Below are 57,671 nucleotides of genomic sequence, written 5' to 3'. Positions count from 1 at the left end.
AAATGATCCAGCTGTAAGTCAGGTTATAGAAAGTGACTTCTATTTTAATGCTGACTTTGGTATGGCATATCATAAAAATGGATTATCATCTTATTTTACAGTAAAAAACCTTTTTTTATCAGCAAAAAACAACTTAAATCCAGATTTTGAATCGTATAATCTTAGAAATTATATTCTAGGAGGAGGTTATTTCTTTGGAGATAAAGAAAAGCTACAATTTGAACCATCATTAATGTTTCAATATAAAGAACAAACTGAAGAAAAAATAGCTGATATAAACTTCAAAGTATATAAGACCTTAAATGAAACTCAGTTATGGGCTGCTTTATCTTACAGAAGAAGTTTTGATGGAAATGTTTTTGGAGACTCTCAATATATAACACCTATAGTAGGAGTTAATTACAAGAAATGGATGTTTGCGTACACTTATACACAACAAACAGGTGATGTGGTATTTTCAAATGGAGGCTTTCATCAATTATCTTTAGGAGTAAATTTATTCTGCATAAAGAGAAGAGCAGCAGCGTGCCCTAATATTAATGGAAGTTTTACGTATTAAAAATCAAGGAAGCTGATTTCACTGTTTTGATATTCTTTGAGCATAACTTCCAGAACAGCTTTGTCTTTATTAATATAAAAAGTGTTTTTCGGAAGTTTGTTACTCAGGTTAAGCAAGTCATTTTGTGATAAAATATTTTTTACTTGTTTAGCAACAGCTTCACCAGAATCTATAATTTTAACTTTATTTCCAGTAATTTTTTGTATTTGAGGGAGTAGATATGGGTAATGGGTACAGCCCAAAACAATATAGTCACACTTTTTTTCTAACATGGGAAGTATGTACTTTTTTAATAAATAAGTCATCTCGTCAGAATGAATCTTACCATTTTCTATTAGTTCAACCAAACCTTCTCCAACTTGTTCTATAACGTTAATTTCATCATTTAAACTAGAGGTGGTTTTTTCAAATAAAGTACTATTTAAAGTACCTTTTGTTGCTAGTATACCGATTGTACCTGTTTTAGTATTTAATGAAGCAGGTTTAATTGCAGGCTCTATACCAATAAAAGGAATTTCGTAATTGTTTCTTAAATATTGAATAGCATTAGTAGTAGCTGTATTACAAGCAACAACAATAATTTTAGCTCCATTATTAATTAAAAACTCTGTGTTTTTAATCGATAAATCAACTATTTCTTGTGTTGATTTTTGCCCGTAAGGAGCATTTTTACTATCTGATAGGTAAATAGTGTTTTCTTGAGGTAAAAGTTGATGAATTTCCTTCCATATGGATGTACCACCAATACCAGAATCAAAAATACCAATAGGTTGTTGTGCAATAGTTTTCATACTTATAACAAAAATAAAAATCCTGCTGTTTAAACAGCAGGATTTTTATATAAAATATATGTATTCTTTTTAGAATCCTAATTTAGCTTTTACAGCATCGTAGATATCTTCTCCTTTGTCGTAAACGATTAAACCTTTACCTGGAGCAGCATCAAAAACATAGATAATTCCTCTTTCAGAAGCAACAGCTTTAATTGCGTCCTCAGCTTTCTTTAAAATAGGAATAGTTTTCTCTTGGTATTTCTTTTGCATTTCTTTACCAGCAGCTTGCTCAGCTTGACTAATTCTTAATCTATCTTGTTGAACTTCTTGAGCTCTTTTTTGGTTTACTTCTTGTGTTTGACTCTTACCTTCAGCTTCATATTTTTTCATTTTAGCTTCTAGTTTCTTGTACATTGTTTCAATGTCGTCACGGTATGTTTTGTTTAGCTTTTCTAACTCTGCTTTCATAGCTTTTGTAGCAGGCATCTCAGCTAATAATTTATCAGTGTTAATATGTGCAGTTTTTTGTGCATTCGCCACACCACCTAATCCAATCGTAAAAATTGCAACTAATAATAACGTTTTTAAATGTTTCATCTTTGTTTAATTTAATTAAAGTTATTTTATTCTTGATTTATTTGTTCTCTTTTGTTTCTTCCTCTTTTTTCTTTCTAGCTTCTTCTTGAGCTTTTAATAAGGCTTTTCTTTTTTCTTGTAAAAGCTTTCTTTTATCAGCACGTTCTTTTAAACGTTGTTTTCTTTTTTCTTCAATTTGTTTAATTTTAGCAAGTCTATCAGCTTCTTTTTTCTTTCTTAGTTCAGCTTTTTTTGCTATTTTTTCTTTTTGCTCATCACTTAAGTTATCATTTTTAAGTAATGATTTTTTAGCTTCTATTTTATCCTTTTTAGCTTGTTTTCTTTGATCTATATTAATCATTTGTACAACAAGGTCGCTAATATCGTGTTTTTTGTTGGAATACAGCATAACTAAATCGCTGGATTTGTCAAAAACAAAATCATACTTTTTCCTAGAAGCAATTGTTTGTACAGCGTTGTATACTTGGTCTTGTACAGGTTTTACTAATTGCTTTCTTAAATTATACATATCACCATTTGGACCAAAATATAAAGACTCTAATCTTCTTAAAGATTCTTGCTTAATAGAAATATCTTCTTCTCTCTCTTCAATTAAATCTTTAGTTAAAATGGCTTTTTCGTTTGTTAAATCAGTTTTTAAAACTTCAATAGCACGAGCCTCTTTGTCTAATCGAGCTTTCCATTTTTCAACTTTAGCGTCTAAGGAGTTTTGAGCTTCTAAATATGCAGGGATACTTTGAAGAATATACTCCATATCAATATAAGCGATACGTTGATTTTTTTGGGCAACGGTTATACCTGTTACAAGTAAAAGAACGATTGATAAAATATTTTTTTTCATCTTGTATAATGTGTTTAGAAAAAACCGTGCCAAAACCTAGACGCATTATAAATGCATGATTTTAGAACTGTCTTCCAATTATAAAATGCGTTTGCCAACCTGACTTTTCAGTTAAACCAGGTAACGGATCGAAACCATGTGCGAAATCGATACCTAATAATCCAAATGCAGGCATAAATATACGAACACCTACTCCAGCTGAACGTTTTAGTTTAAACGGATTAAACTCGCTAAAATTGTCATAAGAATTACCTGCCTCTAAAAATCCTACTGTATAAATAGATGCAGAAGGTTTATCAGTAATAGAATAACGTAATTCCAATTGAAATTTGTTGTAAATAGCGCCACCATCAAGAGAAGAAATACGATTGTTTTCGTAACCTCTTAAACCTATTGTTTCACGTCCATCTAATTGTCCTTGAGCAATACCATCACCTCCTACAAAATATCTTTCTACTGGGGTTAATCCTAATTTGTCATTATAAGAGCCTAAATACCCCATTTCAAAATTAGACATTAATACTAATTTATTAGCTAAGGATGTATACCATTTCCCTTTTGCAGAAATCTTGTAATACTCTAACCACTTATATTTATCAGCTAAATAAGCTTGACGCTCATCAGGTGTTGGGTTTGTTGGTTCAGTATAGTCTTTTCCGTTTACTAAAGAGTAAGGGAAAGTAGCTTTAGCTTTTATTGTAAATTCAGAACCGTAAGTAGGGAAAATTAAACTAGGTCCAGCTGAATTACGACTCAATGCAAATGTATATGCTAAGTTATTTAAATCTCCTTGACTTAGTATATTGTTTGAAGAACCTACTCTATATCCGTAATCTTGAAGTTCAATTCTTTGGTAACTTATGTTTTGAGAAAGTGTAAAATAATCATCAGGCCATTTTAAACGTTTTCCTAAACCTATAGAGGCACCAATAATACTTAAACTTTCATCTTTGTTTACATCATAAGTTGTGTAATCAAAACGATATTGGTTTGATAAATATACAGAAAAAGATAATGATTGCGGTGTTTTACCTCCTAACCATGGTTCTGTAAAAGAGAAACTATAGGTATTATATGTTCTACTAGCTTGTAAACGTAAAGATAGTTTTTGTCCGTCTCCCATAGGAAGAGGTTTGTAAGCTTCTTTGTTAAAAATGTTTCTAACTGAGAAATTGTTAAAAGATAGTCCCAAAGTACCAATGAAGGAACCACCACCATAACCACCTTGTAGTTCAATTTGACTACCACCTTTTTCAACTACAGAAAAATCTATATCTGCTGTTTTATTTTGATAGTTTGGCTTAACATCTGGAGTTACATTTGTGTCGAAGAAACCTAATTGTCCTATTTCACGGATAGATCTAATAATGTTTTGACGACTAAATAAATCTCCTGGCTTAACACGTAATTCTCTATAGATTACATGATCGTTTGTCTTGTCATTTCCTGTTACTGTAACTTTCTTTATAGTTGCAGGCTCATCTTCTCTAATACGAACTTCAACAGTAATAGAGTCATTTTCTACTTTAGTTTCTACTGCATTTACCTGAGAAAATAAGAAACCGTTATTGTGATATAATGTTTGAATATCTTGAGAGGTAGGCGTACCGTCTCCAGAAATACGTTCTTTTAAAACTTTTCCGTTATAAATATCTCCTTTGTCAATTCGTAAGATGTTATTTAATTGTTCATCAGTGTACTCTTTGTTTCCAATGAAAATTATTTCGTCAAAACGGTATTGACGACCTTCTTCAACCTCAATTTCGAGGTTTATGGTGTTGTCGTCATTCCAAACTACCTTATCAGACAAAATTCTAGCATCACGATATCCATTTTCGCTGTACTTTTCAAGAATGCTTTTTAAATCTTCTTTATAATCATCTAAAATATATTTAGAAGCTTTCCAAAAACGACCAAAAACTTTACGTTTAGTGTTTTTCATAGCACCTCTTAAAGAAGCGTCAGACATAGCTTCATTACCTGTAAAGTTGATTTCTTTAATTTTTATACGGTTACCTCTGTCAATAAAAATAGCCATGCTAACAGTATTAACATCAGAGGTGTCTCTTTTTGTGTCTAGTGAAACCTTTGTTTTTAAGAAACCTTTATCAGTATATTTCTTTTTAATAAAGTTACGTGTGGTTACAATAAGGTTATCTGTAACCATTGCTCCCTTTTTTAATTCAGTTTCTTTTTTAATCTCTTTAATCTGTGATTTTTTTACTCCTGAAATAGTAACAGTAGTTAATTGAGGTAATTCAGTTACGTCAAATTGAAGGTATACAGTTTCACCATCACGTTTAGATAAGTATACATCTACTTCACTAAACTGCTTGCTTTCGTATAACTTTTTAATAGCACTTGTAAGTTTATCACCAGGTAATTTAACTGGTTGACCTTCTACTAAGCCAGTATATATTCTTACTGTTTGTTCACTAAATTTTTGTAAGCCAGTTACAGTTATTCCACCTAAAATATACTCTTTCCCTTTTTCATAGGAAATAACATTTGAAGTAATGCTGTCTTTAGGAGTTGTGTTTTGTGCTTGAGTACTCACCGCAAAAAGGGTGATAAAAAATACTAGTAAATACGAATATTTATTCATTGGTTTCAATCTGTTCGCTGGTTTTTCCAAATCTTCTTTCTCTGTTTTGATAATCAATTATTGCATCATAAAGATGTTCTTTTCTGTAGTCAGGCCATAATACATCTGTAAAATACAGCTCAGCATAAGCCATTTGCCAAAGTAAATAATTGCTTATTCTTTGTTCCCCACTTGTACGTATCATTAAATCAACGTCGGGCAAATTAAACGTATATAAATGATTATTTATAATTTTCTCGTTAATTTTTTCAATTTCTATCTCGTTATTAACAACTTTTTTTGAAATGTTTTTGATTGCATTAACAATTTCTTCTCTTGAACCATAGCTTAAAGCAAAGGTTAAAGTAATTTTAGTATTGTTTTTAGTTGCATCAATAACTTTGTTTAATACTTTTTGAGCATTGCTAGGTAAATTAGCTAAGTTACCAATAGCATTAACTCTTACATTTTTACGTTGAAATTCGGGGAGTTCTTTTTTTAGGGTAGTTACCAGTAAGCTCATTAAAGCATCTACTTCTAACTTTGGACGGTTCCAGTTTTCGGTAGAAAAAGCATATAGAGTTAAAAATTTAATACCTAGCTCAGAAGCTGTGTCTGCTGTTTCTCTAATGGCTGTTAAAGCATTTCTATGTCCAAAAACACGTTGCATCCCTTTACCTTTCGCCCATCTACCATTACCATCCATAATTATAGCAATGTGGTTTGGTACTTTTTGTAAGTTAATGCGCTGTAGTTTTTCTTCCATAATTATTCTGCTATTCCACCAAAACAAGGCGGTCTTCCAAAGGTATATACAATAGAAACTCCTGAGAACACATACCAGTCGTTTCCATTACCTCCAAAGTCTAATGAGTTTATTCTATCTGTTGTAAAATCTATATCGTCTACAAATGTAAATCGTACACCTGTTTCAAATGCGATAGCAAAATTATCTGCTAACCTTCCTTTAAGTCCTATACCTACAGGTACAGTGTAAGAGAATTTATTTTTTAAAAGAATTGTATTACTAGAAGAAGTTGGTTCTGGGCTTTTATAATTAAAAGCAGCAACTTCTGCTAAGATGTATGGAGTGAATGTAGTTCTGTAATCGTTGATATTGTAATCAAAGAAATTAAATTCTACTCCAGCAGCAAACTCATGAATAGTATTTGAGAAGCTAATACCTCTATTTTGACGAAAAGCATTATCGGCATCATTATCATTACCAGAAACAGGTATGTATGTATATGTTCCTCTTAAGGCAATTCTTGGGTTTAAATTGTATTTGTATACAAGTCCGCCTGCAAACTCATTAGGGTATATGTAGTTTGTACTACCAATGTCACCAACATAGTTAGAACCACCGGCAAAAAAACCAATTTCGTGTGTTTGTGATTGTAATGGTGTTACTACACAAGCCAATAATATTAATAAAATAAGTCCTCTCATTGTAAAATAGCGTGCAAATATAGGGAATTGAATTTGCTTTAAAAAGTTAATAATCCGTCTTTTTGATTAACTTTTTTTTTACGTTTTTATTGTAATTAACATCGTTATAACGATTCATTTCGTATATCTTCTCCCCATAATAGTTTTCCACGCAAGGTATTCAAATAAGATTGATTTTTTGGTAAAACACTTTTTATGGTAAATGGAGCTTTTCGTATTTTTATTTTAGTATCTATAGGAACTGTAGTAATTCGAGAATCTAAAGAAATTAAAAAATCTTTTTCTCTTGCGCTAACTTCCAGAAGAATATCTGTATCATCTGGAATAACCATTGGACGCGCATTTAAATTATGCGGTGCTATAGGAGTAATAACAAAACTTTTTGAATTTGGTAAAATAACAGGTCCATCACAGCTAAGAGAATAACCTGTAGAGCCCGTTGGAGTTGCTATAATTAACCCGTCAGCCCAGTAATTCGTTAAATACTCTGTGTTTAATGAGGTTTTAATACCAATCATAGAAGTTGTATTTCTTCTAGCAATAGTAACTTCATTAAGAGCAAAGTTAAGTTCGGTAAAATCTTCTGTAGCAGGAGATGTTTCTATTTGTAATAAAGAACGCTCTTGAAGCGTGTATTCTTTTTTAAGCATCAAGTTAATAGCTTCTTCAATTTGATCTTTTTGAATCGTAGCCAAAAAACCTAAACGCCCAGTGTTAATACCCATAATAGGAATATCTAAATCTCTAATATAGGTAACGGCTCTCAAAATAGTACCATCTCCACCTATGGTAAACATCACATCAAAAGTATTTGATAAGTCATTAAAGTGTGCGTAAGTGGGGTACTTTTTACTTAGCGAATTATTTTCAACAAATAAATTATAGAACTGTTGTTCAAAAAAAACAACAATGTTATGTTTTTCTAAAATGGTTAAAAGAATTTTAACTTCTTTTTCTGCAAGTGTGGTATAAGCTTGTCCGTAAATAGCGACTTTTTTCACTTTTGGAGTTTTGTTTGGTTATTGAAAAAATTACATATCTAAGTACTTCCTTAAATAGGCAGCTCTATCTTTTAGTTCTTCTAAATAAAAATCATCTTTGTGTTGAGTAATAACATTGTAGCCGTATCTACGAAATGTTTGAATGATTTCATTTATTTCTTCAGAAACAATTTTAAGAGTAACTTCAATACTATTTATATTTTCAGAAGAAATATATGCGCCCAATAATTTACCGTTACTAGCTTCAACTATTTGTGCTACCTGACTCATAGAATAATCTGTTTTATTCTTGTCAATAATCAAAGTATCACTCTCGTTGTGTAAAAAAGGGCTGTTTGCAAAAGCATCTAAAATATCACTCAATTCATAGTAACCTACATAATGCAGGTTTTTATCAAGAACTGGAATTAAATTCGAGTCATTATCAGCAAATAAAGCAATTAAATCGAGTAAAGTTGCATTTTCATTTGTGTAAAAATGATCTAATAAGTAGGAGTACTCTCTAAGTGTACGATTTTTATTTTCTATTGTCTGAATATCACTTTCAGGCAAACAACCTACTAATCTGTTGTTTTCAACAACAGGAATATGGGTTATAGGCAAATCATTACACAGCTTTTGAGCACTTTTTACAGTGCTGTTTAGTGAGAGTGCTTTAATTTCTTTTAATATAAAATCGTTGATTTTCATTACTACGAATATAGTTTAAAATGTTGGAATGCGTTACCTTTGTAGTCTAATTTTATAGCATGACAAAGTTAAGTGTTAATATTAATAAAATAGCTACACTTCGTAATTCTAGAGGTGGGAACGTACCTAATTTACTAAAAGTAGCAGCCGATATACAAGATTTTGGGGCAGAAGGAATCACAATTCACCCAAGACCAGATGAACGTCATATTCGTTATCAAGATGCCTATGATTTAAAATCAATTGTAACAACTGAATATAATATTGAGGGAAATCCAATTGATAAGTTTAAGCAAATGGTGTTAGAAATTAAGCCAACACAAGTAACATTGGTTCCTGATAGTGTAGACCAACTTACGTCTAATGCTGGTTGGGATACTATAACGCATCAATCGTATTTAAAAGATGTGATTGCTGAATTTAAAAGTGCAGGAATTAGAACATCAATTTTTATTGATACAGATTTAAAACTAATTGAAGCTGCTGCAAAAACAGGAGCAGATAGAGTTGAGTTGTATACTGAAGAATTTGCAACGCAGTACGAAAAAGGAAATAAAGAAGCTGTAAAAGTGTACGCAGAAGCAGCTATATTGGCAAATGAAGTAGGGCTAGGTGTTAACGCAGGTCATGATTTAAGTTTAGATAATATTCAATTTTTTAAACAAAACATTCCTCATTTGGCTGAAGTGTCAATAGGACATGCGTTGATATCAGAAAGTTTGTATTTAGGTTTAGAGAATGTTGTGAATATGTATTTACATCGTTTGCAATAACTATGGAAGTATTACACTCAAAAATAATTGGAGAAGGACAGCCGTTGCTTATTTTGCATGGATATTTTGGTATGGGTGATAATTGGAAATCACATGCCAATAAATTTGCAGAAGACGGTTTTGAGGTACATTTGATAGATCAACGAAATCATGGACGAAGCTTTCATACAGACGCTTTTGACTACGAATTATTGGTTGGTGATTTGTACAATTATACTCAACATTATAACCTGGAAAAAGTAGATTTGTTAGGGCATTCCATGGGTGGGAAAACAGTAATGCTGTTCGCAACAGAATATCCTGAGTTAGTAAATAAACTAATTGTTGCAGATATTTCACCAAGAATGTATCCGCCACATCATCACGAGATTTTAGCAGCTTTAAACTCTGTAGATTTTTCAGTACAAACTTCGCGTAAGTTAGTAGATGAAAAGCTAGCAGAGTTAATTCCAGAAAAAGGAATTCGTCAATTTTTAGCCAAAAACGTTTATAGAAAAACAAAAGATGAATTAGCATTTCGTTTTAATTTAAAATCGTTAACAGAAAATAACAGTGAGGTAGGGGTAGCGTTGCCTTCTTTTACAGTTTTTGAAGGAGATACGTTGTTTTTACGCGGAGCAAATTCTGGATATATTTCAAAAGAAGATGAGCCGCTAATTCAAGCACACTTTCCAAAGGCGGTAGTAAAAACTGTAGCCAATGCTGGGCACTGGCTACATGCTGAAAACCCAAAGGATTTTTATAAAGAAGCTATAACTTTTCTAAAGTAAAAAGCGAGGAGGAATTTATTAATCCCTAGTCCCTCGCTTAAAATACTCGCCCCCCGGCGAAAAACAAAAAATGTATTAAGGGAAATCACTGTTTATTTCATTAATCAAGCTATTTATATTACTGTCAATAGCTTGTTGATCTTTCATATAGTTATGGAAAACAACCACAATAGCTTTTTCAATAGTTAAATTTTTTCTTTTACCAGAATATACTTTTTGTATGGTTTCTAAAGAAAAATCATGACCATTCTTGCTTAAGTAGTTTTTTACCTTTTCACGGTATTTAGGTGGTTTAATTTTTTCTAATTCTTTTCGTTGTATAGCAGTTATCATAAAAACTCAAATTGTTTTTTAGAAGTTGATAGCACTTTTTAATTTATATTTGTACGTATCCTGTACTTATTACGAAGTAAAAATACAAACAAAAATCTAAACACGAAAACAAAATTAAATAAAATTTAGAAAAAAGTTATTTTTCAATGAGCGATTTTGTAGATGAAACATATAAGAGAGTAGAAGAAATAATTAACTATAAAAGGTTAAATATTAGGTCTTTTGAGGAGATTATTGATGTGTCTAATAATTCTATTGGAACAGCAATAAGAAGAAAATCGTCATTTAAAAGTAATGTGTTAAACAAAATTCTACATTCTTTTCCAGAGATAAACCCAACTTGGTTGCTTACAGGAAAAGGAGAAATGTTTTTAAATGGTGTAGCTAAAGCAAGTGAACCAGCATCTAAATATAACTTGCTAGATATAAAAAGCAAGGTAAAAGATAATCTAATACACTTGTTGTTAGAAGATAAAGAAGTAAAAGAAGCTATAGCAACTCAAGTTTCAGAAGTCTTAAAGAAATAATAACTTAACGGTTGCTTTAAAAACTAACCTTCATTTTCAGTTAAACTCTCCAAAGCATAATACAATCTATTTTGCGCGTTGTCTTGCGAACCAAAGATAGAGCGATATACTTCACCATCAGGAGTTAGTAATATCCATTGTGGTGTTCCTTCAGAGTTAAAAAAATCATACATTTTATGATTGTTGTCTATATAGATAGGGAAAGGGAGCTCGTTTATAGTAAAAATACTTAGAATATCATCTTTGGTAACATTGTTGCTGCTAAAATTACTATGGATACCAATAACTTCAATATCCTTGTAGGTTTGTTTAAATTTATAAGCTAATGGAATAGCTCTTCCTGTACAACCTAAACAAGCATTGTTGTAAAACAACAATAATAGAATTTTGTTAGCATACTTTTCAAGTAAATTAACTTCATTTTGATTAAAGTCGGTAACTTTTATTGAGGTTACAATTTTGCTAGTATCCATTTTAGGTTTTTAATTGAAGTTTTTAGCAAAGTTATTTAAAAAGAAGAAGCTTTTAAATCTCTACAAGCTAAAAACATTCTTTAGCTTGTAGAGTAGAGTTTGTTACTGTAGGTTTTTACCTAATGTGTATACTTTATTTAACCACAAATTTCTTTGTTCTGTGGTTGAATCTTTTATTACTGAAAGGAAAGTGGTTTTAACAGGTTTAATACCACAAAACTCCAATGTTCCTTTTTTAAACTGCCTAATAGCAGGTCTTTTCATAAAAAGATAATCATACCAACTAGGGGTGTCAGAAGTTATAATAAGTCGAGAAGTTTTATCTTTTAAAAGCTTTTCAGGAAAAGGTTTTCCTTCAACAGGCTGAAAAGTAATTCCAGGTAAAAAAGCTCTGTCAATAAAACCTTTCATCATTGCAGGGTAGCCTGCCCACCAAATAGGAAAAACCCAAACTAAATGATTTGCTGCTTTAATTTTGTCTAAAGCCTCAATTAAATCAGGTTCTAAATCAGTTCTTTTTCTATAACCAAATTTAAGAATAGGGTTAAAGTTTAAATCGGCAATATTAATTTGTTCTATTTGTGCGTTGGTTTCTTCTGCACCTTTTTTATAGGCAGCAGCAAGTGCGTGATTAAAACTTTCTTTATCAGGATGTCCGTTTATTAATAAAATGTTCTTCATAATATAGTTAAGATTATGAAGCAAATTACGGGTGGTTTTACAAGCCTAAAAAGGACAATTGTCTAATAAAAAACTGATTTTCTAATTCGGCTCAAATGTCGTTGCGTAATACCTAAATAAGAAGCAAGATATTGTAATGGTATGGTTTGTAAATAGCTAGGGTGTGTTTCTAATAATTTCTTGTAGCGGTTTTCAGCGCTTTCATTTTGTAAAACAAAAATTCTGTTCTCAAGATTTATATATTCTTGCTCAGCAAATATTTTAAAAAGACGTAACCAATTGGTGCTTGAATTTTCTAGTGCTACAAATTGCTCTTTGGAGATGCTGTATAGTTCTGCATCGGTTAATGCTTGAATATTCTCGTTAGTTATTGTTTGAGAAATAAAAGACGAGTAAGCGGTAACAAAAGAGTTTTCTGATAACAAACAATAGGTAGCTTCTTTTTCGTCAGACGAATGATAAAACGACCTGAAAATACCTGAAGCTATAAAAGCAACTTCTTTACAAGTGTTTCCTTCTTGTATAAAAAAATCACCTTTGTTAAGTTTTTTATACCTAACTAAATTTACAAAGTTGTCTATTTCTTCTTCGGAAAGAATGTTGTAGGAGGCTAAGTGTTTTTTGAGCATTTAAAAGTTTTTATTATCTGTTATTTAGGTTGGGGTGTTGTGTTCTTAATCTTGTGTTTGTGCAATAGAAAAAAAACTATTCCAAAAATTCCAGTTAAAAATGTGATTAAAAAACCAATTCTTGAGCGACTTTTTGCTTGGTGAAAACTGAATAAAATTTTACCCTTATCGTTAGATATACCAAAGACTTCTGGTTTGTATTTGTTTTGATCTGTCTTTTTTATCCAGATTTTAACTTCCTTAGATGTTGTTAATTGTCTTTTTATATCTTCAAAAATTTTATTATTTCTCTCTTGACCTATGTTTTCCATTATGTAGTAGGTTTTAAGATTATTTTTGAGAGTTATTTTTAATTCAGATTTTGTGCTTTTGGAGCCCCTAGAAGAGACTCTATGATAAAAGGTATTAATATCTTTAATTTTACCGCTTTCAATAATTAGAGAACTTTTTAAAATAAATAAGGAAGGAGCAAAGAAATAGATACCACAAATTAAATTCATTATTCCAAAAACTAAGAACTTTCCAGCAGTGTCTTTTTTATTCATTTACATAACTTGTGTATTAAGTCTAGCGAAATTAAAATAAATCCTCAAATAACTAAAACAAAGTTTTTAAACCTGCCAAAACAGCAGTTTTCTACTTTTGGTATGGTTGTGGTAAAGTATATGAAGTGTTATGAATTAATAGTTTCAGTTAAAAAGAGTAAATTTATAATTCATAACCAATTAAATAAAAAAGAAAAATGAAAACATTTTTAAAAGTATTATTAACTGCATTGGCAGTAATTGTTTTGGCAAATATTTTACCAGGGGTAACCGTAGCAAGTTATACAACCGCAGTAATTGTAGCGTTAGTAATTGCTTTGTTAAACCTATTTGTACGTCCGTTACTAGTGTTTTTTACATTGCCAGCAACCATCGTTACACTAGGATTATTCTTATTTGTAATTAATGCAGTAATTATATTATTGGCAGATAAACTAGTGTCAGGATTTGCAGTTAGTGGATTTTTTACAGCGCTCTTGTTCAGTGTATTGCTGTCAATTTTCAGATCATTAATGTTTTCGCTATTAAAAGAAGGAGACGAATAAGTAACCTAAAACATTAAAAACTAGAAAATAAGGGAGGTAAAAAAGATAATATTCTTATAGCTAAAAGTCTTGGTTATCAATAAATAAAGTAGTAATTTTGCACCCGATTTTTTAAGAAACAGATTTTTAAGATGAATATAACAAAAGAAAACGTAGATGCATTAAATGCAGTTGTAAAAGTTGATATTGTTGCAGAAGATTATCAAGATAAAGTAACAAAAGTATTAAACGATTACCGTAAAACAGCTAACATTCCTGGGTTTAGAAAAGGTCATGTACCAATGGGAATGGTAAAGAAGCAATACGGAAAATCAGTAATGATTGATGAGGTAAACAAGCTTTTACAAGAGTCGTTAAACAAATTCTTAGTTGAAGAGAAGTTAGATATCTTAGGTAACCCATTACCAAGAGTTCAAGAAGATTTCAATTGGGATGCTGATAAATTCTCTTTTGAGTTCGAATTAGGATTAGCTCCTGAGTTCGATGTAAACTTAAAGCCAAAAAACAAAGTAACTCAATATAACATTGTTGCTACTGACGAGTTAATCGAAAAAGAAGTTGAAAACATTCAATCTCGTTACGGTAAAATGTCAGCTAAAGACGAAGCTACAGAAGAAACTAATGTTACTGGTACTTTCGTAAACGAAGAGAAAGAAATCAACAAAAAATCTACAATTTCTGTAAAAGATATTAAAGGAAAAACAAACTTAAAAAAGTTTGTAGGTGCTAAAGTTGGAGACGTTTTAGAATTAAAAACTAAAAACTTATTTGAAGACGAGCACAAGTTACAAGGAGCTTTAGGAGTATCTCACGATGAGGTTCATGATTTAGACATTCCTGTAACATTTACTATTGAAGAAATTACTGAAATAGAACCAGCAGAATTAGACCAAGAGTTATTTGATAAGTTATTTGCTGACGGAAGTGTAAAAACTGTAACTGAATTAAAAGACAAAATTAAAGAAGACGCAGAAAAGCAATTCCAACAACAAGCAGATCAACAATTGTTAAATGCAATTACTGAGAACTTAGTTGATAATACTAAGTTTGATTTACCAGTTGAGTTCTTACAAAAGTGGTTACAAACTGCTGGAGAAAAAGAGTTAACTGCTGAACAAGCTGTTGAAGAATACAACAAGTCTGAAAAAGGATTACGTTACCAATTAATCGAAGGAAAGATTATGAAGGATAACGATATTAAATTAGACTATGCAGAGTTAGTAGACTATGCAAAAGGATTTATTAGAGCTCAAATGGCTCAGTTTGGAAACATGAATCCAGAAGAAAAAGAATTAGATGATATCGCAGGAAGAATCTTACAAAACCAAGATGAAGCACGTCGTTTACAAGAGCAATTAATTTCTCAAAAATTATTAGCTTTTTATAAAGAAAACATGAGTTTTGACACAAAAGAAGTTTCTTACGAAGATTTCATTAAAGAAGTATACAAATAACAGTTAATTACTGATGTTATAAATAAAAACCTGAATGTACATTCAGGTTTTTTTAGCCATTAACTGTAACAAAATACTAACGAAATAGTTCTTATATTTACATCTTTATAACCCAAAAACATTTTAAAAATGGATTACGGAAAAGAGTTCGAAAAATACGCAACAAAGCACCACGGAATAAATAGTACCTATTTAGGAAAAATTACTAGTAGCTTAACTCCATACATTATGGAAGAACGTCAAATGAATATTACTCAAATGGATGTTTTTTCTCGTTTAATGATGGATAGAATTATCTTCTTAGGTACAGGAATTAACGATCAAGTAGCTAATGTAATTCAAGCACAATTATTATTCTTAGAAAGTGTAGATGCTAATAAAGATATATCAATTTACATCAACTCACCAGGAGGTGGAGTATACGCTGGTTTAGGTATTTACGATACCATGCAGTTTATTAAACCAGACGTAGCTACAATTTGTACAGGTATGGCTGCTTCTATGGGAGCTGTATTAATGTGTGCAGGAGAAAAAGGAAAACGTTCAGCGTTACCACACTCTCGTATTATGATTCACCAACCATTAGGTGGAGCACAAGGACAAGCTTCTGATATTGAAATTACAGCTCGTGAAATTTTAAAATTAAAAGATGAGTTGTACCAAATAATATCAAAGCACTCAGGTCAAACAGTAGAAAAAGTAAACCAAGATTCTGATAGAGATTATTGGATGAAAGCCGAAGAAGCAAAAGCTTACGGAATGGTAGACGAAATTTTAACTAGAAAATAATAAACAGCTAATAGCAGTGAGCTGTTGGCAATAAGCTGATAAGATGTCGAAAGAAGAAAATTTACAATGTTCCTTTTGTGGGCGTAAAAAACCAGAAACCGATTTATTAATCGCAGGTTTAGATGCACATATATGTGATAAGTGTATAGAGCAAGCTCATGGAATAGTAGAAGAGGAAATAGCTGAAGCTAAAACAAGTGATTTGTCAAAAGATCTTACCTTAAAAAAGCCAAGAGAAATTAAAGCTTTTTTAGATGAATATATCATAGGGCAAGATCAAACTAAAAGAGCCATGTCTGTAGCAGTATACAATCATTATAAAAGATTGTTACAAACCAGAGATGATGAAGATGAGGTAGAGATTGAAAAATCAAACATCGTTTTAGTAGGAGAAACAGGAACAGGGAAAACATTAGTAGCTCGTACAATTGCAAGAATGCTAAACGTACCATTTTCTATTGTAGATGCTACCGTGTTAACACAAGCAGGTTATGTAGGGGAAGATGTTGAAAGTATTTTAAGCCGTTTGTTACAAGCTGCTGATTACGATGTTGAAAAAGCTGAAAGAGGTATTGTATTTATTGATGAAATAGATAAGATAGCTCGTAAAGGAGACAACCCATCAATTACACGTGATGTTTCTGGTGAGGGAGTGCAACAAGCTTTACTGAAACTATTAGAAGGTGCAGTTGTAAATGTAGCTCCTAAAGGAGGAAGAAAACATCCTGAGCAAAAGTTTATTGAAGTAAATACCAAAGATATTTTATTTATTGCCGGAGGAGCTTTTTCTGGAATAGATAGATTTATTAGCAAGCGTTTAAATATGCAAGCGGTTGGTTATAGTGCTTCGGTGGAAGAAGATAAAATAGATCACGATAACTTATTGCAATACATCACACCTTTAGATTTAAAATCTTTTGGTTTGATACCAGAAATTATTGGTCGTTTACCAGTATTAAGTTATATGAATCCGTTAGATGAAAAAACACTTAGAGCTATTTTAACAGAGCCTAAAAACTCAATTATAAAACAGTATACTAAGTTATTTTCAATGGATGATGTTGAGTTTACAATGACCGAAGATGCATTACAGTTTATTGTTAATAAAGCAGTAGAATACAAGTTAGGCGCACGTGGATTACGTTCGTTATGTGAAGCTATCTTAACAGATGCAATGTTTGATATGCCAAGTTCTGATGAAAAAGAATTTAAGGTAACAAAAGAGTATGCAGAGTCGAAATTAACAAAGTCGGCATTAAAGAAATTAAGAGCAGCATCTTAAAAAACTATATAATTAAACAAATAAAAAAAAGCCATCAATTTACTGATGGCTTTTTTATTTTATAAACTAAGGTGTTATTCTGCTTTATGAAGCTTACTATATTGCTGTATCCATTTAGTAATTTCTTCATCTTTAATATCATACTTATACATAAGATCTTCTCTTATTTGCTTTAAGTATTTTTCGTTTAAAACACTTTTTTCATATTCAGAAATAACCAATTGTTTAAAGCTTTCAGCATACTTTTGTACAGGTTTTTTAATCTCTTTAGGCTCATCTTCTGTAGTTTCAGTTTCTACTATCTTTTTTTCTGCCTGCTCTACAACAACCTCTTCTGTAACCTTGTTGTCAGCAACAACACCATTACTTGTCGCATAAGTGGTTTTTTCGTCTTTATACCATCCTTGAGGAATGTTAGCTAATTGCTCTTCACTAACAATAATAGTTTTAATCTTGTTACCAGTAACATCCATACTTTCTAAATTAGGGCAGTTTGAAACGTCTAGCGTAGTAAGCTGATTGTAACTAGCGTATAAGCTTTGAATGTTAGGGTTTTCACCAAGTATTAAAGAGGTTAATTTGTTGTAATCGCAACTTATATAGGTTAAGTTAGGATTCTTACTAACATCTAAGCGCTCAATTTTGTTTTCACTACAGTTTAAGAAACTTATAGAAGAGCTCTGCGATAAATCAATCTTTTTAATCTCGTTACCAAAGCAATCCAAACGTTTTAAGTTAGGAAAACTTTCTAAACCAGTTAAATCTTTAATTTTTGAATAAACATTAGGTAAGTCTTTGTTTGTAACAGGATCATTAACATTTAAGTTAGTAACATATTCTGCATCACTAATTGTAATACTACCGTTTAAACCGTTAGAATCAATTTTTAAATTGATTAAACATTCCTCTAAACCAATATCAGGAATTCGAATAGTTTCTTGTGAATAAATGTTAAATGCAAATAATGTTGCAAAACAAAGGGGGATAATTGTTTTCATCATAAGGGGAATTTTTGCCAAAATTATGTAATTATATGTTTTTAGCAAATTAAATTTGCCAAGAGTTTTATAACAATAAGCTAACTTTTAAAACTAGTAGTATATTTGTTTGCTATATTTTTATAGAATATGATAACCCAACAAACCATAGATAGAGTTTTTGAGAGCGCTCGAGTAGAGGAAGTGATAGGAGAATTCGTGCAGTTAAAAAAATCAGGAAGTAACTTTAAAGGGTTAAGTCCATTTACTGACGAACGCACCCCTTCGTTTATGGTATCGCCAGTAAAACAAATTTGGAAAGACTTTAGTACAGGAAAAGGAGGAAATGCAATTTCATTTTTAATGGAACACGAGCATTATACCTATCCTGAAGCGATACGTTGGTTAGCTAAAAAATACAATATTGAAATAGAAGAAACCGAGCAGTCTGATGAGCAAAAACAGCAGATGAATGAACGAGAAAGTATGTTCATGGTTTCAAAGTTTGCCAAAGATTACTTTCATGATGTATTAATGAATACGCAAAATGGAAGAGCTATTGGTTTATCTTACTTTAAAGAAAGAGGATTTAGGGAAGACACTATTGAAAAGTTCGATTTAGGTTACTGTAAAGACGAATGGGATAACTTTACCAAAGCAGCCTTAGCTAAAGGCTACGATTTAAAATACTTAAAATCTACTGGATTAACAATTGTAAAAGAAGGAGGAACAGAAGAAAGAAAGTTTGACCGATTTAAAGGACGTGTGATGTTTCCTATTCACAGTATGTCTGGACGTATTTTAGGTTTTGGGGGTAGAATACTTACTAACGATAAAAAGGCCGCAAAATACCTAAATTCACCTGAGAGTGACATCTATCACAAGAGTAAAATCCTTTACGGACTTTATCAAGCCAAAAAAGAAATAGCTAAAGAAGATAATTGCTTTTTAGTAGAAGGATATACCGATGTAATTTCATTTCACCAATCTGGTATTGAAAATGTAGTAGCGTCTTCAGGTACAGCATTAACACCTGATCAAATTCGCTTAGTAAACCGATTAACACAAAACATAACCGTACTTTTTGATGGTGATGCAGCAGGAATTAGAGCTTCAATTCGAGGAATTGATTTAATTCTTGAACAAGGAATGAATGTAAGGGTAGTGGCTTTTCCTGAAGGAGAAGATCCTGATAGTTTTGCCAAAGCGCATTCTAATGCTGAATTAAAACAGTATTTAGAAGAGAAGTCACAAGACTTTATAGAGTTTAAAGTTTCTTTATTAATGAAGGAAGCAGCGAACGACCCTGTTAAGAAGGCTGGGTTAATTAGAGATATTGTTACGAGTATTTCTAAAATTCCTGATGGTATTCAGAGAGAAGTGTATGTGCAAGAATGTGCACGTATTATGGATATTTCTGAAAGAGTACTATTTAGTGAGCTTGCACAGTTACTAAAAAAAGGTGCGACAGCAACGAGAAAGAGCAATGTAGGACAAGACCCTAATCAACCACCCCCAGAATATTTTCAAGAGCAAGGGCAAGCTTCAATGGAAGCTATAAAAGGAGGAAAAGGGAAGTTGCAACAAAACATCAATCAATTAAATATCCTTGAAAAAGAAGTAATCAGGATTTTGTTGTTATATGGTAACGAGATTGTTGATTTTGTAAACTGGGTAGAGGCAGTTGACGAAAGAGGACGCCCGTTTTTAGAAAAAGAAGAATACCAGAATACGGTATCAAACGAGCTGTATTTAAACTTACAAGAAGACGAAATAGAGTTTACCAATGAAATATTCAGATTAACTTACTATGAGTTAATTCATCAATTAAATCAAGATGAAAAAATAAAAGTAGATCATTTGGTAATGCATGAAAATCCTCAAATATCTAGTTTAGTAACTAATATTTTAATGGATGAAGAAAAGTATAATTTAAGCGATTGGGAGCGTAAAGAGGTTTTTGTAACAGAGACGGTTAAAATTCTTCCAAAGCTAGTTACCGATGCTATTTTAAACTTGCGTAGAGTTTTAATTGAAGAGAAAATTAAAGAGATTATGCAAGAAAGTCAAGAACAAAAAGCAGTCCCTAATCTAGAAGAAATCAGTAATTATACAGGATTAAAAAAGCGTCTTTTTGAAAAATTAAACCGTGTAATCTAAGGTTTATAAACTGCTAATTATTTAGAATTTTAACATTCTTAACATTTTTTTTGTAACTTTACCGGCGAAAAGAACAAGAAATAAAAGAAAAAATGAGAAAGTTGCTACAAATTCTAGAGTTACTTAGGTTGCTCGTCATATTGCCATTTAATATTTCTAACGGGCATAAAAAAAGTGCTTACCAAAGAATTAAACGACAAATGATGTCGGTTAATTTACTTTAAGTCTTTAGGAATTTCGCAAATAGGAATAGGAATCATTTTATGCTGATTAATTCGGTTGAGACGAGTGTATATTTTATACACTTCTAACTCTCTACCAGAAAAATCATTTTCAGTTTTTCCTGCATCTTGCATTTCCATAGCCCACTCTAGTTCATCGTATGAAGCTCCAATTTGGTCTTCGTCTGTTCTATCATCACCCCATAAACCATCAGTTGGAGGAGCTACTATAATATCATTATTTATACCTAGATATTTTGCTATTTCATATACTTCAGATTTTACCAAGTCAGCAATAGGACTTAAATCAACACCTCCATCACCATATTTTGTATAAAAACCTACACCAAAATCTTCTACTTTATTTCCAGTTCCAGCAACCAACAAACCATGTAAACCAGCAAAATAATATAAAGAAGTCATTCGCAATCTTGCTCTAGTGTTGGCTAAAGCCATAAAGCGTTTTTCTTCACTTTCAACAGGAGGTAATGAATTTACTAAACTATCAAATACAGGAGTTAAATTTATTTGTTTCATTGAAACATTATCAAAGTTGTTATTTAACCAGTCTATATGGTCTAATGCTCTACTTACTTGATTTTTAGCTTGATGAATCGGTAACTCAACACATAATGTAGGTAAACCAGTTTTTGCACATAAAGTTGAGGTAACAGCACTATCAATACCACCAGAAATTCCTACAACAAAACCATTTACTTTGGCATTAGTAGCATAATCTTTCAACCAATTTATAATATGTTCAGCAACCTTAGGAGTATTCATTTTTGTGATATTTTAAGAGTTTACAGTTAAGTGGTAAAAACTAATTTAGTAATTTCGACGTTGTAATTTAGAATGTAAATATACTAAAGTTCATGAGAAAAATTTTAGCCCTAGTTGTCTTAGTTTTTATAAATATTTCATGTAAAAATGATGAAAGTAACAAGTTAGGTGTAGATGTGTCTAATATTAATGTGAATATTAATTTAGAACGCTTTGATGTTGATTTTTATACAACTAAACCAAACGAATTAAATAAAACAAAAGAAAAGTATCCGATGCTTTTTCCTCCACAACCTGATAGTGTTTGGATGAACAAGATTAATAATAAAGACGAACGAGAGTTATTTGCTGAAACTCAAAAGGTTTTTCCTGATATAGAAGAAGAAAAAGGGCAATTAAGATCTCTTTTTAAGCATGTTAAATATTACAATCCAAGATTTGTAAGTCCTAAAGTGATTACTATGCTAACAAACATCGATTATAATAACAGAATTGTATATACGGATAGCTTATTGTTGATTTCTTTAGATTCTTACTTAGGAAAAGAACATGAGTTTTATAATGATTATCCAGCATATGTAAAACAAAATAATACCAAAGAACACATTGTAGTTGATGTTGCTAAAGCTATTGTTGGTAAACAAATGTTACCTAGTATGGCAAGGAGTTTTATTGATAAAATGATTTACAGAGGGAAAAAAATGTATTTGTTAGATGCTTATTTACCAAACACATCAGATGCCTTGAAAATAGGATACTCACAAACAAAATTAGATTGGGCAGAGAGAAATGAAGAACAAATATGGATGTATTTTGTAGAAAAAGATTTGTTGTATAGTACTAGCAAAGATGTTGATAAACGCTTTTTAGATTTAGCTCCTTTTTCTAAGTTTTATATGGAAGAGGATAGTCAATCACCGGGAAGAATAGGAGAGTGGATTGGTTGGCAAATCGTACGTTCGTACATGCAAAAGAATGATGTATCTTTGCATAAATTATTACAAACAAGTGAAGAGGAAATCTTCAAAAACTCAAGATATAAACCAAAAAGATAATGGCGATAGAGTATACATCAAAAATAACATTTAAAGTAGGGTTAGACGAAAACAGAATTCCAGAAGAAATTACTTGGAACGCAGAAGACGGAGGTATAAAAGATGAAGCCTCAAAAGCTATTATGCTATCTGTTTGGGATCATAAACAAAAAGATACCTTACGTATGGATTTATGGACTAAAGATATGCCTGTAGATGAAATGAAGCAGTTTTTTCATCAAACCTTAGTGTCTATGGCAAACTCTTTTGAAAGAGCTACAAACGATGAAAAAATGAGTGCAACGATGCGCGATTTTTGTGACTACTTTGCTGAAAAACTAGAGTTAATTCAGAAATAAAAAAAAGCAGCTTTTAAAGCTGCTTTTTTTATGTGTTATAATTTTTTATTTTACTAATAATAGTTTCATAGTCGTTTGGGTTGTTTACAAAATCTAAATCAGAAACATCAACAATTAGAATGTTTAAGTCAGGTTGTGTTTTGATAAAGTTGCTATACCCATCATGGATTTTTTGTAAGTAACTTGCTTCTATATTTTGCTCGTAATCGCGTCCACGCTTTTTAATGTTTTCTAGTAAGCGTTCTGTGTTTTGGTATAAGTACACGTACAAATCAGGCTTTGTGATTTCTTTGTACATTAAATCAAACATTTTTCTATACAACTTATATTCATCACTATGTAAAGTGACTTGTGCAAAAATGAGCGATTTAAAAATGTAGTAATCAGAAACAATAAAATTTTTAAATAAATCAAACTGCGCTAAATCATCAGAAAGTTGCTGGTATCTATCAGCTAAAAAACTCATTTCTAAAGGAAAAGCATAGCGTTCATTGTCGTTATAAAACTTTGGTAAAAAAGGATTGTCTGCAAAACGCTCTAAGACAATTTTAGCATTAAATTCATCAGACATCATATTGGCTAATGATGTTTTACCAGCACCAATATTACCTTCGATAGCAATGTAATTATACTTCTCTGTAATAGGAATTGGTCTTTCTAATTTTATATCAAGCTTTGTAATTTCTGAAGTATCTGTACAATTTTCTAAACAAATATATAAATGCTTTTTTTCTATTGGATGAATAACATTTCGGGCAATTTCAACCAAAGGAACCAGTGCAAACTTACGTTCTAACATTCGTGGATGTGGCACGATTAAGGTTTTAGAGAAAATAATTTCATCATCAAATAATAAAATATCTAAATCAATTAATCTGTCAGAATATCCTTCAGAATTTTTTCGAGTTCTTCCAAGTTCTTTTTCTATAGAAAGTAACCTAAGTATTAATTGCTCTGGAGGTAAATATGTTGAAACTTTAATACAAGTATTGTAAAAGTTATTACTATCAAAGCCCCATGAAGTAGTTTCGTATACAGACGCTACTTTTAATACAGCACCTACTTTATCGGCAATTAAGTTAATTGCTTGCTGAATATTTTCAAGCTTATTACCTTGATTGGTTCCTATAGAAATATATGTAATTCGTTGTATTTTCATGAATGGGATGCAAAGAAAACTAAAACTAAAAAAACAAAAGCTAAAAAAAGATTTTTTATTTAAATAAATTTTTTAAAAAAGGGTAGGGTATTTTATTTTTCAACTGTTATAATAGTGGATTTCTTTATAGAGTAAGATTTTTATATGATTATTGGGGAATGATCTGAAACAACTCTAAGTTAAAGGCTGCTAAATTTTAGCAGCCTTTCTTCTTTTTAAAACGTATTTAAAAGCAAAAAGCAACCTAATTAGGTTGCTTTTTTATATCTAAAAATTGAATCTTATGACTCTTTTTTATCTTGTCTAGGTTTTCTATCATCACGACGATTATCGCGGTTACGATTATCACGACCTCTATTATCTCTGTTATTGTCTCTAGGTGGTCTAGCTACATAACCTTCAGGTTTAGGTAATAGTGCCTTACGAGAAACTTTTTCTTTACGAGTTTTAGGGTCAACACCAAAGTACTTTACATCAATAACATCACCAATGTTCACTACATCTGTAACGTTGTTTGTGCGTTCCCAAGCTAACTCGCTAACGTGTAATAAAACTTCGTTTCCTGGAGCTTCTGTATATTCAACAACAGCACCAAAATCTAATATTTTTATAACTTTTACTTCGTATACAGAACCTTTTTCAGGTTTGAACATCATAGACTCAATACGAGCTATAACTTTATCTATACCTTCTTGGTTTGTTCCTAAAATCTCAACAATTCCTTCTTCTGTAACAGGATCTTCGTTAATAACGATAGTAGTTTCTGTTTCTTTTTGTAACTCTTGAATATGTTTTCCACCAGGTCCAATAAACGCTCCAATTAAATCGTTAGGAATTACTCTATTAACCATTTTAGGTGCGTGAGCTTTTACATCTTCGTTAGGAGTTTCAATAGTATCAGTTAACTTCTCTAAGATGTGTAAACGACCATCACGAGCTTGTTTTAATGCATTTACTAAGATTTCATAAGATAATCCTTTAATCTTAATATCCATTTGACAAGCAGTAATACCATCAGCAGTACCTGTTACTTTAAAGTCCATATCACCTAAGTGATCTTCATCACCTAAAATATCAGATAATACAGCATAACGATCACCATCAGAAATTAATCCCATTGCAATACCAGAAACTGGTTTTTTCATTTGAACACCAGCATCCATTAATGCCATAGTACCAGAACAAACAGTTGCCATTGAAGATGAACCGTTAGATTCTAATACTTCAGAAACAACACGAACAGTGTATGGGCAATCTTCAGGAATCATTCCTTTTAAAGCTCTTTGAGCTAAGTTTCCGTGACCAATTTCACGACGAGACGTTCCTCTTAAAGGACGTGCTTCACCAGTTGAAAAAGGAGGGAAGTTATAGTGTAAGTAGAACTTTTCTTCACCTTGTAATGTTGGAGAGTCTACCATGTTAGCATCTCTAGAAGTACCTAAAGTTACAGTAGCTAATGCTTGAGTTTCTCCACGTGTAAAGATTGAAGAACCATGAGTTCTTGGTAAATAATCTACTTCACACCAAATAGGTCTAATATCAGTAGTTTTACGCCCGTCTAAACGTAAACCTTCGTTTAAAGTTAAGTCTCTAACTGCAGCTTTTTGTGCTTTGTTAAAGTATTTTCCAACTAAGTCTCCAAAGTCTTCTAATTCTTCTTCAGTAAACGTTGCGGTAATTTCTTCTTTAACTTCAGAAAAAGCTAAACCTCTTTCTTGTTTAGAAGTACCTTTTTTAGCAATATCATAACATTTTTGATATGCTGCCTCATGAATTTTTTGAGCTAATTCTTCATCTTCTCTTTCACCTTCATATTCACGAGTTTCTTTTTTACCTGCAGCTTCTGCTAGAGCAACTTGAGCTGCACATTGTACTTTAATAGCTTCGTGTGCAAATTTAATTGCGTCAGCCATTTCTTCTTCTGAAATTTCTTTCATTTCACCTTCTACCATAGCTACAGAGTCAGCAGAAGCACCAATCATCATATCAATGTCAGCCTCTTGTAATTGAGTATAACTTGGGTTGATGACAAATTCTCCGTTAATTCTTGCTACACGTACTTCAGAAATAGGTGTTTCAAAAGGAATGTCTGATAATTGAATAGCAGCAGAAGCAGCTAAACCAGCTAAAGCGTCTGGCATTACTTCTTCGTCATGAGACATTAATTGAATCATCACTTGAGTTTCTGCGTGATAATCTTTTGGAAATAGTGGGCGTAATACACGGTCTACTAAACGCATTGTTAAAATTTCTTCGTTTGAAGGGCGTGCCTCACGCTTCATAAATCCACCAGGGTAACGACCCGCAGCGGCAAATTTTTCACGGTAATCTACCGTTAATGGTAAAAAGTCAATACCTGGGTTTGCAGTTCTTGCTGATACAACTGTTGCTAATAACATTGTATCTCCCATTCTTACAACAACAGAACCATCTGCTTGTTTTGCTAATTTTCCTGTTTCTAATGTGATGGTCCTTCCATCTCCAAGTTCTATTACTTGGTTAAATACTTTTGGAATCATAAATTAATTCTTCTAAATTTTAATTCGTTTTTGTTTGTTGTTGTGTTGTTGTTGCTCCAATGGAAAATCAAAATTGTTGTTAGTAATTTTGAGCTTTTTATATATAAATTTCTGGTTGTTAGTCAGAAATACTATTTAGTTTAAAATAAAAAAGAGGCACATTTATAGAGCCTCTTTTTCTGTAGAATTATTTTCTAATTCCTAATTCTTTAATAATCGCACGATATCTGTTAATATCTTTTTTCTTTAGATAATCTAATAAGCTTCTACGCTTACCTACCATACGTACTAACGAACGCTCAGTATTAAAATCTTTACGATTTCTTTTTAAGTGCTCAGTTAAGTGGTTAATTCTGTGCGTAAATAACGCGATTTGACCTTCAGCAGTACCAGTATCATTTGCTCCTTTACCGTGTTTTGCGAAGATTTGTTCTTTAACTTCTTTTGTTAAATACATGCCAATATTGTTTAAATGATTATTATGTACTCAATGCATTCACATTGAAGTTGCAAATGTACGATTATTTTTTGGAATGGATACGAAAAAGTTACAAAGCAAAAAAGCTAGCATTTGCTAGCTTTTTTGTTATGCTCTTACAGGTTGATTCTGTATTAAATCAATATATAAGTTAATTTGTTTTTTTAAGTCTTTTCGCTCAAAAATTGCATCTAAGAAACCATGTTCTAATAAGAATTCTGAACGTTGGAACCCTTCAGGTAAATCTTTACCAGTAGTATCTTTTACAATACGAGGACCAGCAAAACCTATTAATGCGTTTGGCTCAGCAATATTAATATCTCCTAACATAGCAAAAGAAGCTGTTGTTCCCCCAGTAGTTGGGTCAGTACATAAAGATACGTATGGAATTTTGGCATCTGCTAATTGTGCAAGTTTAGCAGAAGTTTTTGCTAATTGCATTAAAGAAAGTGATGCTTCTTGCATACGAGCTCCACCTGATTTAGATATCATTAAAAAAGGAATATTGCTTTTTATTGAATAGTCAATAGCTCTTGCTATTTTTTCTCCAACGACACTTCCCATTGAACCTCCAATAAAAGCAAAATCCATAGAAGCGACTACTAAGTCTTTTCCCATTGATTTACCTACAGCAGTACGTACAGCATCTTTTAAACCTGTTTTTTTCTGAGCAGCTTTTAATTTCTCAGGGTACTTTTTAGTGTCTTCAAATTTTAAAGGATCTTTAGCAGATAGTTTTGGATCTAATTCTTTGAATTTATTGTCATCAAAAAAGATTTCAAAGTACTCTTTACTACCTATACGTACGTGGTATCCATCTTCTGGACTTACGTATAAGTTCTTTTTTAATTCGTCGGTATCAATTATTTTTCCGCTAGGGGTTTTATACCACAAGCCTTTAGGCGTGTCTTTTTTTTCTTCTGTTGGGGTTTGAATCCCTTTGTCTTTACGTTTAAACCAAGCCATAATTTAGTTTTTTATTCTTTAGTTGTTTGGTTTTCCTTTTTCAAAGAATATTATAATGTGTTTACATTATTTAAATCTTCAAAAGCTTTCTTTAATCTAGCTTTAAAAGTTTGTTCTCCTTCACGTAACCATTTGCGAGGATCGTAATATTTTTTATTAGGAACATCATCACCTTCTGGGTTACCAATTTGTGATTGCAAATATGCAGATTTTTCAGACATATAATCACGAACACCTTCTGTAAATGCATATTGTAAATCGGTATCGATATTCATTTTAATAACTCCGTAGCTAATTGCTTCACGAATTTCTTCTAAAGTAGAACCCGATCCTCCATGGAATACAAAATCAATCGTATTATGAGGAACGTTATATTTTTCTGAAATATATTCTTGAGAGTTCTTTAATATCTTAGGAGTTAATTTTACATTCCCAGGTTTGTATACACCATGTACATTACCAAAAGCAGCAGCGATTGTAAATTGTGAGCTTACTTTCATTAATTCTTCATAAGCGTATGCTACTTCTTCAGGTTGAGTATATAGTTTAGAAACATCTACATCAGAGTTATCAACACCATCTTCTTCACCACCTGTAATTCCTAGTTCAATCTCTAAAGTCATTCCCATTTTACTCATACGAGCAAGGTATTCTTTACAAATTTCGATGTTTTCTTCTATAGGTTCTTCACTTAAATCAATCATGTGAGAACTATATAAAGGTTTTCCTGTTTCTTTATAAAACTGCTCACTAGCATCTAATAAACCATCAATCCAAGGTAGTAATTTTTTAGCAGCATGATCGGTATGTAAAATAACAGGAACTCCATATGCTTCTGCTAATAAATGTATATGTTTTGCACCAGCTACTGCACCTGCAATAGCAGCTTTTTCGTTGTCGTTTGATAAGCCTTTACCTGCATTGAATTGAGCACCTCCATTTGAGAACTGGATTATTACAGGCGAGTTAAGTTCTTTAGCTGTTTCTAAAACAGTATTAATAGTGTTTGATCCTACAACATTAACAGCTGGTAATGCAAAGCCTTTTTGTTTTGCTAATTCAAAAATCTCTTGAACTTCTTTTCCGGTGGCAACTCCAGGTTTAATCATTTTTTATTTGTTTAGTAGTGTGTTACATAAATTACGGAACAAATCTACACTTTTTTATACAAGTTGCGATAAATTTTTAACAGAAACTACTTTGTTAAAAGGGGTAATTAATACCTATATTTAGTACTGAGTTAGAGAAATTGAAGTTTTGAAACCACTTATTATTAGTTAAGTACGGTTCGTGTGCTTTGAATCCTAAATCTAATCTAGCAATTAAAAATTTAAAGTCATAACGAAGCCCAAAACCAGCACCAACAGCTATATCTTTTAAAGATTTAAAACCATTAAATTTAGCTGGGTCATCAACAAATTCTGTATTAGTTATATCCCAGATATTTCCTGCATCTACAAATAATGCAGATTTTAAGGAACCAAAAACATCAAAACGGTACTCAAAACTAGTTAAAAACTTCAAACTCCCTATGTTATATTCAAGAACAGGAGCTCGTCTACCAGGTCCTAAATCATAGGTTCTCCAGGCGCGTATATCGTTAGAACCTCCTGCAAAATAACTACGAGAAAAAGGAACACCAGAATTATCATAAGTAAAAATAGCTCCAAGAAAAGTTCTATGAGCTAGGACATTGTTATCACCTAAGTTCCAATATTTTTTATATTCTAAGTCAGTTTTAAAATACTGTGCTATAGGAATTTTAAATACAGTTTTTTGACCAGAACTATTTGTTTTTTTAGATAGAAGCCCCATGATATTTCCAGAATTAGCGATTCGGAATTTAAAAAAAGAAAAACTAGCATCTTTAATACTTTCTTGATTATTGTAAGTATAACTGTAGGCTATTTCAGGAATTAAAAAGTCAGATGTTACAATATTATATCTGTTAGCTAGATTTAAAACATTTTGAAATTCGGTAGGGTTTGAAGCTGCGAAACCTGCATCAGTAATAACATCTGAAATAAAACTAATTATCTCATTAGAGTTACTAGGTGTGTTTTCTGGAAATGTATATGAAGGATTATAAATTTCAGCAACTTCAGCTAGTTTTCGATATTCTGAATTGTAAATAGAAAAATAATTATCAACGTTTAAGTTTCTAATATACTGAGTGTTTAATAGTTCTAATTGAATTGACTTTTTCTTATCATAGTCCCATTTATAATCTATTCCAACAGATATGTTTTGTTTGTCTAAACCAATATTTTTTTGAATTCCAATTCCTGAATAAAATTTAGTTCTAGGAAACATTCTTTTCGGTACTAGTTTATTTAGCCCGAAAGGAGCCATAAAGCGAGGTACTTCTAATGAAATATCAGAACCAATTTCCCAACCAGGACCATTATTGGAGTTAAAATAAGAACCAAAAGCAGATAATTTAAAAAGTTCAGCCCCTTTGAAAGTGTTTCTGTTTGTTAGTGAGAATTTTAAAGAAATATCAAAGTTACGGATGTTAGAACGTGATAATTCGGTTTCTAAACCTAAAGTATATTTTTCAATAGGAGTTAGATAGACATTTGCTTCCAGTTTGTTTTCACTGATCTCATTATATCGAATAGAGGTTGCTTTAAAGTTTTTTAGTCCTCTTAAATGTGTTCGTGTTAAGCTTCTAAGAGAATCGTTATAAACAGTATTTGGTTTTATAAATAAAGATTGCGATAAGTACTTAGGATTATATTTTAATTTCTTAAGAGCATAAAAATTAATCCCTTTATATGTAGTAGTATCCTTGTGTTCAGAGTTTCTTGTGTTGTAGGTATAATCGGTAAAAACATTTACTTTTTTTACTCTCTGAATTTGAAAAGGGACAGTTTTATCAGAAATATTAATATCTACATCCGATCTTTCATAGTTTTTTAAAGTATCAATATCAAAAGAAATATAATTTTCATTGAATTGATAAATTCCTTTGTTTCTGAAAAGTTTTACAAGTCGATTAGCCTCTTTTATAAAGTTGTCATTTTTATAATGGTCTCCAGATTTTAAATAACTTTTGTCTTTTGAAAGCTGATATAGAGAGTCTAAAACTGGCGATGTAATAAAGGTTTTTATAGTGTCAAGGTAAGAAGGATTTCCTTTTGTAATATGGTAACTAATTTCTCCTTTCTTTTTACCAATAGTATCTTTTTTTGAAGAAACTTTTGCTCTAAAATATCCTTCAGTTTGGAAGTAAGCTTTTAAATTATCTACAGTCCTATTAGTTTTTTTGTCATCAATTATAATTGGAGCTTGTCCACTAGTTATAAACCAATTATTAAATCCGATAAATGTCTTAGCTACAGCAATACTCTGTTTTTCGGAAAAAACATTTTTATAAAAGTTATAGGTTTTTGGGTGCTTTTTAGCCCATTCGCTTGGTGTTTTTGGAGCTTCTGGGTTACCTAAATTATAAAAATGTAATGATAAGGGCATACCTAGAGCCTTAGCATTAGGACGTTGTATTAATAGCTCAGTAATATTTTCGCTTGAGTTTTTTACACTATCAATGTATACCGTGTTTTTGGCTAGCAATAACTCGTTTTCTTTAACATATTTAATCGTGCTACAAGAGCTGAATAAGACTACTAATAAAAAGAAGAAAGAAAGTTTTTTCATTAACTTTACGCCTCGTATTAAGAATCAAAAATACTATTTTTTAGTGGTTTTAGAGTGTTAAAAACAATTTAATGAGTTTATCTAAAAACAATATAAAGTTAATAACTAGTTTACAGCAAAAAAAGTATAGGCAAAAGCATCAATTATTTGTTGCAGAAGGGGTAAAGGTAGTTAAAGAATTGCTAGCCTCTTCTTTAGAGCTAGAACAACTATATACTACAGATGAGTTATTCACTTCTTCGAAAAATGTTGAGATTACTTTGATTTCTGAAAAAGAATTAAAAAAGATAAGTACCCTAAAGACACCAAATAAAGTTTTAGGGGTATTTAAGATTCCTAAAGAAAATGAAATTGATAGAAGTAATTTTATAGTTGCTCTAGATGAAATCAACGATCCAGGAAACTTAGGAACAATTATTCGTTTATGTGATTGGTTTGGGGTTTCTGAATTAGTATGCTCTAAGAATACAGTTGATTGTTACAACCAAAAAGTTGTGCAATCTAGCATGGGGTCGTTAACAAGAGTTCAGATTTCATATGTTGACTTGCCTGAGTTTTTAACAAACACTTCATTGCCTATTTATACGGCAGACATGCATGGTGATAATGTATATACTACATCATTACCTCAAAAAGCAATTTTAGTAATGGGAAATGAAGCAAATGGTATTTCACCTAAAGTTGCAGAGATCGTAAAGAATAGTGTAACTATTCCAAGGTTTGGTAATTTACAGAAAACTGAGAGTTTAAATGTAGCCACAGCTACTGCTATATTACTAAGTGAGTTTAAAAGAAGTTTGGTTTAATACGATTAGATAGTTAATGCTTTATTTTTCTTAGAGAAAGCTTCCAATTCTTCTTTGTAAGGAGTATCAGTGTTTTGAGCAAAAGTTGAAAGATAATTTGTAATTTCAACAGGTTTTATTGGTTCGATATTCTCTTTTTTATGTAGTTCTGGATAACATGATATAAAGAACTTTTGTATATGAGCTATTAGCTTAATTAAGTCATTACAGTAAACTGAAGGATTGTTGAAACCATTTTTTTTGCTATAACGATGAACTAATCTCCCTCCTTTACAAATTTCATTTAATGGACATTCTAAGCATTGTGTACAAAGTTTTGTATTGAAATCGTTAAAGTATAATTTACCTAAAGAGGTATGTTGTATATCTTGAAAATTATTCTTTTTAATATTGAGTCCTGTTTTAGTAAAACCATGACCACAAGCTTTAAGAGAGTCAATAGCCTCTATTTCTCCATTCGTTTCGATAACTAAAACGGTTGATTCGTTTTTTGCTTTTTCATTAATTCTCATTAGAGAGTTTAACAAGCCTAAAAATAATGGGATTTTAAATCGCTTCGTATCTTTAATCCAAATGTCAAATAAATTAATTAACCAATCGGCCATTGAGGTTTTGTCTTTATCGAAAGGAAAATTGTCATGTGTGTAATCAGGAATTAAAAAATTTACATAACTAACATTCATTTCTTTAAAGCTATCATAAATATCTTTTGGGCTTTCTTTAATGTTAATTACACAAGCGATATCAGCAAAATTCATTTCATTTTTTAATAACTTAACACTTTCAAAAACTGTATCGTAGCTGCCATTTCCTTTATGGTCTACCCGATACATATCGTGTGCTTTTTTTGTTCCATCAACACTTACACTAGGGTAAATGTTTAGTTTTTTAAATAGTTCTATCCAACTTTTATCTAAAAGAACACCATTTGTTTGTAAATCGTATGAAAAAGAAACATCGGTAAGCTCGTTTTGAATTTCTTTTACCTTGTTAACAAAGCTTATATAGAAATCTTTGGAAGCAAGTAGAGGCTCTCCTCCATGAAAAATAAAAGAAAACTCTTTTTTCTGATATTTTTTTATATAGTTTTTGGTTTTTTCAATGATATTATCAACTACTTCTGTAGACATAAATTTAGGCTGGTTTTTGTAGGTGGTGTCTCCAAGGTTGTACATGAAGCAGTATGAGCAATTAAGGTTACACCTGCTAGCAATTTTTATGGCCAAAGAATTAAAGTTCATAATTTGAAAGATGTTGATTAAAACAAGGAAATTATACAGAGATACAATTTCCTTGAAAAGATTATTATAAAGTTGTTCTATAGTTTAGATACTTCTTTTTCAGCATCCATTTCTATAAATCTGACACACTTTTGTTGCTTATCACTCCAAACTAATCCGTCAGGACATACTCTTCCCCCACCACTAGTAGGGTAATAAATTTCTTCTTCAACATAAATAGCACCTCCTTTAATAAGGTCTAAATTGTCCGTTTGTAAGTTTGTGAACTTCTCTAATCCTTTTGGTAAAAAAAATGTTTTCTTCATAATTATTAATTTAAGTTAATTGCTTACTCTATTTTTTTTTAAGTTTAAAGATTACATTTTCAGCTACCTGCAAATCATTAAACTAATAGAGGTTAATAGGCTTGTTTTTTTAACAAGTTTCTTAAATGAGTTGTCGCAAATATTAGCTATTTGATAATAAAAAGTAAGGTGACTATGTGACTATTTATAAAAAAGGGAGGTACAATTTTAAAATTATAGCAGTCTTTTAATAGTAGTAATTGGTTTGTTCTAAAAGAAAGTTCTTTTAAAGCTTTACGAAAAGTATAGAGATACTAGAAAACCCTTTGTTATTCCAGTATGAAAACAAAGGGTTTGTTTATTGTAGCTTTAAGTTTTTAAAACTTAAAATAATCCGTTTATTTGAGAGTCTATTCGGTCGATGATATAGCCTAAATCTTCTTGATTGTCAACAAAGTCTAAATTGTCAACATCAATAATTAATAATTTTCCCTTGGTATATTGACTAATCCAAGCTTCATAACGTTCGTTTAATCGACTTAAATAATCAATACTTATAGAATTTTCATATTCTCTACCACGTTTATGAATTTGACCTACTAATGTAGAAATATCAGCACGTAAATAAATTAATAAATCTGGTGGAGTTACCAAGTTTTCCATTAATTCAAATAGAGAAGAGTAATTGCTATAATCTCTATTAGTCATTAACCCCATGGCATGTAAGTTAGGAGCAAAAATATGTGCATCCTCATAAATAGTTCTATCTTGAATTATTTTTTTACCAGATTTACGCAGCTCTAGTACCTGGCGAAAACGACTATTTAAAAAGTAAACTTGTAAATTAAAAGACCAACGTTCCATTTCGCCATAGAAATCGTCTAAATATGGATTTTCGTCAACTGATTCAAAATGAGCTTCCCAATTGTAGTGTTTTGCTAATAATTTTGTTAAAGTGGTTTTACCCGCGCCAATGTTTCCGGCAATTGCTACGTGCATAATTGTCTGTGTAAAATGTTTTTTAATATCGCTGGCACTGCCAGATTAGGGGAGGGTAAAATTACATAAAAAAAGGAATTCATAAACAATTTAACAGATCAATTTATAACCATAACCTCTTACATTAACAATTTGAATATTTTCATCGTGTTTTAGTTTCTTTCGTAACTTAGAAATAAAGACATCCATACTTTTTTCTTAAAAGAATTTATTTTTACATCAAAATATACATATAATAGAGTGCTTAATAATGGAGAAACAATTGATAGTTATGGTTTTTTAAGGGCTGATCTTACGTATCAGAAAAAAGATAGTAAATGGGATATAAAGTAGGAGTTACAAATCTATTAAATTCAACAGGATTGAACCAGAATAGTAGTAATGATATTTATGTAAGTAACTCTTCGTATGTAATTCAACCTAGAGTAGCTATGTTTACAATAAAATATAATTTGTAATAAATAAAAGAGGAGTCAAATTTGACTCCTCTTTATTTTATTAGTTCTTAAAAATTATCTAATAGCTATTTTTCTAGTTACTTGCTTTCCTGCATTTTCAATTTGTAAAAGGTAAAGTCCGCTAGCAACTTTAGTCAGTTGTACATTTTCATTAAATTGACTAGAGATTGTTGAGAACTTTTGAGTTTCTATTAATCTTCCTCTAAAGTCAAAAAGTCTAATAATTGTAGTCTCTTTGTCTTTTACCTTGAAACTTACTGTAAACTCCCCGTTTGAAGGGATAGGATATGTAAGTAAATCATCAAATAAAGTATTATCGGTAGCAAAACTCTCTTCAACTGTTACAGTATAATCTTCTACCTCACCACTAAAGTTTAATCCACAAGAATTCGGGTTGCTATCTTGTTTTGTAGAAACTCTCATTGTTGTAGCCCCTAGTGGTGCATTTTCTGGTACCCTTATAGAAACGCTGTTAGATACTATTTCATAAGTTTCATCAGCATCAAATGTACAGTTATGATTCCAATCTATCCAAGCAAATGTATTTATGTTATCGCTTCCTGCTGTATTGATAGTGGTTGTTAAATCGTAGGTTTCACCTCTAACTATTTGAGTCGTTGTTGATTTAAAATCTGAATATCCATTTGTCTTATCAGAATTATTATTGATGCCGTTAAAAGTAACATTAGTAATACTTAATTGAGATTCAGTATTACCAGAAGAATTACAAAGACTATTGTTTACATTTAAAAGTGTATTTACCGATTTGGTCATTGAGGTACTATTAGCGGTAACAGTAATTGTATAATCTCCTGTAGCAACATCCGTTAAGTTAGTTACTGTTAAGGTAAATTTTCCACTGCTATTAATACTAGAAGGATTCAATGTAATAGTTGAGTTTGTTGGTGCTCCTGAATAAGAAAGGTTAACAGCTTCAGTAAAACCATATAGAGCGGTATAATCAAAATCAAAACTAACTTCATTTGTAGCTTGTTTACATACAGATAAATCTCCAGTACTGTTTGAAATAGAGAAAGTAGGTTCTAAAACTGTAATAGTATAATCTTCTACTTCACCATTAAAACTCAGTTCACAAGAATTTGGGTCACTGTCTAACTTTGTAGAAACTCTCATAATTGTAGAACCTGTAGGAATCCCTTCAGGAACTGTAATTAAAAGACTACTAGAAGAGGTTAAGTTATAAGTTTCATCAACATCAAATACACAATTTTGGTTCCAATCAATCCATGCAAATGTTTTTATGTTACTATTTCCATCAGTATTGATAGAAGTAGTTAAATTATAATTTTCACCTCTAACAACGTCTGTGCTTTGGCTAGTAAAGTCTGAATAACCATTTGTTTTATTTGAGTTATTATTAATGCTATTAAAGGTAACATTAGTAATACTTAATTGAGATAAAATATTACCAGAAGAATTACAAAGACCATCATTTACGTTTAATAGTATGTCTACAGATTTAGTTATTGAACCAGATGTAGCTGTAACAGTAATTGTGTAATCTCCTTTAGTAACCTTTGTAAGGTCTGTTACGGTTAAGGTGAATTTTCCGCTACTACTAATTGTAGAATTACTTAATGTTACTATAGAATTTGCAGGAGCTCCTGAGTAAGATAAATTTACTGTATCATTGAAACCATACAAAGCATTATAGTCAAAATCAAAAACCAGTTCATTTGTGCCTAAGTTACATACGGACATGTCTCCTGTATTATTAACTATTGAATAAGTAGGAGTTGTAGGGAAAATCGTTAAGTTGGCGTTGTTTATGTTATAAAAAATATTATCAGCGGCTTCCACTAATATTCTAACGTTTGTAGTAGGATTGTCAGGTATAACAATATCCTCTGAACCGTCATTAGGTGTGTTGCTTTTTAAGGTGATAGGGAATGTAAGACCACCATCTGTTGAAAGTTTTATATTAACATTAGCACAGTTAATAGGAGCTTGGTCAGATGTTCCTTTGTTCCAAGTAATGGTTTGTGTAGAACCTGCTCCCCAATCTACAGTAGAATTAGGGCTTGTTATGGTAAAAGCTTCAGCATCAGTAACTGTTACTCTCATGTCATCTCTATCCGAACTACCACCACCAGAATTATTATCTCTTACGGTTAATGCAAAGTCTAGCTCTCTTGCCACAGAAGGTAAAACTTCCCATATTGTAGAAGTATTACCACTCAATACGGTAGAAAGTGCAGGCATATATCTGTCAGGAGATGAAGAAGGAGGTAATGATCTGAACATAGGTCCACCAGTATTAGTAGATAATGGAGACATTGTTGCTGTTTCATTGTCGATTTGCTCCCAAGTATATGTTAAAGAAGATGTTCCATCAGCATCTGTAGCTTGTCCTTTCAAAATAAATGGAGTAGATTTAGGAATACTTACATTGTTTCCTGCATTAGCAGTAGGAGCATTATTTCCTGTACTTGTTGAAGTAGCACAACTTCCTGATCCTTGCACGTGATTCCACATTTGAGCTATACTAACAGCGTGAAAATAATCATCACTTACATTTTGTACGTTAGGTGAGCAAATACCAGCATAAGCCATAATTGTAGAACCACTTCCAGGTTCAACAGCCGTACTAGTACTTCTATTTCCATCACAAGAATTGTTAAATGTATGAGTTGCCCCAAATTGATGTCCAACTTCGTGTGCAACATAATCTATATCGTAGGTGTCACCAATAGGTTGGCTTCTACCTGTAACTCCTTGAGCCTTGAAGTTTGTAACACAAACAGAATTTAGTTGGGCTAGCCCTCCAGCACCAGTACTAAATGTATGCCCAATATCGTAATTAGCATCTCCAATAATATTATCGCATTTTGCTTGACTTTCGTTAATTAAAGTACTAGCATTATCATTGGTTAATTCATCTGTGTCAGCATCTAAGAAAATTAAGGAATCATTGTTGTCCACAATAATCATTCTTACAGCTAAATCTCTTTCATAAACACTATTTACACGAGTCATAGTAGTGTTCATAGCAGATAATACGGCTGCTTTTTTTTCTGCGTTACTAGCTGTTGATGATACTCCTTGATTGTTTATATGGAATTGAGCATATTCACCAGTACAAGCTATCGCCATTCTATAAGTTCTTAAGTTACCATCATTAGCGTTCCTTCTTTGGCGTGGCGATATATTTTCGTTTTGTATAGCGTCTTCAACTTCACACAAAAATTCATCTTTAGAAGGAGATAAGCTACTCTTTTTGTAAATTATATACTCTCTGTAATCTTTAGTATAAGGGTTTATGTATGAAGTGCCTTCATTTGCTGAAAAAATAATTGCGTGAACTCCATCTTTTCCAATGCTTACTTTAGCTGAAGAAGAAGGGGTGTCAATACCTTGTGCAGAAAAAGACTTAATCATTGGAAATTTTTTAGCCAAACCAGAAGCTAAATAAGAAGTTTCTTTTATTGAAAATCTTTCTAACTTTCCATTAGCATTAGGAAGTTGAATGATTTTTGAATTAGATGTGTTTTTAGATAATGAGTTTGGCAATATATTTTTAAAGCCATCTAAATCTAAACTCATCAAAATGTATTGCTTAGGTAAAGAATTAGTATTAAAAACTTCTTTTTTCTGCTGAGTAATAGCATCTTTTTCAATTCTTGTCCATAGTTGTTGAGAAAACAAATTAGCTATTGATAAATAGAAAGCAAATAAAAAAGGAAGGGTACTTTTTTTAAACATGATTTTTGTAATTGATATACGTTTAGTTTATAACAGTAAAACTCTAAATTTCCCTACCTTTGTAAGGTAGTTTAGCGGCACAATTTATGAATAAAAAAATAAGAATTAGTGATCTAGGAAGAAAAGATTACAAAGAAACATGGGATTACCAAACTAACCTTTTAGATGAAATAGTATCATTAAAAAGAGAAAGAAGAAATGGAGATAGTGAAATTGTAACTCCTAATTACTTTCTGTTTGTTGAACATCCACATGTGTATACCCTAGGTAAATCAGGAGATATTAATAATTTATTATTGAATGAAGAGAAGCTTAAAGAAAAAGAAGCGACTTTTTATAAAATTAATAGAGGAGGAGATATTACTTATCATGGTCCAGGACAAATTGTTGGTTATCCAATTTTAGATTTAGAAAACTTTTTTACGGATATTCATAAGTATTTGCGTTTACTAGAAGAATCAATTATTTTAACAATTGCAGAATACGGATTAGAAGGAGAAAGAAGTGAAGGAGAAACTGGTGTTTGGCTAGGTGTAGGTACACCATTTGCAAGAAAAATTTGCGCTATGGGAATTAGAGCAAGTAGGTGGGTTACTATGCATGGTTTTGCTTTGAATGTAAATGCCAATTTAGGTTATTTTGATAACATTATTCCTTGTGGAATACGTGGTAAGGCAGTAACTTCAATGGAAGCAGAGTTAGGTAGAAAGGTTTTAGAGGAAGAAGTAAAAGAAAAAATTTTAAAACATTTTAAAGAGTTATTTGAAGTAGAAGAATTTATAAAATCATAAAAAAAGGGTTGACAATTGTCAACCCTTTTTTTAGATCTTAAAAACTAAAATTATTTTTTAGCTTTAACTTCAAAAGAAATTTCCATTAAGTCGTTGATGAACTTATCTTTTAATGCAGCATCAATTTTCTTAGAGCTGTAAGTTATACCAAAGTCAGTTCTATCAATACTAAAAACATCACTTTTAAAAGTTACCATATCATCAGCTTCTGTAACAGTAGCAGGAATAGTAATACTCTTAGTAACATCTTTAAGAGTTAAGTTACCGGTAACGTGTACTTTTCCGTCTTTTAATTCAGAACTTGCTACTTCAAATTTAGCAGTAGGGAATTTCTCAACATCAAAGAAATCACCTGCTTTTAAGTGACCTTCTAATTTTTCTTTACCATTTCCAGCTTCTAAATCTTCACAAACAATAGTAGTCATGTCGATAACAAACTCACCAGATTTTACGTTTCCGTTTTCAACCTCTAAAGTTCCTTTTTCTAAACTTACTACACCGTTGTGAGAACCAGTAGGCTTGCTTCCTTTCCAAGTTACAGTTGATTCTGCAACATTAGCTTTATAAGTATTGATGATGTTTTCTGTTTTTGCAACTTCTTTAACTTCGTCGCTAACAGCAGCTTTGTTTTTTTCTGTCTTACAAGAAACTGCTCCAATTGCAATAAAAGCAATAGCTAAAATTGTTTTTTTCATTTTTGTGTTTTTAATAATGATTATTAATCAGGTACAAATATAATTAAAAATAATTCCCATGGAAATTATTTTTTATCTTTGGAATCGATAATAATAGTTACAGGACCATCATTTAGTAATTCCACTTTCATGTCAGCTCCAAATTGACCAGTTTGTATTTTTTTTCCTAAATCAACTTCAACCTGTTGAACAAATTTTTCATATAAAGGAATAGCAATATCAGGTTTAGCAGCTTTAATATAACTAGGACGATTTCCTTTTTTAGTAGAAGCATGTAGGGTGAATTGACTTACAGCAATTATATCTCCATTAATATCTTTAATCGATTTATTCATAACACCTTCATCATCATTGAAAATACGGAGGTTAGTTATTTTGTTTGATAACCACTTAATATCTTCTTGAGTATCTTCATTAACAATTCCAAGTAAAATTAAAAGACCGCTTTGTATTTCGGCTACTTTTTTATTTTCAATGGTAACGCTAGCTTTTGAAACGCGTTGAATTACAATTTTCATTTTATATAGATTGTTGGGGGTTGTAAATTTTTGTAAATGGTAGACTAATTTATATTATTCCCAAATATCAGTTCTGTAGTGTTCATCTTCTCCTTCTAAAATTTGTAGGTAACTTTTATAACGAGACCAAGCAATCTCCTCATTTTCTAAGGCTTCTTTAACAGCACACTGTGGTTCGTTTACATGAATACAATTATTGAATTTACAGTTTTGTTTTAAAGCAAAAAACTCAGGAAAATAATCGCCTAATTCATCTTTATCCATGTCAACTACACCAAAACCTTTAATTCCGGGAGTATCTATAATACGAGCATTAAAACTTAAATCAAACATTTCTGCAAACGTTGTAGTGTGTTGTCCTTGCTTATGTTGTTCAGATATTTCTTTTGTTTTTAGGTCTAAGGAAGGTTCAATAGCATTTACTAAGGTAGTTTTTCCAACACCAGAATGACCAGCAAACATACTTACTTTACCAGTCATTAATGCTTTGATTTTATCAATATTGATGTTTTGAGTAGCGGAAACTTCTATACATTCATAGCCAATAGCTTCATAAACATCTTTTAAGTACATAATTTCGGCACGTTGCTCAATTTCATAAGAGTCAATTTTATTAAAAACTAATATAGTTTTAATAGAATAGGCTTCAGCAGTAACTAAAAAACGATCGATGAATGTGGTAAAAGTAGGAGGGTTGTCAATAGTAATTAATAAAAATACCTGGTCGATATTAGAAGCAATTACATGAGTTTGCTTAGATAAGTTTACCGACTTACGAACTATATAATTTTTTCGTTCGTGAATATTGGTAATTAAGCCTGTTTCCTCATCATTTTTGGTTTCTAATGAAAAATCAACAATATCACCTACCGAGATAGGATTGGTACTTTTAATTCCTTTGATTCGAAATTTCCCCTTAATACGACACTTATATAGTTCGCCCTCAGATTTTACCCAATACCAACTTCCTGTAGATTTATAAACCGTTCCTGTCATAGAACAAAGATGAGAATAAAAATTGAATGTTTTAGTATTGTTTAATCTGTTAAATCGTTAATTTTCTGAGCCACTGTTCCTCTTTCTGAGATTCTAATAATCATGAAAATTAATTTAGGTATGAAACCTGGAGAAATAACTAAATCAGCTTTTTCAGTTATTTTAATATCTCTTTTTTGTATAGTGTTTTCAAAATCACTAGTTGGTGTGTCGGCTAATTCTACAGCGAAATCCCAAGCACCATTTCTAGCTAATTCCATGCTAAAATCAACTAAAAAGTCGTCAACATCTTTAGTCCATATAAGAATTTTCTTTAAAAAAGGATATACTTTGGCTAAATCATCTTGAACATCATTAACTAAAGAGGATAAAATTTCATTAATCTTATTAAAGTCATCATGTAAGTTTTGGATATTTTGCCCTTTGGAAACTTCTGCCGCCGCTATTCCCAAATCTAAATTAATATGTGCGTTCATACCAACTAATAAGTGTTGTAAAACTATATACCAATACTTATTAGCTATACTAAAAGCTCTTTCCCAAGAAGAAGTAATAGGTGTGTTATTTTTGTAATTGTAATAGGCTTCTATGTATCTTTTAGCAAAAATTATATCGAGCTTTTCCATTCGTTGGTTATCATCAAAATAGTCGCTTTGTATGCCTTCTTTTACTTTTATTGTTACTTTTTGGTATAAAGCAGCAAAATAGCCTAATGGACTTTCGTTTTCTATAGATTCGTTAATGATGTCTTGTAATATGTTTATTACATCATCAATTGTATGGATAGGTTTCATTCTTTTAAGTTTGGTTGGATGAAAATACAATAAAATAGAATAAGAAAGACCGCTAGTTTGTTAGCGGTCTTTTAGGTGTTTAATTGTTAATAATTTTCTCTTGATGATTAATACTTTCTTGGTGTATTGCTTTAAACATTTTAAGTACAAACTCTTCACTTAAGCCACGTTCATCGCCTTCTAAAATCATTTTACCTAGTATCTCATTCCATCGCTTAGTTTGTAAAATAGCAACGTTTTTCTCTTTTTTTAATTTACCAATTGAATCTGCTATTTTCATACGTTTACCTAGCATTTCAATTAATTGATGATCTACTACGTCAATTTGAGTACGTAGGGTATTTAAAGCGTTTCTGTACTCAGTTTCTGTATCGGTAGCTTTTCTAACTTTTAAATCAATCATCATTTGAATTAATGATTTAGGTGTAATTTGTTGTGCGGCATCGCTCCAAGCGTTATCAGGGTCGTAATGAGTCTCAACCATTAAGCCATCAAAGTTTAAATCAAGAGCAGTTTGACAAACATCAAAAATAATATCACGACGACCAGCAATATGTGAAGGGTCACAAATTAGTGGTAAATCTGGAAAGCGATTTTGTAATTCAATAGGAATTTGCCATTCAGGGTTGTTACGGTATCTAGTTTTTTCATATGTAGAGAATCCTCTATGAATAACCCCCAATTTTTTAATGTTTTTAGCATATAAACGCTCAATAGCACCTAACCATAATGGTAAATCTGGGTTTACTGGGTTTTTTACTAATACAATTTTATCAGTTCCTTCTAAAGCATCTGCAATTTCTTGAACGATAAATGGGCTTACGGTGGTACGGGCACCAATCCATAAAATATCTACATCGTGTTCTAAAGCTAACTTTACGTGATCTTTGTTCGCAACTTCAGTAGCAATTAACATTCCTGTTTCTTGTTTGGCTTTTTGTAACCATTTTAAGCCTAAAGCACCTACACCTTCAAAATTTCCAGGTCTGGTACGAGGTTTCCAAATACCAGCTCTTAATACAGTGGCATCAGTATTTTTTAATTCGTGTGCAATTTGTAATACTTGTTCTTCAGTTTCAGCGCTACAAGGCCCTGCAATTACTAGTGGGTGTCCTAATCCGAAGGCATCTAACCACGTTCTTAATTCTTTTGTATTCTCCATTTGAGTTTCTATTGTTGAGGTACTCCCTCTAAAATTCCGTTTAAAATCTGTTTTATATAATTTGTGTTTTCCATTTCTGTATAGATTTCTGGAAAATCGTTTTCTTCTAATAAGGTTTTGAATTGTTGTAAGTTATGAATATATTCATTTAAAGACTCAATAACATTTTCTTTGTTTTGCTCAAAAATAGGGGTCCACATTGCGGGTGAACTTTTCGCTAATCGTACTGTAGAAGCAAAACCACTACCAGCCATATCAAAAATATCACGTTCGTTTTTCTCTTTTTCGATGACAGTTTTACCTAACATAAAAGAACTGATATGTGATAAATGTGATACATATGCAATATGTTTATCGTGTGATTTTGGATCCATATATCGAATACGCATTCCTAATTTTGAAAAAATTTCTAAGGCTTTTTCTTGTAACTTAAAAGCTGTTTTTTCTACTTCGCAGATAATGTTAGTTTTACTTCTAAATAAATTTATCAATGCTGCATTTGGTCCTGAAAACTCTGTTCCAGCAATCGGATGCGTAGCTAAAAAATTTCTTCTCTTCGGGTGATTTTTAATAACATTGCAAATTTGTTCTTTAGTAGAGCCTACATCAAAAACCAAACAATCATCAGAAATAATATCCAATGTTTTCAAAATTACTTCTTGTGAAACATCTACAGGAATAGCAATAATAACTATATCTGCGTTTGATAATTCTGAAAATACTGCTTTTTGATGGATAATCCCTTTTTCTAAAGCAAGACCTCTATGTTCTTCATTGGAGTCAATTCCGTAGATAGTTGCATTTTTAAATGCTTGCTGAATATCTAGGGCAAAACTTCCCCCGATTAATCCTAAACCTATAATAAATATGTTCATTATATTCTATTGATTGCTTCTTTTATTTTTTCTTCTGGTACACACAATGAAAAGCGGATATAACCTTCTCCTTGACTACCAAAAATGGTTCCTGGAGCGGCAAAAATGTGCTTGTTGTATAATAACTCATCAATCATTCCTTCAGACGTTTTTCCTTCAGGGAGTTTACACCAAACAAACATTCCTGAGGTATTTTTATCGTAGGTGCATCCTAGTTTTTCTGCTAATTCAAATACTAATTTTTGTCTCTTTTTATAGGTGTTGTTTAATTGTATAAACCAATCCTTGTCTAACTCTAAAGCTTTTGTTGCTCCTTTTTGGATTCCGTAAAACATCCCTGAATCCATTTGAGTTTTTACTTTTAAAATTTCAGTTAAGAATTCAGGTTTTCCAAGTAACATTCCAACACGCCATCCCGCCATATTGAATGATTTACTAACCGAGTTTAATTCAATAGCAATGTCTTTAGCTCCTTCAATGTGTAAAATACTTTGAGGGTGTTCATTCAGTATAAAGCTATATGGATTGTCATTTACAATAACAATGTTGTGCTTCTTTCCAAAGTTAATCAACTTTTGAAAAGTTTCTTTGGTTGCCTCAGCACCTGTTGGCATATGCGGATAATTTACCCACATTAACTTTATTTTTGAAGTATCTAGTTTTTCTAAGGCATCAAAGTTAGGTTGCCAGTTAGTAGCTTCTTCCAAATCGTAAAAAATAGGTTCTCCTCCCAATAAATTGGTTACAGAACTGTAGGTAGGATATCCTGGGTTAGGAATCAATACCTGATCTCCTTCGTTTAAAAAGGCTAATGAAATATGCATAATTCCTTCTTTGCTTCCCATTAAAGGAAGTACTTCGTTGGTAGGATTTATGGAAACTTTATAGTTATTATGATAAAAGTTAGCAACAGCTTGTCTAAACTCTGGTAAACCTTGATAACTCTGATAGCTATGTGCTCCAGTATTTTGTAAACTATCTTGAATAGCTTTTAATACCGATGTTGGAGGTTGTAAATCAGGGCTACCAATACCAATGTTTATAATTGGTTTACCTTCTGAAATTAATTGACGTACTTCTTGTAATTTTTTAGAGAAGTAGTACTCTTGTACGGTTTGTAATCGATTAGCAAACTGTATCATAATCTTCCGTTTTTATATTCTCCTAATATTTTAAATTCTTCTGCCATAATTTGAATTATAGCCTTTGCTTTTTCATAATCTTCATATTTGTCAAAGGTTACATCAACAAAAAAAGCATACTTCCAAGGTGTTTCAATTTTGGGTAACGATTGTATTTTGGTAAGGTTTAATTTACAATCACTCATTACGTTTAACATTGCTGCTAAACTTCCTCTTTTATGATCTAATTCAAATTTTAATGAAGCTTTGTTAATTTCATTTTTACCGTTTTTAGGAAGGCTTGTTTGAAGAAATACGAAGCGAGTTGCGTTATTTTTAATAGTTTGAATTTCATCTTCAATAATTGATAAACCAAAAATATTAGCTGCCATTTTTGGTGCAATTGCAGCAACACCTTTTAATTGATTTTCTGCAATTCTTTTTGCAACTGCTGAAGTATCAACATCTTCAACTAACCTTATGTGTTTGTGTTGTTTGAAAAATTCTTTACACTGTAATAAAGCCATTGGGTGTGAGCAAACTTCAGTAATATCTTCAATTTTTTGGCTAGGTAATGCCATTAAATGATGATGTATAGGTAGATAATACTCCCCAGAAATATGTAAATCATGTTTATCAATTAAAGCATAATTTGGTATGATTGAACCAGCAATAGTGTTCTCTAAGGCCATAACAGCTAACTCACTTTTTGAGCTTAAAAGACTATCAACTAATATATCAAAAGATAAACACTCATTTAAGTTGATGTTTTCTCCGTAGTAGTTGTTTGCAACAATATGGTGGTTGCTTCCTTGTATTCCTTGAATGGCTATTTCTTTCATTTTTAATCAAAAAAAAAGCCTCGATAAACTCGAGACTTTGATTGGGTATATGTTTTTTTGTTAGGTTAACAATATGATACAAAGTCTCGTCTCTTACTAAAAAAGTAAAAGTAAAAATAGAAACCTTGCCATACGTTTTGTAACATCATTGTATTTGTGTTCTTTGTACAGGACAAATCTTAGAAATAAATTTAACTAAACCAAACTTTTTTTTAAAAAAATGTAAAAAAGAAAAAAGCTCCTCTAAAAAGAGAAGCTTTTTGCGGTCTGGACGGGACTCGAACCCGCGACCCCATGCGTGACAGGCATGTATTCTAACCAGCTGAACTACCAGACCGTTGCTTGAAGCAATATATTGTATGTTTTTAGAGAAACTTTAGCGGTCTGGACGGGACTCGAACCCGCGACCCCATGCGTGACAGGCATGTATTCTAACCAGCTGAACTACCAGACCGTTGCTCTAAGCGGATGCAAATATATAACCTTTTTTTAAATAAAAAAGAGTTATTTTATAAAAAATTCTGTCTACTGATAAGATAAGAGGTAAGTATTTTATCATAGCCCTCATTTATGTCTACCGGGATATAATCTATCTTGTATTGTAAGCATTTGTTTTTTAGGTTGTTGAAAAAAACGCTGCTCAATTCTTGATATTTTTGTTGCACATTTTCGGCGTATAAATTTATTTCTTCACCAGTTTCAATATCTACAAATTTTTTTGGTGTATTGTCAAAATCAAACAAAAACTCTGTTTTTTTATCATAGATATGAAACAAGACAACCTCGTGTTTATTAAACTTTAGATGTCGTAATGCGTCAAAAAGCTCTTCTTCATTTTTACTAGTCTGAAACATATCTGTAAATAAGAAAATCAAAGATCTCCTATGAATCTTTTCAGCTATTTCATGTAAGTATTGATAGGTTTCCGTTGTGGCGTCAGATTTAGAGGATAATAACTGCTCTAATTGATTCAAAAGCATTTTACGGTGACGTTCACTTCCTTTTTCAGGAGCATAATACTCATAAGTGTCTGAGTAAATACTTAATCCAACAGCATCGCGTTGTCTTTTTAAAATATCCATTAAAGAAGCTGCAGCAACTGTTGAGAAGCCAATTTTATTCAAATTATCAACTGATTGATTTTTGCTGATAGGATAATGCATAGAAGCTGAGTTGTCGATAATTAAATGACACCTAAGATTTGTTTCTTCTTCATATTTTTTGGTGTATAGCTTTTCAGTTTTAGCAAACAACTTCCAATCAATATGCCGAGTGCTTTCTCCTTTATTATAAAGTTTGTGTTCAGAAAATTCAACCGAAAATCCATGAAACGGACTTTTGTGCATACCTGTTATAAAACCTTCTACTACTTGTTTAGCCAGTAATTCGAGGTTTTTTAGTTCAGAAGTCGTGTTTTTAAGATCAATCATATAACTTCGAAGATAAAAAAAAGGTTTAGCAATTGCTAAACCTTTTCTATAATATCAAATTAAAATACTATTTATATATTATAAAGCAGCATCAATTTTATCAGTATATGCTTTTTTAGGAGCGGCACCTACTTGTTTGTCAACAACTTCACCATTCTTAAAAATTAATACAGTAGGGATGTTTCTTACACCATATTTAGCAGCAAACTCTTGATTTGCATCTACATCTACCTTACCAACTACAGCTTTACCGTCATATTCATTACTAATTTCATCAACGATAGGAGATACCATTCTACAAGGTCCACACCAAGCTGCCCAAAAATCTACTAATACTGGTTTGTCAGATTTTAATACTACTTCTTCAAAAGAAGCATCTGTAATTTCTAATGCCATTTTATTTATGTTTTTATCTAAGTTATTTTCTTATTTGTACAGTACAAATGTAAACAAATATTTTACCAATACAATTTTACGAAAATTACTTTTTATTATCATAATATCAATACTTTCTATTTACTTGTAAGTTTGTTTTTAAGTGTGTAAAATAATCTATAACTTTGCCGAATATTTTTGAGGAAAAATTTGACTGATTGCAACCTCATAGAACAAGAGTTCAGAATAAAAAATGCTAAAGCAGTAATTTTCTACTCCTTTTAGCGACTCAGCAATCCAAGTTTTTTCTTTATAGTTAAATTTTAAAAAGAAGTATTTATGTCATATTTTTTTACTTCAGAAAGTGTTTCTGAAGGACATCCAGATAAGGTAGCAGATCAAATATCTGATGCTTTAATAGACAATTTTTTAGCTTTTGATTCAGATTCTAAAGTAGCATGTGAAACATTGGTGACAACGGGGCAGGTAGTATTAGCAGGAGAGGTGAAGTCTTCTACTTACTTAGATGTTCAAAAAATTGCTCGTGAAGTAATTAACAAAATTGGATATACTAAAGGTGAATATATGTTTGATGGAAACTCTTGTGGAGTATTATCTGCAATTCATGAACAGTCAGATGATATTAACCGTGGAGTAGATAGATCATCAAGAGAAGAGCAGGGTGCTGGAGACCAAGGGATGATGTTTGGTTATGCGACAAACGAAACTGAGCATTATATGCCATTAGCGTTAGACTTATCACATATAATCTTAAAGGAATTAGCAGCGATACGTAGAGAAAATAAAGAAATTACTTATTTACGTCCAGATGCTAAAAGTCAGGTAACAATTGAATACTCTGATGATAATGTGCCGCAACGTATTGAAGCAATCGTTGTTTCTACGCAGCATGATGATTTTGCTGATGACGAAACTATGTTAGCAAAAATTAGAAAAGATATTGTTGAGGTTTTAATTCCTAGAGTTAAAGCACAATTAACTCCAGAAATTCAAGCATTGTTTAATGATGATATCAAGTATCATATCAATCCAACAGGAAAGTTTGTAATTGGAGGGCCACACGGAGATACTGGATTAACAGGTCGTAAAATCATTGTGGATACTTACGGAGGAAAAGGAGCACATGGTGGTGGAGCTTTTTCAGGAAAAGATCCAAGTAAGGTAGATCGTTCTGCTGCATACGCAACACGTCATATAGCTAAGAATTTAGTAGCAGCTGGAGTGGCAGATGAAGTATTAGTGCAAGTATCGTATGCTATTGGAGTAGTAGAGCCAATGGGGATCTTTGTGGATACTTACGGAACATCAAAAGTTGACTTAACTGACGGAGAGATTGCTCAAAAAGTTTCTGAAATTTTTGATATGCGTCCACACGCTATTGAAGATCGTTTAAAGTTACGTAATCCAATGTATAGCGAAACAGCAGCTTATGGACATATGGGAAGAACTAATGAAGTAGTTTCTAAAACGTTTACGCAGCCTAATGGTGAAAGTGTAACCTTAGATGTTGAGTTGTTTACTTGGGAAAAGTTAGATTATGTAGACAAGGTAAAAGAAAGTTTTGGATTGTAAGAAATGAAACAATAAACTATTAAAACTAAAAAGCCTCGACATTGTCGAGGCTTTTTAGTTTTTTACTTCACTTGAAATATAAAGGGTATTCTAGCTTGAATTCCTTTTAGGTTTTTCATTTTGTGAATATTATAGTATAATTGGTAGTTCTCATCACCCAAAGTTTCTTTAAGAATTTCTTCTTTTGAAGCTTTCATAAATGGAGAGAACTTTAGAGCTTCTTTTAAATCAGTTTTGTAATTAGGATAATTACGAACTTTGTAGTTTTCAAGTTCTGCTAATTCAGCAGCAGCTTTAATTGCGTCATTTAATCCCCCTAATTGATCTACTAAGCCATTTTTAATAGCTTCTTTACCAGTCCAAACTCTTCCTTGTGCTATTTCATTAACTTGTTCAAAGGTCATATTACGTCCAGCTGAAACACGGTTTACAAATGTGGTGTACATCTCCTCAATTCCTTCTTTTGTAACATCGTAAAACTTCTTATTCATTGGTTCAAAAACACTGTAAGAAGGACTGTTGTTGGTTGAAACTTGTTCTGCGTTAATACCTATTTTATCTGTAAATTGACTAAAGTTAGGAATTGCTCCAAAAACTCCAATAGATCCAGTAATTGTAGTTGGTTCTGCAAAAATTTTGCTTGCGTTACAAGCAATGTAATAACCTCCAGAAGCAGCATAATTCCCCATAGAAACAACTATAGGTTTTTCTTTTTTAGTAAGTTCTAATTCGCGCCATATTAGTTCAGAAGCTAATGCATTACCTCCAGGAGAGTTTACACGTAGTACAATAGCTTTTACATTAGTATCTTTTCTAGCTTTTCTAATGGCTTTATTAATAATTCCTTGACCGATAAAATCTTTACTACCTTCCCCGTAAATAATGTCTCCTTGTGCATAGATTACGGCAATTTTATCTTTAGCGGTTGAAGAAACCCTTCCTTTACCAGAACTAATATAGTCTTCAATAGAAATAGTATTTACTTTTTTATCAGACCCCATAGCCAACTTTTCTTTGTACTCATCTTCGTAAATAGAAGCATCAATTAAGTTGTTTTCTTTAGCTACGGTAACGTTTCTTCCATTATAATTATCGGCAATAAGATTTAGCTTTTCAATAGAAATGTTTCTACTTTTACTAATATCATCTGTAATTTCTGACCAAATAGATTTTAAAAATGAAGTAGTTTGTTCACGATTAGCTTCACTCATTTCATTTTCTAAAAATGGCTCTACAGCACTTTTATATTTTCCGTGGCGAACAACTTCCATTTTAATCCCGTATTTATCTTCAAAATCTTTGAAATATAAAATTTCGGTAGATAAACCTCTAAAATCAATAACACCAATAGGGTTTAAAAATAAACTATCAGCAACAGAACTTAGGTAGTAATTTTTTTGAGTATAAATATCATTGTAGGCATATACAAATTTACCACTCTCTTTAAACTCTTCAATTTTGTTTCGTATAGCTTGTATTTGTGCAATACCAGCATTTATAAAAGGTGTTTTAATACTTATCCCTTTTATTTTATCATCTGTTTTTGCATTTTCAATAGCATTTATAATCTTGTTTAAAGCTAACTTTTCATCTGTTAATTCTAAAGCTTCTGCAATAGGGTTGTTTTCTTTTGGGGCATAATCTTTAATAGGAGTTGATAAATCTAATTCTAAAACCGAGTTTGATTTTACAACAACTTTTTCTTCAGCTCCGACGATAGAAGCTATTGCAAAAAAGAATACAAAAAGTAAAAAAATGGCAATAAAAAAGCCAAGAATAGAGGCAAGTAAATTTCTTAAAAACTTCATGTTGTATGGTTAATTTTTTTGAGCAAATATACAGTTTTTAGAAAGACGCCTTTTTACTAAGATTTTGCTAGTTCCAGCGATTTATTCCTACACCTAAATTCATGCGATATTTTCGTTGTGCGAACTCAAAATAATTAAAAAGTTTATAGTTTACTTCATAACCATAATCAACATGTGGACTATAATCAATTATATTTTCATAAATGTTTGAATTAAACTGTAGAGGATTTCTAGCTCGATAATTCCATGTATTTACATAAAGGCGGTTTTTATTTTCGAGATATTGTTGTGAATAAAAGCCTTCTGGTTTAGCAATGCTGTTTAAATAGGTAGTAAAACCAGGATCTATAATTATAATTTCATATTCTAAACTATCATTAGCAATTACAACAGGTTCCTCTTTTTGTTGAGTGTTTGAAGCATTTTTTATAGGAGTAAAACTACAAGACCATAACAAAACTCCGATAATGCTAAGAAATATAATACGTTGTAAGGTTTTCATAATCAGTATGATTTGTAATTATAAAAGTGCAAAAATTATTCCATTTTTAATTGATTTTTAACTTGTTTAACAGTAATTTTCAGCATTAAATAATAGAAAATGAAGAAAAGGTGTTTTTGGGTTAGTGATGACCCATTATATATTGAGTATCATGATAATGAATGGGGAGTACCCGTATATGATGATGATAAATTGTTTGAGTTTTTAATATTAGAAACCTTTCAAGCAGGTTTAAGTTGGATTACGATTTTAAAGAAAAGAGAAAACTTTAGAAAGGCGTTTGATAATTTCGATTACAAAAAAATAGCAAAATACTCTGAAGATAAATATGAAGAGTTGCTTCAAGATGCAGGGATTATAAGGAATAAACTAAAGATAAAAGCTACAATAACTAATGCACAATTGTTTATAAAAGTGCAAGAGGAGTTTGGGTCGTTCTCAAAATATATTTGGGATTTTACAAACGGTAAACCAATAATTAATAAGTTTAAAAAAAGGGAAGAGGTCCCGGCTACCACAGAGATTTCTGATGCTATTTCAAAAGATTTAAAAAAACGAGGATTTAAGTTTGTTGGCTCAACTGTAATTTATGCGCATATGCAAGCAACAGGAATGGTAAATGACCATACAACGGACTGTTTTAGATACCATGAAGTTTAAATTTCGTAATTTTAGCATTCAAAAAAATAAATTAAAAACTATATAAATGAAACTAAAACAAATGCTTTGTGTGTTTGCAGCAGCAGGAGTATTAACTTCTTGTGGTGTAGATGCAAAAAAAGAGCCTAAAGTAGTAGAAAAAAAGGCAAAAGAGTTTGAGTATGTTGTTGAGCAATTTGCTGATATAAAAGTATTACGCTATCAAATTCCAGGGTTTGATGAGTTAACACTAAAAGAAAAGAAGTTAGTGTACTATTTAACTCAGGCTGGTTTATCTGGACGTGATATTATGTGGGATCAAAACTACCGTCATAATCTTGAAATTAGAGCAGCTTTAGAAAATATCAATAACAACTTTAAAGGAGATAAAGAAAGCGAAGATTTTAAAGCGTTTACAACTTATTTAAAAAGAGTATGGTTTTCAAACGGAATCCATCATCATTACTCTAACGATAAGTTAAAGCCTACGTTTTCTAAAGAATACTTAGAAACGTTATTAAAAGAAACTAATACTGAGTTATCTGCTGAAGCATTAGACGTTATTTTCAATGATAAAGATGTTAAAAAAGTAAACAAAAAAGCAGGAGTAGATAATGTATTAGCATCTGCAGTAAATTTTTACGGAGCTGATATTACTAGTAAAGATGTAGAAGAGTTTTATGCGAAAGCAGATAAAGGACCAGAAGGACAACCAATTGAGGCTGGATTAAATTCTAAATTAGTTCGTGAAGAAGGAAAGCTAGTTGAAAAAGTGTGGAAGTCTGGTGGAATGTACGGACAAGCAATCGATAAAATTATTTATTGGTTAGAAAAAGCTAAAGAAGTAGCAGAAAACGAAAAGCAAGCCAAAACGTTAGAGTTGTTAATCGAATACTATAAAACAGGAGATTTACATACTTGGGATGAATATGCAATTGCTTGGGTAGAATCTACAGAAGGAAACATTGATTGGATTAATGGTTTTATTGAAGTTTATAATGATCCTAAAGGGTACAGAGGTTCGTACGAAACAATCGTACAAATCAAAGACTTTGATATGTCTAAAAAAATGAAAGTATTATCAGACAATGCACAGTGGTTTGAAGATAATTCTCCGTTAGATCCAAGTCACAAAAAGAAAGATGTTGTAGGAGTATCATATAAAACAGTAAATGTTGCAGGTGAAGCAGGAGATGCGTCGCCAAGTACTCCAATTGGAGTGAATTTACCAAACAATAACTGGATTCGTCAACAACATGGTTCTAAATCAGTATCGTTAGGAAATATTATAGGTTCATATAATAATGCTGGAGGAACTGGACGTTTAAAAGAATTTGCTAATGATCAAGAAGAAATCGATTTAGAGATTAAAAACGGTAAGTTAGCGGATAAATTACACACAGCATTACATGAGGTAATCGGACATGCTTCAGGTGTAATTAATGATGGAATTGGCCAACCAAAAGAAACGTTAAAGAACTATGCTTCTACTATGGAAGAGGGTAGAGCAGATTTAGTTGGGCTGTATTATTTAATGGATCCTAAATTACAAGAGTTAGGATTAGTTGATGACTGGCAAAAAGTAGGTAAAGCTGCTTATGATGGATATATAAGAAATGGATTAATGACTCAGTTAATCAGAATTAACTTAGGAGATGATATTGAAGAAGACCACATGGTAAACCGTCAATGGGTTTCAGCTTGGGCTTTTGAACAAGGAGCAAAAGATAATGTAATTGAAAAAGTTACCAGAGATGGTAAGACATATTATAATATCAACGATTATGAGAAGCTTCGTGAGATTTTTGGTCGTTTATTAAAAGAAGCGCAAAGAATTAAATCAGAAGGAGATTTTGAAGCTGCAAAAGCATTAGTAGAAGGTTACGGAGTAAAAGTAGATCAAGATATTCATAAAGAAGTTTTAGATCGTAATGCACAGTTTACATCTGCTCCTTACAGCGGATTTGTAAATCCTGTATTAGAGCCAGTAACAGATGCTGATGGAAACATCACTGATATTAAGATCAAGCAACCAGAAACTTTTGAAGAGCAAATGAACTTCTATGCTAAAAACTATAATTTCTTACCAGTAAAAAACTAAGAAATTAAGTTTTAAAATAGTTGAAAATATCAAAACCGATTCTGATTAGAATCGGTTTTGTATTTTTAGAGGGATTAATAAAAGATAAATGGCAAAAAAAGTAAAAGATCCTGGTTTAGGTTATAGCTCCAGTAGTAATGCTCAAAGAATAATAAATGCAGATGGTAGCTCTAATGTTGTTCATGCAAACAGAAGGTTTGGAGCTGATGACTTGTATGCTTTTTTTATAGAATTACCGTGGTGGCAATTTTTTGCATTTATACTCATTGGCTATTCACTATTGAATATTCTTTTTGCATTTGTATATGTGTTTATTGGGATAGAACAAATAACACCTTCAAAAGGCAATTTTTTAGACGATCTTTTAAATGGATTTTTCTTTAGTGCACAAACCCTAACAACAGTAGGGTATGGAGGAATCGCCCCTAAAGGTATTGCAGCAAATGTTATTGCAGCTTTTGAGGCAATGATTGGTTTGTTAAGTTTTTCTTTTATTACAGGATTGTTATATGGGCGTTTTTCAAAAGCAAAAGCATCTATCCGTTTTAGTGAAAATTTAATTTTAAGAGATTTTAAAGAAGGTAGAGCATTAATGTTTAGGTTAATGAATCGTCGTAAAACAGTAATGATAGAGCCAGAAATAACTGTAACATTATCCCTTTCAGAAAAAAAAATGAATGGAGAATACAAGCGTCAATTCTATGAACTTAAATTAGAAAGAAATAAAATTATATACTTGCCGACCGTTTGGACAGTTGTACATGAAATAGATGAAAAAAGTCCGTTACATAAATATTCAAACAAAGAAATAAGTGAATTAAACGGAGTTCTTTATGTTTTAATGCAATATCATGAAGAATCTTTTGGACAAAAAGTATATCAAATTACTTCGTACAATTTCTCTTCTCTTGAGGTAGATGTGAAGTATACATCATCATTTTATTTTGATGAAGAAGGTAATACTGTATTAGATCACTCAAAATTAAGTGAAATATCAAAAATGAATTAGAATTACCTTGTTAGTAGTTTTGATAAGAATAATAATGCAATTACAACTGCAATTCCTATTGCCACATAAATAGCTGCATTTTGATAATATTTCTTATTGTTTTTAGCATCCTTTTTGTAGCTAAAAAACATCAAAATAATAAAAGCTATTACAAATAAACTAGCAAAAATGATTCTGCCCGTAGTAAACATTTTAGCAGCAATAAGTATAAACATAAAATTGTATTTTTAGCAAAGTTAAAGAATGATTTTAGAATGGAGAAAACTAAAACAGCAATTATTTTTGGAGGTACATCAGGTATTGGAAAAGGGCTTGTAGAAAAACTAATACAAGAAAATTATATTGTAGCAGTAACGGGTAGAAGGTTCGAAAAACTAGAAGAGCTGAAGAAAAAACATCCAAGTCAAGTACTCATTAAGCAAAATGATATACAGCAAGTAGATGAGGTTGAAAAAGTGTTTAATGAGATAGTAGAAGAATTAGGAGAAGTTCATCTAGTGATACAATCTTCAGGAGTTGGTTTTGTAAACCCAAAGTTGAACTGGGATAAACAAGAACAAACCATAAACACGAATGTTTTAGGAGTAACAAAACTATATGCTTTAGCTTATAAATTGTTTAAAAAACAAGGTTTTGGTCATTTAGTGGGAATCTCATCTATAGCATCTATTAGAGGAAATAGAGCAGCGCCAGATTATTTCTCATCAAAAGCGTATCAAAAAGCATATTTAGAAAGCCTGTATATTAAAACAAAATCCATCAAAACAAAGAAAGTGTTTATTACAGATGTTCGTCCAGGATTTGTAGATACAGCAATGGCGTTAGGCGATGGTATTTTTTGGATGGTACCTCTAGAAAAAGCGGTTAATCAAATATATTCAGCAATAAAACGAAAAAAACGAGTAGCTTATATCTCAAAAAGATGGAGCTTGATAGCTTGGGTGCTAAAAGTTGTGCCAGCAAGAGTTTTAAAAATGGCTACATAATGAAGAAAGAAAACTTAATAGTGTTTGATATTGATGATACATTAACTAAAAGTGAAAACCAACATCAAGAAGCATATGTAGAAGCAATGAAAAGTTTTGGGATAATTAAAGTTAATCAAGACTGGAAAAGCTATGAGAATGTGACTGATAGTTATATTTTAAAATGGAATTACGAAGCCAATTTTAATTCAACGTTTAATTTTTCTTTCATTCCTGAGTTTGAGGAAAAAATGACAGAACTATTACTGTCCTTCGCAAAAACAGAAGAAATACATGGAGCAGGAGAAATAGTTGATTTCTTTATGAAAGAAACCG

58 protein-coding genes, 2 tRNA genes and 1 pseudogene (2 of these 61 only partly in view) are annotated in these 57,671 nt (G+C 31.4%); 20 read left to right on the top strand and 41 right to left on the bottom strand.

From position 1 onward, the window contains the following. Positions 1–559 carry the 3' portion of a PorP/SprF family type IX secretion system membrane protein gene (locus tag VBY68_RS06880; RefSeq protein ID WP_124589442.1) on the top strand. The gene continues 422 nt to the left of window position 1, outside the view, so 559 of the gene's 981 nt are visible here — the last part of the coding sequence; the start codon falls outside the window, past its left edge; it ends in the stop codon at positions 557–559. On the opposite strand, the gene murI is transcribed toward VBY68_RS06880, so the two are convergent. From murI to VBY68_RS06840, 8 genes are all read right to left on the bottom strand, one after another. Next, positions 556–1,350 (bottom strand): glutamate racemase, encoded by a 795-nt coding sequence (gene murI, locus VBY68_RS06875; protein ID WP_124589440.1) that lies wholly within the window; start codon positions 1,348–1,350, stop codon positions 556–558. The genes VBY68_RS06880 and murI overlap by 4 nt on opposite strands. Positions 1,351–1,419: 69 nt before the next feature. Further along, on the bottom strand, positions 1,420–1,929 hold the full coding sequence (locus VBY68_RS06870) for an OmpH/Skp family outer membrane protein (RefSeq protein WP_099215813.1): 510 nt from the start codon (positions 1,927–1,929) through the stop codon (positions 1,420–1,422). A gap of 37 nt (positions 1,930–1,966) precedes the next feature. Further along, complete coding sequence (locus VBY68_RS06865) at positions 1,967–2,770, bottom strand: OmpH/Skp family outer membrane protein (protein ID WP_121146183.1); 804 nt, start codon at positions 2,768–2,770, stop codon at positions 1,967–1,969. A 61-nt stretch (positions 2,771–2,831) separates the two neighbouring features. Then, complete coding sequence (gene bamA, locus VBY68_RS06860; protein WP_415269302.1) at positions 2,832–5,375, bottom strand: outer membrane protein assembly factor BamA; 2,544 nt, start codon at positions 5,373–5,375, stop codon at positions 2,832–2,834. Next, positions 5,368–6,120: an isoprenyl transferase gene (locus VBY68_RS06855; protein WP_121146181.1), complete on the bottom strand. Its 753-nt coding sequence runs from the start codon at positions 6,118–6,120 to the stop codon at positions 5,368–5,370. Before VBY68_RS06855 ends, bamA begins: the two co-directional genes overlap by 8 nt. A 2-nt stretch (positions 6,121–6,122) precedes the next feature. After that, positions 6,123–6,803, bottom strand: coding sequence for a type IX secretion system protein PorG (gene porG / locus VBY68_RS06850; RefSeq protein WP_273695174.1), 681 nt, complete (start codon positions 6,801–6,803; stop codon positions 6,123–6,125). A 104-nt stretch (positions 6,804–6,907) separates the two neighbouring features. After that, positions 6,908–7,804 carry an NAD kinase gene (locus VBY68_RS06845; RefSeq protein ID WP_099215818.1) on the bottom strand — a complete coding sequence of 299 codons (897 nt, stop codon included), beginning with the start codon at positions 7,802–7,804 and terminating at the stop codon, positions 6,908–6,910. A gap of 30 nt (positions 7,805–7,834) precedes the next feature. Beyond that, entirely contained in the window at positions 7,835–8,494 is a 660-nt protein-coding gene (locus tag VBY68_RS06840) for a CBS domain-containing protein (RefSeq protein ID WP_099215819.1), read from the bottom strand. Between the two features lie 59 nt (positions 8,495–8,553). Here VBY68_RS06840 and VBY68_RS06835 point away from each other — a divergent pair, with 59 nt between their 5' ends. Together VBY68_RS06835 and VBY68_RS06830 are read left to right on the top strand one after the other, a co-directional pair. Then, on the top strand, positions 8,554–9,267 hold the full coding sequence (locus VBY68_RS06835; protein ID WP_415269301.1) for a pyridoxine 5'-phosphate synthase: 714 nt from the start codon (positions 8,554–8,556) through the stop codon (positions 9,265–9,267). A gap of 2 nt (positions 9,268–9,269) precedes the next feature. Next, entirely contained in the window at positions 9,270–10,037 is a 768-nt protein-coding gene (locus VBY68_RS06830) for an alpha/beta fold hydrolase (protein ID WP_415269300.1), read from the top strand. Between the two features lie 75 nt (positions 10,038–10,112). On the opposite strand, the gene VBY68_RS06825 is transcribed toward VBY68_RS06830, so the two are convergent. Then, the gene (locus VBY68_RS06825; RefSeq protein WP_099215822.1) at positions 10,113–10,370 is read right to left on the bottom strand and encodes a hypothetical protein; all 258 of its coding nucleotides are present in this window, start codon (positions 10,368–10,370) and stop codon (positions 10,113–10,115) included. A 146-nt stretch (positions 10,371–10,516) separates the two neighbouring features. Between VBY68_RS06825 and VBY68_RS06820 the strand changes: the two genes are divergently transcribed. Continuing rightward, on the top strand, positions 10,517–10,897 hold the full coding sequence (locus VBY68_RS06820; protein ID WP_121146178.1) for a hypothetical protein: 381 nt from the start codon (positions 10,517–10,519) through the stop codon (positions 10,895–10,897). Between the two features lie 23 nt (positions 10,898–10,920). Here the strand turns inward: VBY68_RS06820 and VBY68_RS06815 are convergent, their stop codons facing one another. The 4 genes from VBY68_RS06815 to VBY68_RS06800 form a co-directional block, all read right to left on the bottom strand. Continuing rightward, positions 10,921–11,370, bottom strand: a complete 450-nt coding sequence (locus tag VBY68_RS06815) for a TlpA family protein disulfide reductase (RefSeq protein WP_099215824.1) — start codon at positions 11,368–11,370, stop codon at positions 10,921–10,923. 102 nt (positions 11,371–11,472) lie between these two features. Next, entirely contained in the window at positions 11,473–12,051 is a 579-nt protein-coding gene (locus tag VBY68_RS06810) for an NAD(P)H-dependent oxidoreductase (protein WP_099215825.1), read from the bottom strand. Between the two features lie 62 nt (positions 12,052–12,113). Continuing rightward, positions 12,114–12,680, bottom strand: coding sequence for a Crp/Fnr family transcriptional regulator (locus VBY68_RS06805; protein WP_415269299.1), 567 nt, complete (start codon positions 12,678–12,680; stop codon positions 12,114–12,116). A 20-nt stretch (positions 12,681–12,700) separates the two neighbouring features. Continuing rightward, the gene (locus tag VBY68_RS06800; RefSeq protein ID WP_415269298.1) at positions 12,701–13,225 is read right to left on the bottom strand and encodes a hypothetical protein; all 525 of its coding nucleotides are present in this window, start codon (positions 13,223–13,225) and stop codon (positions 12,701–12,703) included. A 197-nt stretch (positions 13,226–13,422) separates the two neighbouring features. Between VBY68_RS06800 and VBY68_RS06795 the strand changes: the two genes are divergently transcribed. The 4 genes from VBY68_RS06795 (at position 13,423) to clpX (ending at position 17,295) form a co-directional block, all read left to right on the top strand. Further along, a complete protein-coding gene (locus tag VBY68_RS06795; protein WP_408026393.1) occupies positions 13,423–13,770 on the top strand; it encodes a phage holin family protein in 348 nt (115 codons plus the stop codon). Between the two features lie 131 nt (positions 13,771–13,901). Further along, positions 13,902–15,224, top strand: coding sequence for a trigger factor (gene tig / locus VBY68_RS06790; RefSeq protein ID WP_124589431.1), 1,323 nt, complete (start codon positions 13,902–13,904; stop codon positions 15,222–15,224). A gap of 129 nt (positions 15,225–15,353) precedes the next feature. Continuing rightward, a complete protein-coding gene (clpP, locus tag VBY68_RS06785; RefSeq protein WP_099215829.1) occupies positions 15,354–16,013 on the top strand; it encodes an ATP-dependent Clp endopeptidase proteolytic subunit ClpP in 660 nt (219 codons plus the stop codon). Between the two features lie 43 nt (positions 16,014–16,056). Further along, positions 16,057–17,295 carry an ATP-dependent Clp protease ATP-binding subunit ClpX gene (gene clpX, locus VBY68_RS06780; RefSeq protein ID WP_099215830.1) on the top strand — a complete coding sequence of 413 codons (1,239 nt, stop codon included), beginning with the start codon at positions 16,057–16,059 and terminating at the stop codon, positions 17,293–17,295. A gap of 74 nt (positions 17,296–17,369) precedes the next feature. Here the strand turns inward: clpX and VBY68_RS06775 are convergent, their stop codons facing one another. Next, positions 17,370–18,296, bottom strand: a complete 927-nt coding sequence (locus tag VBY68_RS06775) for a leucine-rich repeat domain-containing protein (RefSeq protein WP_099276490.1) — start codon at positions 18,294–18,296, stop codon at positions 17,370–17,372. Positions 18,297–18,422: 126 nt separating this feature from the next. Between VBY68_RS06775 and dnaG the strand changes: the two genes are divergently transcribed. Further along, positions 18,423–20,432 carry a DNA primase gene (dnaG, locus tag VBY68_RS06770; RefSeq protein WP_099215832.1) on the top strand — a complete coding sequence of 670 codons (2,010 nt, stop codon included), beginning with the start codon at positions 18,423–18,425 and terminating at the stop codon, positions 20,430–20,432. 215 nt (positions 20,433–20,647) lie between these two features. Here dnaG and nadE read toward each other — a convergent pair whose 3' ends face one another. Further along, entirely contained in the window at positions 20,648–21,436 is a 789-nt protein-coding gene (gene nadE / locus VBY68_RS06765; RefSeq protein WP_124589430.1) for an NAD(+) synthase, read from the bottom strand. A gap of 92 nt (positions 21,437–21,528) precedes the next feature. Here nadE and gldB point away from each other — a divergent pair, with 92 nt between their 5' ends. Then, positions 21,529–22,491 carry a gliding motility lipoprotein GldB gene (gene gldB, locus VBY68_RS06760; RefSeq protein ID WP_124589429.1) on the top strand — a complete coding sequence of 321 codons (963 nt, stop codon included), beginning with the start codon at positions 21,529–21,531 and terminating at the stop codon, positions 22,489–22,491. Beyond that, entirely contained in the window at positions 22,491–22,829 is a 339-nt protein-coding gene (gldC, locus tag VBY68_RS06755; RefSeq protein WP_415269297.1) for a gliding motility protein GldC, read from the top strand. Before gldB ends, gldC begins: the two co-directional genes overlap by 1 nt. Before the next feature lie 28 nt (positions 22,830–22,857). Here gldC and folK read toward each other — a convergent pair whose 3' ends face one another. The 6 genes from folK to tamL form a co-directional block, all read right to left on the bottom strand. Beyond that, positions 22,858–23,988 carry a 2-amino-4-hydroxy-6-hydroxymethyldihydropteridine diphosphokinase gene (folK, locus tag VBY68_RS06750; RefSeq protein WP_124589427.1) on the bottom strand — a complete coding sequence of 377 codons (1,131 nt, stop codon included), beginning with the start codon at positions 23,986–23,988 and terminating at the stop codon, positions 22,858–22,860. 281 nt (positions 23,989–24,269) lie between these two features. Further along, complete coding sequence (locus VBY68_RS06745) at positions 24,270–26,507, bottom strand: polyribonucleotide nucleotidyltransferase (protein ID WP_099215836.1); 2,238 nt, start codon at positions 26,505–26,507, stop codon at positions 24,270–24,272. A gap of 187 nt (positions 26,508–26,694) precedes the next feature. Then, the gene (gene rpsO, locus VBY68_RS06740; RefSeq protein ID WP_099215837.1) at positions 26,695–26,964 is read right to left on the bottom strand and encodes a 30S ribosomal protein S15; all 270 of its coding nucleotides are present in this window, start codon (positions 26,962–26,964) and stop codon (positions 26,695–26,697) included. Positions 26,965–27,093: 129 nt separating this feature from the next. Next, positions 27,094–27,951, bottom strand: a complete 858-nt coding sequence (accD, locus tag VBY68_RS06735; protein WP_415269296.1) for an acetyl-CoA carboxylase, carboxyltransferase subunit beta — start codon at positions 27,949–27,951, stop codon at positions 27,094–27,096. Between the two features lie 50 nt (positions 27,952–28,001). Further along, positions 28,002–29,060 (bottom strand): class II fructose-bisphosphate aldolase, encoded by a 1,059-nt coding sequence (fbaA, locus tag VBY68_RS06730; protein WP_099215839.1) that lies wholly within the window; start codon positions 29,058–29,060, stop codon positions 28,002–28,004. Between the two features lie 94 nt (positions 29,061–29,154). Next, positions 29,155–31,608, bottom strand: a complete 2,454-nt coding sequence (gene tamL, locus VBY68_RS06725; RefSeq protein ID WP_415269295.1) for a translocation and assembly module lipoprotein TamL — start codon at positions 31,606–31,608, stop codon at positions 29,155–29,157. A gap of 71 nt (positions 31,609–31,679) precedes the next feature. On the opposite strand from tamL, the gene VBY68_RS06720 reads away from it, so the two are divergent. Continuing rightward, positions 31,680–32,414: a TrmH family RNA methyltransferase gene (locus tag VBY68_RS06720; RefSeq protein WP_273695382.1), complete on the top strand. Its 735-nt coding sequence runs from the start codon at positions 31,680–31,682 to the stop codon at positions 32,412–32,414. Between the two features lie 5 nt (positions 32,415–32,419). Here the strand turns inward: VBY68_RS06720 and VBY68_RS06715 are convergent, their stop codons facing one another. From VBY68_RS06715 to VBY68_RS06700, 4 genes and pseudogenes are all read right to left on the bottom strand, one after another. Then, positions 32,420–33,655, bottom strand: coding sequence for a radical SAM protein (locus VBY68_RS06715; protein ID WP_415269294.1), 1,236 nt, complete (start codon positions 33,653–33,655; stop codon positions 32,420–32,422). Positions 33,656–33,732: 77 nt separating this feature from the next. Further along, positions 33,733–33,960, bottom strand: coding sequence for a hypothetical protein (locus VBY68_RS06710; RefSeq protein ID WP_099215843.1), 228 nt, complete (start codon positions 33,958–33,960; stop codon positions 33,733–33,735). A gap of 363 nt (positions 33,961–34,323) precedes the next feature. Continuing rightward, positions 34,324–34,938 (bottom strand): deoxynucleoside kinase, encoded by a 615-nt coding sequence (locus VBY68_RS06705; protein WP_099215844.1) that lies wholly within the window; start codon positions 34,936–34,938, stop codon positions 34,324–34,326. 90 nt (positions 34,939–35,028) lie between these two features. Continuing rightward, positions 35,029–35,133 (bottom strand): annotated as a pseudogene (locus VBY68_RS06700) (winged helix-turn-helix domain-containing protein); the annotation flags it as partial. 122 nt (positions 35,134–35,255) lie between these two features. On the opposite strand from VBY68_RS06700, the gene VBY68_RS06695 reads away from it, so the two are divergent. Beyond that, entirely contained in the window at positions 35,256–35,396 is a 141-nt protein-coding gene (locus tag VBY68_RS06695; RefSeq protein WP_415269293.1) for a hypothetical protein, read from the top strand. A gap of 54 nt (positions 35,397–35,450) precedes the next feature. Here the strand turns inward: VBY68_RS06695 and VBY68_RS06690 are convergent, their stop codons facing one another. Beyond that, positions 35,451–39,119: a reprolysin-like metallopeptidase gene (locus VBY68_RS06690; protein WP_415269292.1), complete on the bottom strand. Its 3,669-nt coding sequence runs from the start codon at positions 39,117–39,119 to the stop codon at positions 35,451–35,453. Positions 39,120–39,205: 86 nt separating this feature from the next. Between VBY68_RS06690 and lipB the strand changes: the two genes are divergently transcribed. Beyond that, entirely contained in the window at positions 39,206–39,910 is a 705-nt protein-coding gene (gene lipB, locus VBY68_RS06685) for a lipoyl(octanoyl) transferase LipB (protein WP_415269291.1), read from the top strand. A gap of 50 nt (positions 39,911–39,960) precedes the next feature. Here the strand turns inward: lipB and VBY68_RS06680 are convergent, their stop codons facing one another. The 12 genes from VBY68_RS06680 to trxA form a co-directional block, all read right to left on the bottom strand. After that, the gene (locus VBY68_RS06680; RefSeq protein ID WP_099215848.1) at positions 39,961–40,605 is read right to left on the bottom strand and encodes a YceI family protein; all 645 of its coding nucleotides are present in this window, start codon (positions 40,603–40,605) and stop codon (positions 39,961–39,963) included. A gap of 65 nt (positions 40,606–40,670) precedes the next feature. After that, complete coding sequence (gene dtd / locus VBY68_RS06675) at positions 40,671–41,123, bottom strand: D-aminoacyl-tRNA deacylase (RefSeq protein ID WP_124589408.1); 453 nt, start codon at positions 41,121–41,123, stop codon at positions 40,671–40,673. Positions 41,124–41,177: 54 nt separating this feature from the next. Continuing rightward, the gene (gene rsgA, locus VBY68_RS06670; protein ID WP_415269290.1) at positions 41,178–42,119 is read right to left on the bottom strand and encodes a ribosome small subunit-dependent GTPase A; all 942 of its coding nucleotides are present in this window, start codon (positions 42,117–42,119) and stop codon (positions 41,178–41,180) included. 41 nt (positions 42,120–42,160) lie between these two features. Further along, a complete protein-coding gene (locus VBY68_RS06665; protein WP_415269289.1) occupies positions 42,161–42,913 on the bottom strand; it encodes a DUF5995 family protein in 753 nt (250 codons plus the stop codon). A 79-nt stretch (positions 42,914–42,992) separates the two neighbouring features. Continuing rightward, complete coding sequence (locus tag VBY68_RS06660) at positions 42,993–44,075, bottom strand: bifunctional 3-deoxy-7-phosphoheptulonate synthase/chorismate mutase type II (RefSeq protein ID WP_099215852.1); 1,083 nt, start codon at positions 44,073–44,075, stop codon at positions 42,993–42,995. A gap of 8 nt (positions 44,076–44,083) precedes the next feature. Further along, entirely contained in the window at positions 44,084–44,950 is an 867-nt protein-coding gene (locus tag VBY68_RS06655) for a prephenate dehydrogenase (protein ID WP_415269288.1), read from the bottom strand. After that, positions 44,950–46,092, bottom strand: a complete 1,143-nt coding sequence (locus VBY68_RS06650; protein ID WP_415269287.1) for a pyridoxal phosphate-dependent aminotransferase — start codon at positions 46,090–46,092, stop codon at positions 44,950–44,952. The genes VBY68_RS06655 and VBY68_RS06650 overlap by 1 nt, the downstream gene beginning before the upstream one ends. Beyond that, positions 46,089–46,913 carry a prephenate dehydratase gene (locus tag VBY68_RS06645; protein WP_415269286.1) on the bottom strand — a complete coding sequence of 275 codons (825 nt, stop codon included), beginning with the start codon at positions 46,911–46,913 and terminating at the stop codon, positions 46,089–46,091. The genes VBY68_RS06650 and VBY68_RS06645 overlap by 4 nt, the downstream gene beginning before the upstream one ends. A 263-nt stretch (positions 46,914–47,176) precedes the next feature. Then, positions 47,177–47,250 (bottom strand) — tRNA-Asp (locus VBY68_RS06640). A 43-nt stretch (positions 47,251–47,293) separates the two neighbouring features. After that, positions 47,294–47,367 (bottom strand) — tRNA-Asp (locus VBY68_RS06635). Between the two features lie 55 nt (positions 47,368–47,422). Then, positions 47,423–48,343, bottom strand: a complete 921-nt coding sequence (locus VBY68_RS06630; RefSeq protein WP_415269285.1) for a DUF58 domain-containing protein — start codon at positions 48,341–48,343, stop codon at positions 47,423–47,425. Positions 48,344–48,421: 78 nt separating this feature from the next. After that, positions 48,422–48,739: a thioredoxin gene (gene trxA / locus VBY68_RS06625; RefSeq protein ID WP_028892415.1), complete on the bottom strand. Its 318-nt coding sequence runs from the start codon at positions 48,737–48,739 to the stop codon at positions 48,422–48,424. A 318-nt stretch (positions 48,740–49,057) separates the two neighbouring features. Between trxA and metK the strand changes: the two genes are divergently transcribed. Beyond that, positions 49,058–50,311 (top strand): methionine adenosyltransferase, encoded by a 1,254-nt coding sequence (gene metK, locus VBY68_RS06620; RefSeq protein ID WP_124589395.1) that lies wholly within the window; start codon positions 49,058–49,060, stop codon positions 50,309–50,311. 62 nt (positions 50,312–50,373) lie between these two features. Here metK and sppA read toward each other — a convergent pair whose 3' ends face one another. Beyond that, complete coding sequence (gene sppA / locus VBY68_RS06615) at positions 50,374–52,119, bottom strand: signal peptide peptidase SppA (protein ID WP_415269284.1); 1,746 nt, start codon at positions 52,117–52,119, stop codon at positions 50,374–50,376. 67 nt (positions 52,120–52,186) lie between these two features. Next, positions 52,187–52,621, bottom strand: a complete 435-nt coding sequence (locus VBY68_RS06610) for a DUF6146 family protein (RefSeq protein ID WP_415269283.1) — start codon at positions 52,619–52,621, stop codon at positions 52,187–52,189. Between the two features lie 99 nt (positions 52,622–52,720). Here VBY68_RS06610 and VBY68_RS06605 point away from each other — a divergent pair, with 99 nt between their 5' ends. The 3 genes from VBY68_RS06605 to VBY68_RS06595 all read left to right on the top strand — a co-directional run bounded on the left by VBY68_RS06605 (position 52,721) and on the right by VBY68_RS06595 (position 56,370). Continuing rightward, complete coding sequence (locus VBY68_RS06605) at positions 52,721–53,281, top strand: DNA-3-methyladenine glycosylase I (RefSeq protein WP_415269282.1); 561 nt, start codon at positions 52,721–52,723, stop codon at positions 53,279–53,281. A gap of 46 nt (positions 53,282–53,327) precedes the next feature. Continuing rightward, entirely contained in the window at positions 53,328–55,361 is a 2,034-nt protein-coding gene (locus VBY68_RS06600; RefSeq protein WP_415269281.1) for a dipeptidyl-peptidase 3 family protein, read from the top strand. 88 nt (positions 55,362–55,449) lie between these two features. Further along, the gene (locus VBY68_RS06595; RefSeq protein ID WP_415269280.1) at positions 55,450–56,370 is read left to right on the top strand and encodes an ion channel; all 921 of its coding nucleotides are present in this window, start codon (positions 55,450–55,452) and stop codon (positions 56,368–56,370) included. 2 nt (positions 56,371–56,372) lie between these two features. On the opposite strand, the gene VBY68_RS06590 is transcribed toward VBY68_RS06595, so the two are convergent. Next, positions 56,373–56,585, bottom strand: coding sequence for a hypothetical protein (locus tag VBY68_RS06590; RefSeq protein WP_237270910.1), 213 nt, complete (start codon positions 56,583–56,585; stop codon positions 56,373–56,375). A gap of 39 nt (positions 56,586–56,624) precedes the next feature. Between VBY68_RS06590 and VBY68_RS06585 the strand changes: the two genes are divergently transcribed. Together VBY68_RS06585 and VBY68_RS06580 are read left to right on the top strand one after the other, a co-directional pair. After that, a complete protein-coding gene (locus tag VBY68_RS06585) occupies positions 56,625–57,356 on the top strand; it encodes an SDR family NAD(P)-dependent oxidoreductase (RefSeq protein ID WP_274639139.1) in 732 nt (243 codons plus the stop codon). Then, positions 57,356–57,671: the 5' portion of an HAD family hydrolase gene (locus VBY68_RS06580; RefSeq protein ID WP_415269279.1), read on the top strand. 365 nt of this gene lie beyond the right edge of the window; 316 of the gene's 681 nt are visible here — the first part of the coding sequence; it begins with the start codon at positions 57,356–57,358; the stop codon falls past the right edge of the window. The genes VBY68_RS06585 and VBY68_RS06580 overlap by 1 nt, the downstream gene beginning before the upstream one ends.

The organism is Tenacibaculum ascidiaceicola, assembly GCF_047470925.1.
GTDB lineage: Bacteria > Bacteroidota > Bacteroidia > Flavobacteriales > Flavobacteriaceae > Polaribacter > Polaribacter discolor.
This window is presented reverse-complemented; position numbering and strand designations above follow the sequence as displayed.

Excerpts from the sequence above, each read along its gene's own strand:
- clpP (WP_099215829.1), top strand. The coding sequence starts at position 15,354 with ATGGATTACGGAAAAGAGTTCGAAAAATACGCAACAAAGCACCACGGA.
- rpsO (WP_099215837.1), bottom strand. The coding sequence starts at position 26,964 with ATGTATTTAACAAAAGAAGTTAAAGAACAAATCTTCGCAAAACACGGT.
- bamA (WP_415269302.1), bottom strand. The coding sequence starts at position 5,375 with ATGAATAAATATTCGTATTTACTAGTATTTTTTATCACCCTTTTTGCG.
- gldB (WP_124589429.1), top strand. The coding sequence starts at position 21,529 with ATGAGAAAAATTTTAGCCCTAGTTGTCTTAGTTTTTATAAATATTTCA.
- VBY68_RS06690 (WP_415269292.1), bottom strand. The coding sequence starts at position 39,119 with ATGTTTAAAAAAAGTACCCTTCCTTTTTTATTTGCTTTCTATTTATCA.
- VBY68_RS06655 (WP_415269288.1), bottom strand. The coding sequence starts at position 44,950 with ATGAACATATTTATTATAGGTTTAGGATTAATCGGGGGAAGTTTTGCC.
- gldC (WP_415269297.1), top strand. The coding sequence starts at position 22,491 with ATGGCGATAGAGTATACATCAAAAATAACATTTAAAGTAGGGTTAGAC.
- tamL (WP_415269295.1), bottom strand. The coding sequence starts at position 31,608 with ATGAAAAAACTTTCTTTCTTCTTTTTATTAGTAGTCTTATTCAGCTCT.
- VBY68_RS06870 (WP_099215813.1), bottom strand. The coding sequence starts at position 1,929 with ATGAAACATTTAAAAACGTTATTATTAGTTGCAATTTTTACGATTGGA.
- VBY68_RS06705 (WP_099215844.1), bottom strand. The coding sequence starts at position 34,938 with ATGCACGTAGCAATTGCCGGAAACATTGGCGCGGGTAAAACCACTTTA.
- VBY68_RS06815 (WP_099215824.1), bottom strand. The coding sequence starts at position 11,370 with ATGGATACTAGCAAAATTGTAACCTCAATAAAAGTTACCGACTTTAAT.
- VBY68_RS06825 (WP_099215822.1), bottom strand. The coding sequence starts at position 10,370 with ATGATAACTGCTATACAACGAAAAGAATTAGAAAAAATTAAACCACCT.
- lipB (WP_415269291.1), top strand. The coding sequence starts at position 39,206 with ATGAATAAAAAAATAAGAATTAGTGATCTAGGAAGAAAAGATTACAAA.
- VBY68_RS06600 (WP_415269281.1), top strand. The coding sequence starts at position 53,328 with ATGAAACTAAAACAAATGCTTTGTGTGTTTGCAGCAGCAGGAGTATTA.
- VBY68_RS06585 (WP_274639139.1), top strand. The coding sequence starts at position 56,625 with ATGGAGAAAACTAAAACAGCAATTATTTTTGGAGGTACATCAGGTATT.
- VBY68_RS06590 (WP_237270910.1), bottom strand. The coding sequence starts at position 56,585 with ATGTTTATACTTATTGCTGCTAAAATGTTTACTACGGGCAGAATCATT.
- VBY68_RS06660 (WP_099215852.1), bottom strand. The coding sequence starts at position 44,075 with ATGGAGAATACAAAAGAATTAAGAACGTGGTTAGATGCCTTCGGATTA.
- VBY68_RS06610 (WP_415269283.1), bottom strand. The coding sequence starts at position 52,621 with ATGAAAACCTTACAACGTATTATATTTCTTAGCATTATCGGAGTTTTG.
- VBY68_RS06835 (WP_415269301.1), top strand. The coding sequence starts at position 8,554 with ATGACAAAGTTAAGTGTTAATATTAATAAAATAGCTACACTTCGTAAT.
- fbaA (WP_099215839.1), bottom strand. The coding sequence starts at position 29,060 with ATGATTAAACCTGGAGTTGCCACCGGAAAAGAAGTTCAAGAGATTTTT.
- VBY68_RS06810 (WP_099215825.1), bottom strand. The coding sequence starts at position 12,051 with ATGAAGAACATTTTATTAATAAACGGACATCCTGATAAAGAAAGTTTT.
- folK (WP_124589427.1), bottom strand. The coding sequence starts at position 23,988 with ATGAAAATACAACGAATTACATATATTTCTATAGGAACCAATCAAGGT.
- dnaG (WP_099215832.1), top strand. The coding sequence starts at position 18,423 with ATGATAACCCAACAAACCATAGATAGAGTTTTTGAGAGCGCTCGAGTA.
- VBY68_RS06650 (WP_415269287.1), bottom strand. The coding sequence starts at position 46,092 with ATGATACAGTTTGCTAATCGATTACAAACCGTACAAGAGTACTACTTC.
- VBY68_RS06745 (WP_099215836.1), bottom strand. The coding sequence starts at position 26,507 with ATGATTCCAAAAGTATTTAACCAAGTAATAGAACTTGGAGATGGAAGG.
- porG (WP_273695174.1), bottom strand. The coding sequence starts at position 6,803 with ATGAGAGGACTTATTTTATTAATATTATTGGCTTGTGTAGTAACACCA.
- VBY68_RS06645 (WP_415269286.1), bottom strand. The coding sequence starts at position 46,913 with ATGAAAGAAATAGCCATTCAAGGAATACAAGGAAGCAACCACCATATT.
- VBY68_RS06775 (WP_099276490.1), bottom strand. The coding sequence starts at position 18,296 with ATGATGAAAACAATTATCCCCCTTTGTTTTGCAACATTATTTGCATTT.
- nadE (WP_124589430.1), bottom strand. The coding sequence starts at position 21,436 with ATGAATACTCCTAAGGTTGCTGAACATATTATAAATTGGTTGAAAGAT.
- trxA (WP_028892415.1), bottom strand. The coding sequence starts at position 48,739 with ATGGCATTAGAAATTACAGATGCTTCTTTTGAAGAAGTAGTATTAAAA.
- clpX (WP_099215830.1), top strand. The coding sequence starts at position 16,057 with ATGTCGAAAGAAGAAAATTTACAATGTTCCTTTTGTGGGCGTAAAAAA.
- VBY68_RS06855 (WP_121146181.1), bottom strand. The coding sequence starts at position 6,120 with ATGGAAGAAAAACTACAGCGCATTAACTTACAAAAAGTACCAAACCAC.
- murI (WP_124589440.1), bottom strand. The coding sequence starts at position 1,350 with ATGAAAACTATTGCACAACAACCTATTGGTATTTTTGATTCTGGTATT.
- metK (WP_124589395.1), top strand. The coding sequence starts at position 49,058 with ATGTCATATTTTTTTACTTCAGAAAGTGTTTCTGAAGGACATCCAGAT.
- VBY68_RS06820 (WP_121146178.1), top strand. The coding sequence starts at position 10,517 with ATGAGCGATTTTGTAGATGAAACATATAAGAGAGTAGAAGAAATAATT.
- VBY68_RS06605 (WP_415269282.1), top strand. The coding sequence starts at position 52,721 with ATGAAGAAAAGGTGTTTTTGGGTTAGTGATGACCCATTATATATTGAG.
- VBY68_RS06805 (WP_415269299.1), bottom strand. The coding sequence starts at position 12,680 with ATGCTCAAAAAACACTTAGCCTCCTACAACATTCTTTCCGAAGAAGAA.
- accD (WP_415269296.1), bottom strand. The coding sequence starts at position 27,951 with ATGGCTTGGTTTAAACGTAAAGACAAAGGGATTCAAACCCCAACAGAA.
- VBY68_RS06595 (WP_415269280.1), top strand. The coding sequence starts at position 55,450 with ATGGCAAAAAAAGTAAAAGATCCTGGTTTAGGTTATAGCTCCAGTAGT.
- VBY68_RS06630 (WP_415269285.1), bottom strand. The coding sequence starts at position 48,343 with ATGATTGATCTTAAAAACACGACTTCTGAACTAAAAAACCTCGAATTA.
- sppA (WP_415269284.1), bottom strand. The coding sequence starts at position 52,119 with ATGAAGTTTTTAAGAAATTTACTTGCCTCTATTCTTGGCTTTTTTATT.
- VBY68_RS06665 (WP_415269289.1), bottom strand. The coding sequence starts at position 42,913 with ATGAAACCTATCCATACAATTGATGATGTAATAAACATATTACAAGAC.
- tig (WP_124589431.1), top strand. The coding sequence starts at position 13,902 with ATGAATATAACAAAAGAAAACGTAGATGCATTAAATGCAGTTGTAAAA.
- rsgA (WP_415269290.1), bottom strand. The coding sequence starts at position 42,119 with ATGACAGGAACGGTTTATAAATCTACAGGAAGTTGGTATTGGGTAAAA.
- VBY68_RS06710 (WP_099215843.1), bottom strand. The coding sequence starts at position 33,960 with ATGAAGAAAACATTTTTTTTACCAAAAGGATTAGAGAAGTTCACAAAC.
- VBY68_RS06695 (WP_415269293.1), top strand. The coding sequence starts at position 35,256 with ATGGGATATAAAGTAGGAGTTACAAATCTATTAAATTCAACAGGATTG.
- VBY68_RS06680 (WP_099215848.1), bottom strand. The coding sequence starts at position 40,605 with ATGAAAAAAACAATTTTAGCTATTGCTTTTATTGCAATTGGAGCAGTT.
- VBY68_RS06800 (WP_415269298.1), bottom strand. The coding sequence starts at position 13,225 with ATGAATAAAAAAGACACTGCTGGAAAGTTCTTAGTTTTTGGAATAATG.
- VBY68_RS06830 (WP_415269300.1), top strand. The coding sequence starts at position 9,270 with ATGGAAGTATTACACTCAAAAATAATTGGAGAAGGACAGCCGTTGCTT.
- VBY68_RS06720 (WP_273695382.1), top strand. The coding sequence starts at position 31,680 with ATGAGTTTATCTAAAAACAATATAAAGTTAATAACTAGTTTACAGCAA.
- VBY68_RS06865 (WP_121146183.1), bottom strand. The coding sequence starts at position 2,770 with ATGAAAAAAAATATTTTATCAATCGTTCTTTTACTTGTAACAGGTATA.
- VBY68_RS06715 (WP_415269294.1), bottom strand. The coding sequence starts at position 33,655 with ATGAACTTTAATTCTTTGGCCATAAAAATTGCTAGCAGGTGTAACCTT.
- VBY68_RS06840 (WP_099215819.1), bottom strand. The coding sequence starts at position 8,494 with ATGAAAATCAACGATTTTATATTAAAAGAAATTAAAGCACTCTCACTA.
- dtd (WP_124589408.1), bottom strand. The coding sequence starts at position 41,123 with ATGAAAATTGTAATTCAACGCGTTTCAAAAGCTAGCGTTACCATTGAA.
- VBY68_RS06795 (WP_408026393.1), top strand. The coding sequence starts at position 13,423 with ATGAAAACATTTTTAAAAGTATTATTAACTGCATTGGCAGTAATTGTT.